The sequence below is a fragment of the Hymenobacter actinosclerus genome (assembly GCF_900111515.1).
Taxonomy (GTDB): Bacteria; Bacteroidota; Bacteroidia; order Cytophagales; family Hymenobacteraceae; genus Hymenobacter; species Hymenobacter actinosclerus.
The window spans coordinates 1,028,385-1,085,173 of the sequence record NZ_FOHS01000002.1; the positions used below are offsets into that span (position 1 = coordinate 1,028,385).

Consider the following 56,789-nt stretch of genomic DNA (forward strand, 5'->3'; position numbering starts at 1 on the left):
ACGTTGCTTTTAGCCACGTGCTTGTCCATAGTGGCCTGGCCATCGGCACCGAGGGCCACCTGGCCGTTGTGGCGGATGCCGAGGACGGTAGTGGAGCGGATTCTCATAGTTCTTGGTCGAAGTAATCGTTGTCGAGTCTTTTAAGCAGGATGGTAGTTTCGGTACTAACTCCTACACTGTAATCTATCATCAACTGAGCAAGCTCCTGCCCGTCAATCAGCACGAGATTGATATTGGCGGGCTTGTAGCCTCTTGCTTCGGCAGAAAACTTAGCCGTTGTGATAAACGCGCCTTTCGTTGAGCCTTTATCAAGAAGAGCACCAACGAAGGCCTGTACATCGGGCCGGCCCACTGTGCTGCCATTTTGCCAGCGTTTTGCCTGCACGTACAGTTTATCAAACCCCAAACGGTCTGCCTTAATTACCCCATCAAGCCCACCATCACTTCCGCGCTGGAAAGCTTCGCCTGCTTCGGCAAAAGAACCGCCATAGCCCATGCGAACCAGCAAATCAACCACCAGACGCTCAAATGCCTGCCAGGGCAGTTGCTGCATTCTTTCCAGCAAATCCTGCTTCAGGGCATTATCCCACTGCTGAAAAGCGGTGTTTAATACATCACGCGGAGAAGCATCTGAAACTTGAGCCGCCGGAGCAATAGCAGATGATTTAGCCACACTTGTCCGGCTATTTTCCTCTAATTTTTCCCGAAAATCAGGGTAGCGCTGGCGTAGAAGGGCCAGATTTATTGCAGTGGGGGCTTCGCTTAGCAGCTGCTGACCTCGCGGTGTAATTCGCAGGTAGCCGCGCCTGGTACTTTCGAGCAGGCCGGCCATCTTCAGGTATGAGCGAGCCCAGCTTATCCGGTCACGGAATATCAAGCCGCTCCCGCTTTCATATACAGCTTCGCGGTCAGCTTCGCTTAACTGCAAGGTGTCAGCTAAGTGATTGGCCGACCCGGCAATAGTATGTTCAGCATTATCACTTGCCAGGGTCAAAACTGGCAGAAGAAGTGCTTGAAAGTCTGGAATCGGCATTGCAAAGATTAGTGGTGACGCTATAAACAGTTGGGGACCTGGCCCCTCGGCGTCGTTGCCCGACAACCAAGACCCCAAGTCCCCAAGTCCCTAAGCCCCCTTGATTAAATCAGCATGCGCAACGGGTCTTCGAGCAGGCTTTTGAGCGTTTGCAGGAAGGCCGCGCCGGTGGCGCCGTCGACTACGCGGTGGTCGCAGCTCAGCGTTACTTTCATGATGTTGCCGATGGCCAGCTCGCCGTTCTTCACCACGGCGGTCTGCTTGATGCCGCCCACGGCCAGGATGCAGGCATCCGGCGAGTTGATGATGGCCGTGAACTCGTCGATGCCGAACATGCCCAGGTTGGAGATGGTGAAGGTATTGCCCTCCCACTCGGCGGGCTGTAGCTTCTTGCTCTTGGCCTTGCCGGCCAACTCCTTCACTTCGGTGGCAATCTGCGACATGCCCTTGCCGTCGGCGTTGCGCACCACCGGCACCAGCAGGCCCTCATCCACGGCCACGGCCACGCCGATGTTGATGACGTGGTTCTGGCGGATTTTGTCGCCCAGCCACGAGGAGTTCACGGCCGGATGCTGACGCAGGGCCAGGGCCGAGGCTTTGATGACGAGGTCGTTGAAGCTGAGCTTGACGGGCGAAAGCTCGTTGAGCTGGGTGCGCACTTCCATGGCCCGGTCCATCAGGATTTCCATCGTCAGATAGAAATGCGGGGCCGTGAACAGGCTTTCGGAGAGGCGACGGGCAATAACTTTGCGCATCTGCGACACCGGCGTATCGGTGTAGGTGCCATCGGCGGGTTGGGCAGCCGGCGCGGCAGCTGGCGCCGCTTTCGGGGCGGCCTGCTCGGGCAGGGCCGCCTTAATGTACTCCGACTGTGGAGCCGCGGCAGCCGGAGCCGTAGCAGCGGGGGCAGCAGCGGGGGCCGGAGCGGCCGAGGCCGAAACGTCCTCCAGGTCGCGCGACACGATGCGGCCGTTCTCGCCCGAGCCCTTGATGGTGTGCAGATCGATGCCTTTATCCTTGGCAATGCTTTTGGCCAGCGGTGAGGCGAAGATGCGGCCGCCATTGGCCGCCGGAGCCGCCTGGCTGGTACTGGCGCTGGTCTGGCCCGTGGCTTTGGCCTCGGCCTGAATCTCAGCGGGGCGCTCCGCGTTTTCGGTTTCCGAGCGCTCGGTGGCGGCTTCGTCGGCAGGCGAGGCGCCGGCGGCGGCGTCCTGGCCGCCGAGCAGGGCCTGTACGTCGGCTCCTTCTTCACCGATAATGGCTAGTACGCCATCCACGGGCACGGCCTCGCCTTCTTTGGGGCCGATGTAGAGCAGCGTGCCGTCCTCGTAGTTGTCGAGCTCCATGGTCGCCTTGTCGGTTTCCACTTCGGCCAGAATATCACCCGATTTCACCTTGTCGCCCACCTTTTTCAGCCAGGCAGCAATGGTGCCTTCAGTCATGGTGTCGCTCATCTTGGGCATCCGGATAACCGTGGCCTTTTTGCCGTTGCCGGCCGGAGCGGCCGGTTTGGCGGGCTCGGCCTTGGGGGCCGCCGGAGCCTCGGCAGCAGCGGCCGGAGCCGCCTTGGGGGCTTCGGCCGGGGCGGAAGCTTCAGCGGCCGGAGCAGCCGGAGCTTCGGCGGTTTCGCCGGCGGCGAGCTGGGCGGTTTCGGCCTGGGCGTCCTTCAGCAGGGCCGCAATGTCCTCGCCTTCCTTGCCCACAATGGCCAGCAGGCCGTTCACCACTACCGCCTCGCCTTCCTTGGGGCCGACGTAGAGCAGCGTGCCGTCCTCGTAGTTTTCGAGCTCCATGGTGGCCTTGTCGGTTTCCACCTCGGCCAGCACGTCGCCGGATTTTACTTTGTCGCCTACTTTTTTGAGCCACGCCGCAATAACCCCTTCGGTCATCGTGTCGCTCATCTTGGGCATTTTTATGAGTTCGGCCATCTGCGTCGTCGTCGTTGGTATTGAGTAGGGCCAAAATTAGCCCGAAAATTCGGGGGAGCAAACGAAAGCTGTTTGCCGGAGCCAGCCTGGGAGATGGCGAATTTTCGCCGGCTTCCGATAGCCGTGCCTGCTTAGCTGGTTTATTTCACGCAGGGTCGCGGGGTGGATGAGGCAGGGTTTCGCAGTGGCCGTCGAACTACCCTGCCAGACTCGGCGCCGCCCACCCCGCGCCCCTGCGTGAAATAACAACAGACCTGAAGCAAATTTCGAGTTCGTGAACAGGATGTAGAGACGCAACATGTTGCGTCTCGTCGTTGCTGACGTTGTTCTACTGAGCTGTTCAACGACGAGACTCCAACTAGTGCGTCTCTACATCCTGTACCGCAACCTGAAAATTGCGCTAAAGCAAAGAAACCCGGCCTTCCCCTCTGAAATCCGTGGTCAGGCCAGGTGGCGCACGTCGAGAAAATTGCGCACCGTGAACAGCGAGCCAGTGTACTCCAGCTCGTAGAGGCCCAGGTTGTGGTGCTCGAAGTTTTCCATCTGGCTGAGCGGGTAGTGCAGCAGCTGGCACAGCAGCACCCGCATGGCCCGGCCGTGCATGCACACGAGCACCGTCTGCTCGTGAGGCCGGCTGGTGAGCAGCTCGATAAACGGGCGCTGCCGGGCGGCCACTTCATCGGGACTCTCGCCGCCTTCGAGGGCGGTAGCCGTGTTGCCCGCCCGCCAGCTCTGGAGCACGCCGTGGTACTCTTCGTCTTCCTCGGGCGTGATGCGGGTGCCCTCGCGGGTGCCCCAGCCGATTTCGTTTAAGCCCCCGTGGGCCTCGTGGGGCAGGCCCAGGGCCAGGAACCCGGCCACCGACTCGTGGGTGCGGCGCAGCAACGAGGTATATACCTTATCGAAGGCCACGTGGCTGTAGGCGGCAAAAAAGCGCGCCGCCTGCCGCCGGCCGGCCTCGTTGAGCGACGAATCGATGCCGCTGCCCTGCACGATGCCGCGCACGTTGAAGTCGGTTTGCCCGTGGCGAATCAGGTATATTTTTTTGACGCTCACTTTCCCCCTAGTTTTGCGGTTTGGTTTCTAAAGCTACAAGCTTTTGGCGGCAAGCTGCAAGCTTTTGGGCTTTAAGCCACAAGCGGCAAGCTATTAGCCGTAGGTACTTGAACGAGCTTGCAGCTTGTAGCTTAAAGCCCGCGGCTCATTTTCCTTCATATGACTCTCGACCAACTCAAGCACTGGGTCAACACCCGCCCCACCCTAGCCGATGCGCTGGGCATCGAGCTGACCGCCCTCACGCCCGACTACCTCGAAGGCCGCATGCCGGTCGATGGCCGCACCCACCAGCCCATGGGCCTGCTGCACGGCGGCGCCTCGGTGGCGCTGGCTGAAACGCTGGGCAGCATTGCCGCCCACACCCGCCTGCCCGACCCCACCAAGCAAGCCTGCGTGGGCTTGGAAATCAACGCCAACCACATCAAAGGCGTGCGCGACGGCCACGTCATCGGCCGGGCCACGGCCCTGCACGTGGGCCGCCGCACCCAGGTCTGGGAAATCCGCATCACCCACGAGCAAACCGGCGCTCTGGTCTGCATCAGCCGCATTACCATGGCGGTTATTGATGTGGAGAAGTGAGAAGTGAGAAGTGAGAAGTGAGAAGTGAGAAACGGTACGGGAATGGGATGCAAAAGGGAACTGTCATGCTGAGCGTAGCCGAAGCATCTCTACTGCCATGCTAACTCTGTCGTCAGGAATTACTATTGCGGTAGAGATGCTTCGACTACGCCTCCGGCTTCGCTCAGCATGACGGCCTTTTAAGTTCTCCCCAACACTAATTCCTCCAAGCCCCTTAAAGCCCCCGACATGCTCCAAACCGTTGCCTGGAACCCCGACCTGACGCCGCCGCAACGCCTGCGGCGGCTGGTGGCGCTGGCCCTGAGCAGCGGCCGGCCGGTGGCGCTGTGGCGGCTGCCCGGCGCGGCGCACGCCCGGCTGTGCCTAAGCTTGCGGGTGGAGGCGGCCTACGTGGGGTTGCCGCCGGCGCTGGAGGCCAGCGCCCCGGCCGGTTTCGCTTTCTTCCCTTTCCAGGATTCCGACCACAACCCGCCGCTGTTTCTGCCCGCCGACCTGTACTTCGACCTGGCCCGGCCCGACGAGGTGCGCGTGAGTTCCGCCGCCGCCGCCCGGCTGCCCCAGCTGCGGCAGCAGTTCGCCGCGCTGCCCGACCCGGGCCCTTTGGCCTGGCACGTGCGGCCCCGCCACGCCCCGCGCCCCGCCACCCAGCCCGAGTACGAGGCCCTGGTGCGGGCGGGCGTGGCAGCTATGCGGGCCGGTACGGTGCAAAAAGTGGTGTCGAGCCGGGCGGTGCACCGGGCGCTGCCGGAAGGGTTTGATGCGCTGCGGGCGTTTGAGGAGTTGCAGGCCCGCTACCCCACGGCGTTTGTGTCGCTGGTGAGCGCGCCGGGGGCCGGCACCTGGCTGGGGGCCACGCCCGAGGTGCTGGCCGAGGTGGGCGAAGACCAGGTATTCCGGACGATGGCGCTGGCCGGCACCCAGCCGCTGCTGCCCGGCCACGCCCCGAGCGAGGCCATCTGGCGGCAGAAGGAAATCGAGGAGCAGGCCCTGGTGGCCCGCTACATCGTGAACTGCTTCAAGCAGCTGCGGCTGCGCGAGTACCAGGAAACCGGCCCGCGCACCGTGGCCGCCGGCGACGTGCTGCACCTGCGCACCGATTTCGCGGTGGATTTGCACAACGTGCCCTTCGCCACGCTGGGCACCGACATGCTGCGGCTGCTGCACCCCACCTCCGCCGTCAGCGGCATGCCCCGGCAGGCCGCGCTGGATTTTCTCAAGCAGCACGAAGGCTACGACCGGGCCTACTACGCCGGTTTCCTGGGCCCCGTGAACCTGCCCGAGCCCGGCGCGTCCCGCCTCTACGTCAACCTGCGCTGCCTGCAACTGCGCCCCCAGCAAGCCGTACTCTACGCCGGCACTGGCCTCACCCCCGACTCCGACCCCACCAAAGAGTGGCAGGAAACGGAGCTGAAACTTCGGACCATTGGGGCAGTTTTGGAGTGAAGAACTGTCATGATGAGCGGAGTCGAAGCATCTCTACTGCAATGCTAACCAAACGTCAGGGTTACTATTGCCCGCGAGATGCTTCGACTTCGCCTCCGGCTTCGCTCAGCATGACACCGTTCTTCTATCAACTCAATTACCATCCATGTCCAGCACTCTGCAAGCCGTTCATAACATCCCCGAAATCTGCGCGCAGCTGGGCATTACGGACGTGGTGTTGTCGCCGGGCAGCCGGTGCGCGCCGCTGACCATTGCCTTTGCGCGCCACCCGGCCATTACGGTGCGCACGGTGCCCGACGAGCGGGCCGCCGCCTTCATCGGCCTCGGGCTGGCCCAGGCCCAGCGGCGGGCGGTGGCGCTGGTGTGCACCTCGGGCACGGCCGGCCTCAACTACGCGCCCGCCGTGGCCGAAGCCTTTTTCCAGCAGATTCCGCTGGTGGTATTCACGGCCGACCGCCCCCCGGAATGGATTGACCAGCTCGACGGCCAGACCATCCGCCAGACCGACCTGTACGGCCGCCACGCCAAAGGCTCGTTCACCTTCCCCCCCGACACCATCCACCCCGACGCCCGGTGGCACGCGGCGCGCCTCGTGGGCGAGGCCATCAACCTGGCCGAGCAGTTTCCGGCCGGGCCGGTGCAGGTAAACGTGCCGTTGCGCGAGCCCTTCTACCCCAAGCCTGGCGAGGAGCTGGCATTCGGGCCGGTGAAAGTAACGCGCGAGCTGCCCGGCCGCCCCCAGCTGCCCGCCGCCACGCTCCAGGAGCTGCGCGAAACGTTGCGTGACACCAGCCGCGTGCTGGTAGTAAGCGGCCAGCACCCGGCCGATGTAGCCTTGCAGCTGGCGTTGCGCGGGTTTGCCACCGCCTGGCAGGTGCCGGTAGTGGGCGACCTGATTGCCAACCTGCACCAGCCCACCGCCGCCAGCCTCAACCAGCACCCGCGCTTTATCGGCCGGCAGGATGTGTTTCTGGCCGTGCCCGGGCCCGGCCTCAAGGAGGCGCTACGGCCCGAGATGCTCATCACCTTCGGCCAGTCGCTTATTTCCAAGGCGCTCAAGCTCTACCTGCGCCAGCACCGCCCCACCCAACACTGGCACGTCCAGGCCGCCGGCCCGGTGGCCGACACCTTCCAGTCGCTCACCCAGGTTATTCGGATGGAGCCGGCTGATTTCTTCGCCGCGCTAAGCATCGGAAACGAGGATTCGGAGGGCCTGAACGAGAAGGTGGCTTTTCCTTTCGAGACTGCCGCGCCGGACCGCAACGTGCTGCCCGCCGACGCTACCCGGGTGGCCCCGCGGCCCCGTCTTAACTGGTCCGCGCCAACTGAAACGGACACGGCCAAAACCGCCTACCTGCGGCCCTGGCTGGCGGCCGAGAACTGGGCCGGCGGCCTGCTGGCGGGCTTTATGCAGCAGCCCGAGCAGCCCTTCAACGAGTTCACTACCATTTTCCGGGCGCTGCAACTGCTGCCCGACGGCGCGGCGCTGCACCTGGCCAACAGCATGGCGGTGCGCTATGCCAATATTCTGGGCTTGCCGGCCGGGCACGGGGCCGAGGTGTTTGCCAACCGCGGCACCAGCGGCATTGATGGCTGCACGAGCACGGCCGTAGGCGCGGCGCTGGCCCAGCCCAACCGGCCGGTGGTGCTGCTCACCGGCGACGTGGCGTTTTTTTACGACCGCAACGCATTCTGGCACAACTACCCGGTGCCCAACCTGCGCGTCGTGCTGCTCAACAACCACGCGGGCGGCATCTTCCGCCTCATCGACGGGCCCCGCCAGCAGCCCGAGCTGGAGGAGTTTTTCGAAACGCGCCAGCCGCTGACAGCCGAGAATACGGCCCGCGACTTTGGGCTGCGCTACTTCCCAATTTCTACTTTCGCTGAACTTGACGCCGCCTTGCCGGTTTTCCTGACGGCCGAAGGCGGCGCGACTCTGCTCGAAGTCTTTACCGACTCGAAAACCAACGCCGAGTTTTTTGAGCAGTACCGTACTTTGGTGCGCACCTCCTTCAGTTCGCCATCCTGAGCAAATTTTCTTACAACTAATACCTCTTCTACTATGTCAGAAAAAATTGACTGGACCCCGATCAAGGAGTTCAAGGAAATTCTCTTCACTCAGCACGGCGGCATCGCCAAAATCAGCATCAACCGGCCCGAGGTGCACAACGCCTTCACGCCGCTCACGGTGCAGGAGATGATTGAGGCCATGCATATCTGCCGCGACCGAACCGATATCGGCGTGGTGGTGTTTACGGGTGAGGGCGGCAAGGCCTTCTGCTCGGGCGGCGACCAGAGCGTGCGCGGCCACGGCGGCTACGTGGGCGAGGACGCCGTGCCCCGCCTCAACGTACTCGATCTGCAGAAGCTGATTCGGTCCTTGCCCAAGCCTGTAATTGCCATGGTGGCCGGCTGGGCCATCGGGGGCGGGCACGTGCTGCACGTGGTTTGCGACCTGACCATTGCCGCCGACAACGCCCGCTTCGGCCAGACCGGCCCCAAGGTGGGCTCGTTCGATGGCGGCTTCGGCGCCTCGTACCTGGCGCGCGTGGTGGGCCAGAAGAAGGCCCGCGAAATCTGGTTCCTCTGCGACCAGTACGACGCTCAGGAAGCCCTCGATATGGGCCTGGTAAACACCGTGGTGCCCCTCGATAAGCTGGAGGAAACCACCGTGGCCTGGTGCAACAAAATTCTGCAGCGCAGCCCACTGGCGTTGCGCATGCTCAAGTCGAGCCTCAACGCCGAACTCGACGGACAGGCCGGCATTCAGGAGCTGGCCGGCAACGCCACGCTGCTCTACTACCTGAGCGAGGAGGCCAAGGAGGGCCGCAACGCCTTCATCGAGAAGCGCCAGCCCGACTTTGACAAGTATCCCAAGTTTCCGTAACTGCTATTTGCGGCCGGTTGAAAAAAGGGTTTGTGCTGCGGCGCAAACCCTTTTTTTAGTAGTTTGGCCTTCATCGTCCTCTGCATTCCGGATTGCTTTAGTTCTGCTATGAGTCGCCTGACCAACTTTTTACGCAAGCTCCGGCCGGGACAGGGCAATGCCCGGGTGCTCGAAACCTTCAACCTGGAGCAATACGGCGCCCGCAACCTCGATGCCTACGACCTGACCAAGCCCTACCGGATGCTGGCGCCGACCGAGGTGCGGGCCATGGCGCTGGGGCTGCCGCTGTTTTTCTGGTCCGATTTGCCCATCCGGCTGCTGGCCCAGCTCAAGCCCGGCCCCTACGCCGAAGACAAAGCCTCGCTGGCCGAGTGGTGGGGCATCAACGATGCCGAAGAAGCCCACGACATCCTACACTGGCTGCGGCTCGAAGGCCACCGCACCGAGTACCAGCCCCGGCTCAAAACCGAGTCGCTGCACTGGCACCGGCAGTTCGAGGCCAACCCGTTTCTGGCCAAGCGGCCCGTAACCAACATCGGGGGCTGGGACTACGTGCGGCTGGTGTGCGTGGCGCGCTGGTGCTACGATTACGGCTACCTGAGCTGGGAGCAGGCCTGGCCCTTTATGGATGTGGGGGCCCGCCTGGCCCTGCGCGACTTCGACTCCTGGGAAAGCCTGGCCGCCAGCTTCATGGCCGGCCGCCTCATGTGGATGCCCGAAAATCCCAACCACGGCAAAATGGCCGCCAACCTCAAAGTGCTGGTCGAGTCGCCCACCAGCCCGTGGCGGCAGATTCCGTGGCAGCCCTACCCCGTGCCGACGGCCTGACGGCACGGGGTAGGGCTGCCACGTACAGAATTCAGGCAAATCAGCCACGTAATCGGGGGATTTTATAGCAGCGGGCCGAATGCCACCGTAGAGGAAGGCACTTTCCACGCAACCAGCTCTCCTGATGAACCATAACCCCTACCCCCGTTTTTTCCTGATGCTCGCCGTGTCGTTCGTCATCATGTACGTGGTCATGTACCTGAACACTTACGAGTTCGACCACGTGTACTTCAGCCTCACGCGCTTCTACATGACCATGCTCATGATTACGACCATGGCCGTGGTGATGCTGCTGTTCATGCTGAAAATGTATACCAACCCCGTCCGCAACGCGCTGATTATTGCGGGCAGCATTTCGGTGTTTATTGCCTCGCTGCTGATGGTTCGGGCGCAGACGTTTGTGGATGATAGGCTCTGGATGAAGGCCATGATTCCGCACCATTCCATTGCCATTATGGTCAGCAAGCGGGCCACTATCAACGACCCCGAAGTGCGGCAGCTGGCCGACAGCATTATTGCGGCTCAGGAGCGGGAAATCGGGCAAATGAAGACGATGCTTGCCCGCCTCGGGCACGAAAAGGCGGCGCAGTAGCCGGGCAGTATCCGGCGCCCCTTCGCTAAAGCGTGCAAGCGGCGGCCCGAACTGCTCGGGCCGCCGCTTCCACGTTTCGCAGGAATGCGCCTAGAAGATGGAACCCAGGCCGCGGCAGGCTTCGCACCAGCTGTAAAAGCTGCGCATCCGCTCGTCGTGGCGCTCCTGCCTGCGCCGCCGACGCGCTTCGCGGATGGTTCCGGCCATCAGGCGCAGGCGCTGAAGGCGGCGACGGAGGGCCGAATAATGGTGGTAAACGAAAGTTCGGGCCGGCTGCAGGGATGTAGGGGCAAAGGCATACATGGCAGTAAGGGCTGGTGGACAGCTTAATATACAAAAAAAATCGGCCATCTTTTCAATAACAAACGTTTTTCAGGCTATCATCAGCCTATTTCCCAAGGCGCAGGTTAATTGATAAGCTTCTGGCTCTGCCGCATCCCCGCCCGATGAACAACCCCGATTTCCACCGCGCCATCGGCCGCATCCGGCGGCGGCACTGGCTGCACTACGCGGTACAGAGCCTGCTGATGGGCGGGTTGGTGCTGGCTATGCGCCGGGCGCTGACGGCTACCGGGCCGGAGCCGCTTCCGCTGAGTTCGGGGCCGGGCCTGGCATTGCTGGCCGGCGGGGCGCTGCTGGCGGGCCTGGGGCTGCTTTGGCTGCGGCGGCGCATGGTGCCCAACCTGCGCCGGCGGGCCGAAGAAAACCTGCGCGTTTACCAGAGCCGCATGGTGCTTCAGAACAGTCTGCTGCTGCTTTCGGGCCTGCCGCTGCTGCTGGCCTACGGGCTGGTGGGCAGTCTGCCGGCGCTGCTGGCGTATATGGTGCTGATGCCGGTGCTGGCGCGACTCTCCGCACCCTCGGCCGAAGCCTACCAGCGCTGGCTGCTGAGCCGCTAGTCGGTTGCCAGTTTTCAGTTGCCGGTTGCCGGTTGCCCGTTGTTTGGACGGTTGGACTGACCGGAGGCTTTTGCTGGTGCTGGGGCCGATGCTGCCACCCGGGCCGCCGGTGCTACGTAAATTTATACCCGTCTCGCAACTCACTTCGCGCCGAGTCTACATCTGTCTTCCCTGCTTATGAATTCTGCTTCTGTTTCTGCCGACCGCGCCGCCCTCCGCCTGCCTGATTCCCTGCTGCTCAACGGCCGCGAATTTTACTACGCCGACATTCGGCAGTACCCCGCCCAGGCCCCGGCCGAGCTCAACGGCTACGAGGCCCGCGTGCTCGATTTCGTGCGCCAGTGGCTTAATGGAGCCCAGGAGTTCACCCTGACCACCTCGGGCTCGACGGGTCCGCCCCAGCCGGTGCACTTCCGGCGCCAGCAGCTCGAAGCCTCGGCCCGCCGCACCGGCGACTATTTCGACCTGGGGCCCGGTGAGCGGCTGCTCGTGTGCCTGAACTGCGAGTACGTGGGCGGGCTGATGATGCTGGTGCGCGGCCTGGAGCGCCGCATGCACCTGACCATCGTGGAGCCCCAGGCCAACCCGCTGGCCCTGGTAGCGCCCGACGCCTCGTTCGATTTCACGGCCCTGGTGCCGTTACAGCTGCGGGCGCTGCTGGCCGCCGGCCAGGCCCCGCGCCTCAACCAGCTGCGCGCCATTCTGGTGGGCGGTGCGCCGGTCGAGGCTGGTTTGGCCCACGAAATTGAGGAACTGACGGTGCCCGTGTACCTGACCTACGGCATGACGGAAACGGCCTCCCATATTGCCCTGCGCCGCCTCAACGGCCCGCAAGCCAACTCCGCCTACCAGGTGCTGCCCGGCATTGCGGTAGCCCAGGACGAGCGCGGCTGCCTGACAGTGCGCGCCGACGTTACGAACGACGAGCTCATCATCACCAACGACCTCATCCGCCTGGCCCCCGACGCCCGCAGCTTCGAGTGGCTGGGCCGCGCCGACTTCATAATAAACAGCGGCGGCGTGAAGGTACCGGCCGAAAAAGTAGAGCGGGTGCTGGAGCTGGCCCTGATGGAGCTGGGCCTCAACCGCCGCGCCTTCGTGGCCGGCCGCCCCGATGAGCGCCTGGGTCAGCAGGTGACGGCCTTTATCGAGGGCGGGGCGCTGCCCGAAACGCAGCAGCAGCAGTTGCGCGAGTTGCTGGGCCAGCGCCTGGACCGCTACGAGCAGCCCCGGCAGCTGGTTTTCGTGCCCGAATTCCAAACCACCGCCTCCGGAAAACTCGACCGGAAAGCTACGCTCAAGGTGAAATAGTGAGGTGGTGAAATGGTGAGTTTGCTGTTTGACGGAGCCTTATTGCGCCATATGCGCCGATGGCCGCATCGAACAGCAAACTCACCATTTCTCCATCTCACCATCTAACCTTATTCATCCTCGCCCCAGTCCTGGCTGAGGAGGCGCTCGTGGCCGCGGAATACTTTGTAGAGGTCGCCCAAAAAGAGTTTGGCGCGGGCGAAGAAGATGTAGCCGCTGATCTGGTCTTCGGGCTGCTGGCCCGAGGCAAAAACCTGCCGGTAGCCCGTGCCGGCCCCGATGCCCACCCAGCGGAAAATGCGGTAGTGCGCCCCTACGGAGGGCTCAACCAGGTACAATACCCGGCGGCTGCTCCGCTCACTGTGACCATCGGGAAAGAAAAACCGGGTGTAGTAAGAGCCCACGCCGATTTGAAGCGGGGTACTTAGCTCCCAACGCCGGTTGCCGATGAACACGTATTCGCCGTAGCCGGCCACGTAGCGGAAGCGCACCTCATCGCGGGTGCCGGCCGGCAGGCCCTCGGGCAAGGCCTGGCGGGTAAGCAGCCCACCCGACAGGCGGTAAAACCCCAGGCCGGTCCGCCACCGCCCCCGCCACTCGACGCCGCCCCGCAGCCCGTTGATGCCCACCACTTTGCCGTTGATGATGGAAAAGCGCTGATCGATCTGAAACACGGCCCGGCGGTGGCTCCGGCGCACGAAAGTGCTGTCGGGGGGGCTGGCGGCCCGTGCCGGCTGGGCAGCCAGCCCCCCGGCCAGCAGTGGGAACACAACAAAAAAGGAACGGGCTTTCACAGCCCAAAGGTACGGCGCGGGTGGCGCGGTGGTTGGCAACCCGGCCCCGCCTCACCCCCACCGGGCCGCTGCTTCGCCCCCGGCCAGCTTCGGCTCACCCCCAAACAGCTAGGTTTCACGGCTGGGCGTGAGCACCTTTGGTTCGTCAACCAACTCTGCTGCTCATGCCACTTTCCCCCGACTTTCTGTTTGCCGTGGCCAACCCGGTGGCCCTGCTGGGCTGGGCCCTGCTGGTGCTGGCGCCGCACTGGCGGATAACGCGCTGGGTGGTGCTAAGTGGGGCGTTGCCCCTGCTGCTGGCCGCTGCCTACGCCCTGCTTATCGGGGGCCACTACCTGGGCGCGCACGCATCGGAGGGCGGTTTCAGCTCGCTGAGCGGGGTGGCGGCGCTGTTTCGCAACCCGTGGGCGCTACTGGCCGGCTGGATGCATTACCTGTGCTTCGATATGTGCCTGGGCATCTGGGAAAGCCTGGATGCGCGGCGGCGCGGGGTGCCCCACGGGCTGCTGGTGCCCTGCCTGCTGCTCACGTTTCTGCTGGGCCCGGTGGGACTGCTGCTCTACGCGGCAGTGCGGCGCTTTTACCCGCTTAAAACAGCTTCCATTTCTACCGTCAGCCAGTAAAAACCTACTGCTATGGCTAGTCTACCACTTCCTGAAACCCTGCTGGAACTCCCCACCAGCCCCCGCTGGCCTGGCGCGCTGGCCCGCCAGTTACGGCAGCTGCACCACGCCAACCCCGTACTGAGCGCGGTGGGCTGGCTGCACGTAGCCTTGCTGCTGCTGGCCCTGGCACTACTGCCCTTCGACGGGCGGGTGGTAACGGGCCTGCCGGTGTGGATTAAGCCCGCCAAATTCGCCGTTTCGGTGGCGCTGTACGTCTGGTCGCTGGGCTGGCTGCTGGCCGGGTTGCCGGCCCAGGCCCAGCGGGCCGTGCGCGGACTGAGCTGGGGCGTGGCGGTGAGTATGGTGGTGGAAATCGGCTGCATATTTCTGCAAGCCGCCCGCGGCACTACCTCCCACTACAACAACGCCAGCCTGTTCGATGGCGTGGTATTCGGGCTGATGGGCGTGTTTATTCTGGTGAACACGCTGCTGACGATTTGGGCCGTTTACCTGGTGTGGCGGCACCGGCCCGCCGGCCCGGCCGGCTACGTGTGGGGTGTGCGGCTGGGGCTGGGGCTGTTTCTGGTGGGCTCGGTGCTGGGCGGCGTTATGATTCGGCTGGGCCAGCACACCGTAGGCGCGCCCGACGGCGGCCCCGGCCTGCCGGGCCTGGGCTGGAGCACCCGCGCCGGCGACCTGCGGGCCGCCCATTTTCTGGGGCTGCACTCCTTGCAAATGGTGCCGCTGCTGGGCTGGGCCCTCAGCCACTGGCTACCCCGTCGCGCCGTGCTGCTTACCTGGCTGGGAGCCGCCCTGTACGCCGCGGCCGTAGCCGGGCTGTTCGCGCTGGCCCTGTGCGGGGTGCCGTTACTTAGTGCTTAGTGGAAAACGTCATTCAGGGCATGTTGCGCAAGGCCGAAGAATCTTGCGTGCAGCCGCCACTGACTTACTACCTTTAATCACGTGAACAACCGTCGGTTTTTGTTGGTAGGCATCCCGGTGCTGGCGCTGGTTATCACGCTGACCACGGGCAGCTGGCACGGGCACGCGTTCTGGGACTGGCGCTTGGTAGTCGACTATAGCATTGCGCTGTACTTCACTGCTTTCTTGTGGCTTGGCAACCGGTGGTTGTGGAGCTGGCTGCTGGGCCAGCTGCCGCGGGTAGAGCAAACCAGTCGGCGGCTGTGGCTACTGGCAGCGGGTTCAGTGCTATTTACAGCTGCCGCTACACTGCTACTGCGCCTGCCACTGCACGGGTTGCTGCCGCAGTATTTTCCGCTGAGCTGGACCGAGCAGCAGGCCGCCGTTTTGTTCAACCTTATCCCGACGGTGGTCGTCCAAACGCTCTACGAAACAATTTTTTTCTTCCAGAAATGGCAGGAAAACGTGCGCCGGGCCGAGCAACTGCAAAGCGCCGGGGTGCAAAGCCAGCTCGAAGCCCTGCAAAGCCAGCTCGACCCGCACTTTCTGTTCAACTCGCTCAACACCCTCTCGGCCCTCATCGAGCCCGAAAACGAGCCGGCCCAGGATTTCGTGGAGCAGCTCGCCGACGTGTACCGCTACGTGCTGCTGGCTCGCGAGCAAACTACGGTTCCGCTGGCCGAAGAGCTGGCTTTCGTCGATACCTACCTGGCCCTGCACAAAGCCCGGTTCCGCGACAACCTGCAAGTGCGCACCCAGGTGCCGGCGGCCCTGCACCAGCGCCGGGTAGCCCCGCTAAGCGTGCAGCTGCTGGTTGAAAACGCGCTGAAACACAACGTAGCCTCCCGCGAGCAGCCGCTGGCCCTGCACCTGAGCGCCGATGCAGCCACCGGCTATTTCACTGTCGAAAACACATTGCGCCCCCGCCCCGCCGGCTTGGTGCCGGGCACCGGCACCGGCCTGCGCAACGTGCGCCACCGCTACGAGCTGCTGCAAGCGCCCCACCCCGTAACAGTAACCACCGAAGCCGGCTGGTTTCGGGTGCGGCTGCCGCTGCTGGGAGGTGAGAGGTGAGAGGTGAGAGGTGAGAGGTGAGAGGTGAGAGGTGAGAAAGGGTACGGGACCGGGGAATAAAAAGAACGTCATTCTGAGCGAAGCCGGAGGCGAAATCGAAGAATCTCGCGTGCCAAAGTAATTCCTGACATTAGCTGCCGCTTCAACGTCAGCACGCGAGATTCTTCGACTTCGCTCAGAATGACGTTCTTTTTGCTCCCCGGTTCCCGTACCGTTTCTCACCTCTTACCTCCCCCTTCTAACGAAATGACTGTTCTGCTGCTCGAAGACGAGTATCCGGCGGCCGAGCGGCTGCAACGGGTGTTGCGCCAGGCCGCGCCCGAGGCGCAGGTGCTGGCCGTGCTCGATACCGTGGCCGGCGCCCTCGACTGGCTGGATACCAACCCCGCCCCCGACCTGATTCTGTCCGACATTCAGCTGGCCGACGGCCTGAGCCTCGATGTGTTCGAGCAGACGGTGGTTTGCAGCCCGGTCATTTTCACCACCGCCTACGACGCCTACGCCATCCGGGCCTTCCGGGCCAATAGCATCGACTACCTGCTCAAGCCCGTGAAGCTGACCGAGCTAACCGCGGCCCTGGCCAAGCTACGCCGCTGGCCCGCTCCCGCAGCTCCCGCCGGGCCTACCAGCCCCCCCGCCGCCGACGCCCCGGCCCAGCGTCTGGAGCGCCTGCTCGACGCGCTGCCCCGGCCCGAGCGCCAGCACAAATCCCGGTTTCTGGTGCGCCACGGCGAGCAGCTGCTGCCGCTGCCCGCCACCCAGGCCGCTTGGTTTCAGAGCCGCCACGAAACCACCACCCTGGCCACGCTCGACGGCCGCCGCTTCATCATCGATTACACCCTGGAGCAACTGGAAAGCCTGCTGGACCCCACCCAGTTTTTCCGCCTCAACCGCCAACTCATTGCCCAGCTACCCGCCGTACATCGCCTGCACCCGCACTTCAACGGCAAATTACTGATTGATTTGCAGCCCGCTCCCAGCGAAGAGGTGTTGGTGAGCCGGGAGAAAGCGGGAGCGGTAAAGGCTTGGTTGGATAGGTGGGATGGTGAGGTGGTGAGGTGGTGAGATGGTGAGATGGTGAGATGGTGAGATGGTGAGTTTGATGTTCTGGAAGCCTATTAGCGCAAATCGCGCAAGTAGAACATCAAACTCACCATTTCACCATCTCACCACCTCACCTATCCAGCCACTCCTTGAAGGTGCTTACTTTCTCGCGGCTCACTAGGACCGTGTTGTTGTCGGGGGGGGCGGGCTGGAGGATGGTTTGCAGGCGCGAGTTGGTGTAGTGGATGATGTCGCGGATGGCGGTGGCGCGGGCCAGGTAGGCGCGGTTGAGGCGGAAGAACTCGCGCGGGTCGAGCAGGCTTTCCAGCTGCTCCAGCGTGTAGTCGACCACCAGGCGGCGGCCCTCGTGGGTGTGGAGCAGGGTGGCTTTTTCGAGGCTGGCGAAGTAGGCAATGTCCTCGACCGGCACGGCCTTGAGGTGCTCGCCCACCCGCACCACGAAGCGCGACTTATACTCGCGGGCCGGCTGCCGGGCCTGCTCCAGCACCTGGGCCAGCAGGGCCGCATCGAAGGGCACCGGGGCCGGGGCGGCCGTTGCCTGCCGCTGCACCAGCTTCTGTAAGGCCGCCGTCAGCTCCTCAGGGTCGATGGGTTTGAGCAGGTAATCGACGCTGTTGACTTTGAAAGCGCGCAGCGCGTACTTGTCGTAGGCCGTGGTGAAAATGACGGGGCAGCGGATTTCCAGCCGCTCGAACAGCTCGAAGCTTAGGCCATCGGCCAAATGAATATCGAGCAGCAGCACGTCGGGCGCGGGGCCGGGTGCCCGCAGCAGCTGTTCGGCCTCGGCCACCGATTCGGCCGTGCCCACGACTTCTACCAGCATGGGCTGTTTTCGCAGCAGCCCGGCCAGGCGCGTGGCGGCCAGCGGCTCATCTTCAATAATAAGGGCGCGGAGGGGTTTCAAGGGGCAATAGACAAGTAAACGTTAAAAATTGAACAGTCGTAGCGCGAAGCTCCAGCTTCGCGTACCGTTGAACGACAGCCGTTGGAAATCAGCACCGACACGCGAAGCTGGAGCTTTGCGCTACAGTCGTTCAGCCCTGCCCCTACCGCAGCTCCAGCACCGGCAGCGTTACAGTGAATTCGGTTTCCGATTCGGTAATCAGCACGGGTTGGGGCGTGAGGAAGGCGTAGCGGGCCTGTAGGTTGGGCAGGCCCAGGCCCGTCGATTCGCCCTCGGCCAGGCGGCGGGGGCGGCGCGAGTTGCGCACCACCAGCTGGCGGTTGGCGGAATCAAACTCGATAATGAGGCGCAGCGGATTGTGGCGGGACGTGGCGTTGTGCTTGAGGGCGTTTTCGAGCAGCAGTTGCAGGGCCAGCGGGGGCACGTACAGTTCGGCCAGTTCAGCCGCCGGGGGCAGGCGCATTTCCACCTGCACGCCTTCGCCCAGGCGGGTGCGCTGCAAAAACAGGTAGCTCTCGGCGAAGGCCAATTCCTCGGTTAGCGGCACCAGCTCCTGGTCCTGGCTATCGAGCACGTAGCGGTACACCTGGCTGAGCTGGCGGATGAAGCGCGTGGCGCGGGCCGGGTCGCGCGCCTCCTCGACCAGCGAGGTGAGGGCGTTGAGCGAGTTGAACAGGAAGTGCGGGTCGAGCTGGCGGCGCAGCGAATCGGCCTGGGCGCGGGCGTTTTCGGTTTGCAGCCGCTCGGCCCGCAGCGCCGTTTCGCGCCAGCCCATCAGAAACGCCCGGCTGTGCAGAAACAGCGACACGAACAGGGTAATAAGCAGCGGTATCACGAACGGCTGCCAGGTAAGCGAGCTAAGCGGGCGGTGATGGTAAAGCACCCGGAAGCTGCCATCGACGAGCAGAATGACCAGCAGCGACATCACCAGCGAGAAGGCCAGCGTGAGCAGAAACCGCCGGATGGGGTGCTTGGTCCAGTCGAGGTAGCGGCCCAGCCACTCGGCCGGGTAGCCGTTGGCCAGCCACAGCCCGCTGGTATAGAAGAAATTGTAGCCGAACGTCACCAGGAAATCTTCGCTCCAGACCGGTCCCCCGCCGTTGAAAATCAGCGCCAGCCCAAACGACACCACCGTCATCAGCCCCAGTCCTTTCCAGACGTTGCGGTGCGGGTAATACCGCGAAATGCTCCGTTTGGCCCCCGTGGCCGGCTGGTCGGCCGCCGGGGCAGCATGTGCAGAAACAAAGGCGGATTTCACGAGCGGGGCCTGGAATACATTGGGGGCGGAAGGTATCAAAACAATGGGAAAGCCGCCCCGCAAGGCGTGAAGTTGGCCGGGGCGCCGCAGCCGAAAAGCCGTGGGCCCCAACTGTAGCAGCTTACTTTACGGCGGCGGTTTCGTACTTTTTCAGCCGGCCGTTCACCTGGCCTTCGCCCCAGTTGGGCGCCAGGCTGGAAGCGGGCTTGAAAGCGGCGTAGCGGGCCTGGGCCTGCTGGTAAAGTGGCTTGGCCACCTCGGGGCCGCCGCCGAACATGGCGGGCGTGAAGTACACGTTGTTGGCCTGCACCAGGTAAGCGCGCGGGTTAGCGGGGTTGCGTTGCATGGCCTGGGCCACGGTTTCGTTCACCATGCCGGCGTACTTCATGCCCCGCAGCACAGGCGAAACTCCCATTCGGGCCTGATAGATGTAGGCCTGCAATACCAGCAACTCCGACTCGTCGGCCCCGACCAGCTTGCGGGCCTGGGCCAGGGCGGCCTCGGCCTGGTCAAGGGTTTTGTCCTTGGCCTCATCAGAATCCTTGGGACTCTGGAATACGGTGATGAGCAGCGCGTAGGCTTGGTAGTAGCGGGGCAGCCAGTCCTGGGGCTTCGCGGCGGCGGCCCGCTCCATTTTGGCGGCGCTGGCCCGCAGCACGGCCGGGTCGGCAGTGTTCATGAGCTCGGTTATGGCGGCCGTCACCATGGCGGTATAGGCGTCGGCAGGGGCGGCGGCAGTACCGGCAATGGTGGCCGATGTGGCGGAAGCGGCGGCCGGCTGCTGGGCCAGGGCGGCAAAAGCAGCAGCAACCAGGGCGAGGGTGAACAGGGACTTTTTCATGGTTGAAAAGGGGGTAAGAAGTTGAGGGTAGAAGCGTGATTGGTTTGCTGATGCTAAGGTGGCTCCCAGCCAGAGCTTCTGAAACTTGCCGTTACCGAAGCGTCGGATAAGGCGGATGAAATGGTGAGATGGTGAGGTGGTGAGATGGTGAGGTGGTGAGATGGTGAGATGGTGAGGTGGTGAGGTGGTGAGATGGTGAGATGGTGAGGTGGTGAAGTGGTGAAGTGGTGAGTTTGCTGTTCAAAGGCCCTGGGGGCCTGTCGGCGCGAAATGCGCGGGTGGGGCAAGCCAGCGGAGCAGTTGTTCAGTTTTCACTTAGGCCCCCGGGCCCTCGAACAGCAAACTCACCATTTCACCATCTCACCAAATCACCTATTCCGGCCGCTCGTTCACGCTGGCGGGGGCCTTCTGGTTGATATTCACGAACAGGCCCAGGAACACCATGCGCGGGGCGGTGGGCGTGATGGCCACGCGGTTGAACTGGCCGGTGGCGGCCTCGGGGTGGCTGGCGTAGCGGTAGCCGTACACGTTGGGGAACGCCAGCACGTTGCTCACCGACAGATGCACGATGGTGAACTGGCCCAGCAGCCGGGTGAGGTAGCTGGCATTCAGGCTCAAATCCTGGAAAGCGGGCAGCAGCCCTTGGTTGTAGCCCGCTTCGGGCTGGTTGAAGTCGTGGTAGCGGCGGGGGCTGCCGTAGCTGTAGGTGGCCCCCAGCAGCGTGTGCAGCGCCGGCACCCAGTACTTGGTTACCACCGACACATTGTGGCGGGCGGCGAAGGTGGGCACGGCCCGCACCGGGTCCTGGCGGTACTGCCGCTTGGTGTCCAGAAAGCCGTAGCTGAGGTAGTATTCGAGGTTTTTTACGCTCGTCCGGTCGCGCCACAGCACATCCAGGCCGCGGGCGTAGCCGGCGCCGCCGTTGTCGTAGCCCAGCGGGTTGCGGGGCTGCCGGCCATCGAAGCGCACGAGTTGAGCGTAGGTTTTGTGGTAGGCTCCGAGCTGGAGCAGCCGGCCTTTTTGAGTGTACTGATAAGTCAGCACGGCGTGCCGGGCCCGCTCGAAGCCCAGCCGGGGGCCGGCTACCAGCAGCAGGCCGTTGTCGGGCGTTTGGTAGAAACGGCCGTAGGCGGCCGAGAGGGAGCTATTTTCGGTGGTCTGGTAGGCCAGCGCCACCCGGGGCGCGGCGTTCCAGCGGCTCAGCAGCGCCGAGTATTCGGCGCGCCCGCCCACCCGGCCCGCCAGCCGGTCGGTCAGCTGAAAATCACTCTCGATAAAACCGGCCAGCCGATTTTCGCGGAACTCCGGCCGGTACGTCAGTGGGTCGGCCGCGTTGGGTTGCACCGCCTGGCTCACCTGTTGCACCAGGCCTTCGGCCCCTATTTTCACATTGAAGCGGGCGTTGGCCGAGTCGTTGATGAGCACCAGCCGGCCCACCAGGGCCTGCTCCAGGGTGCGCAGCCGCACCGAATCGGGGCGCACGCGCTGGTCGTCGCGGCTCAGGGCCAGGCCGCTTTGCAGGCTCCACCCCCGGCGCAGCGGGCTGCGGAAGGTGGCATTGAGGTAGGCGTTGCGGCCGCGCAAACCCACAGTTTGCACGCCGGCCGGCTCAGGACTGGGCTGGCCGATTCGCAGCTGCTGGCTGTTCCAGGTGCCATACACTTTCAGCATGCCGGCCTGCCCGGTGCGGTGGTGCAGCGTGGCCGAGGTGGCCAGCCCGCGCGGGGCCTGGTCCCAGCGCACGTTCTGGGGCAGCAAGCCGGCGTAGGGTGTCAGGTTGGTATAGTCGGCGCTAACAGCCAGCGAAGTCCGCTCCCAGCGCCGGGTGCGCGAGGCCCCCACGAATACAGAGGTAGCCGACAGGCCGGTCTGGGTTTCGGGGGCCAGGTCGGTCGAGTTCAGCAGCAGCACGCCCGACAGCGCCTGTCCGTACAGGGCCGAGTAGCCGCCGGTGCTGAACACAGTGCCCTTGAACAGGCTGGGCGAAAACCTTCCCCGGGCCGGTACCGCTGCCACCGTGGGGTTGAACGGATTCTGCACGACCATGCCATCGAGGTACACCTTGGTTTCCGAAGTGGCCCCACCGCGTACGAACAGCATACCATCCTCCCCCACCCGGGTAGTGCCGGGCAGGGTATTGAAGGCGGCGGCCACGTCGGCCAGCGCCCCGGCCGTGGTTTGAATGTCGCGGGTGTTGAGGGCGGCGCTGCGGTGCTCGTCGCTAGCCTCAAAGGCCCCGGCCGTCACGATAACCGAGCCTAGCGCGTGCGGTTCGGCTTTCATCACGAAGGCCAGCGGCGCGGCCGGGGCGGGCAGCATCAGGGGTTTTTCGGCCGTGATAAAGCCCAGCAGACTGGCCTGTACCACGTAAGCGCCCGCCGGGGCCGCCGTTTCAAACTGGAACCGGCCCAGCGAATCGGTGCTGGCCCCGTCGAAAGTGCCCCGCACAAATACATTCACGCCCGGCAGTGCCTGGCCGCCGGCGTCGCGCACGGTGCCGCGCAGGGTACTGGTTTGGGCGAAGCCGGTGAGGGTGAGTAGCAGCAGCAGCAGCAGCGGTAGGAGGCGTTTCATGGCGGGGTCGGTGAAGTGATGCCCAAAAGTGCGCCGCCGCCGGGCCGCCTGAAACTCGCCGTTACCGAAGCGTCGGATGAGGCGGATGAAGCGTGGGGATTAGGGCTGAAAACTCATCCGGCACATGTTGCGCCTCAACGATTAGGCTTCACTTCTACTTCTTACCTACCTTCGCCCTTGCTGCCAACGCCACCCTTTAATGACCGAAAATACCCGTATTAAGCGCCTTTTCCGCGATGCCATCCGACGTGGCACCGGCCGGGCATATCTGCTAATGCAGGCGCATCCGGAGGTTAATTTCGGACCTGACATTTTGAAGGCGGCTTGCACCAATTTTGCCTACGACCCACAGTGCGAGGGCAGCCGGGGAGAGTATATCGTGCGGTTAATGCTGCTTTCGGCGCAGAAAGAGTATCTGATTTCCCGGGTGCTGGCCCTGCTAGTCGCCCACGAGCAAGAGTGGGCCCTGACCCAGCTATTCGATATTGCCCGGCGCCTGGCCCTGGCGGGGTATCCGGCGGCCCGCACGGCCTTTTACCAGCGGTTCGAGCTAGGAGGCTCGGCGGGGTATGCCTACGCGGGCGAGTACGAGTTGGTGCTGTTAGATGGGCCGGCCGGCCTGCTTCGGGCAGCCATCGTACGCGGCCGGTTGCTGGCAGCCGACCCGGAGAACTGGGAGGACGATGGCCTTATCAGCTTCACCCAGGAAAGGAACCCTGATGTAGCGGTGGAGACCGAACTGGAGAAAGCCGCCGCTACCAACGAGCACGTGGCCCGCTACCTGCAAGCCGTGCAGGAAAGCCAGCGGCCGGAGCCCTACACCCCTTCCCGGCCCGCAATTCCGGACTTGCAGTATCTGCGCCATTTGCTGGCGAACCGCAAGCGGCGGCGCATTCCCCGGCACGTTGTCCGGCGCGTTGTTCGGCGGCTACCAGCGCGGCAGCTTCGGCTGTTAGCGGCCGAGTTCGAGCAGGAAACCAGCCGAACTCGCCAGCTTCGGTATTTACAGGTGTTTCGCTACGTGAAGCTGCCGCTGGGCTATAAGTTGCTGCTGCCGCTGGCCGAGGCTCAGCCGCCCCATTACACCCCGGCACTCGACGATGCCGTGGAGGCACTTGTCTTTTTCCAGTCCCCCGCTATCCGCGAATTTGCTTTAGCAAGGCTCTCCAGCTCCCCCATTCCCTGGCTCTATGCCAGCCTATTTTTCAACAACTACCAGGCGGGCGATGAACGACTGCTACTCCGGCTCGTTGAGCAAACCACCGGCGAGGATGCCATCGAAAGCCTGGCCATCAGTCTGTGTGCTATCTACCAAAAGAACCGAATCAAAAAGTGCCAGAAACCCCTGTGGGCCATCTACCAACGCATGAACTGCGGAATGCACCGGGCCCAAGTGGTGGAGTTGCTGCTGAAGCGCGGCGTGCTGCCGGCCGATATCCGGGAAGAAATTCCCTTCGACAGCTACGAGGGCGTGCGGCACCTGGCGGCTGGCTGCTAATTACCAAACCCGCATCTTTGCCCCCATGCCCCTCACCTGGACCCTCAAGCCCTTCGCCCACCTGACCACCACCGAGCTGTACGCGCTGCTGCAGTTACGGTCCGAAGTATTCGTGGTGGAGCAAACCTGCCCGTTTCAGGATATCGACGGGCTCGACCAAACCGCCTGGCACCTGCTGGGCCATGCACCCGGCGGCGAGCTGGCCGCCTATGCCCGACTGTTCGGGCCCGGCGTGGCCTTCCCCGAAGCCAGCATCGGGCGGGTGGTGAGTAGCCCCCGCCACCGCCGCACCGGCCTGGGCCGCGAACTGATGAGCCAGGCTATTGGCGGCGTCGAGCGCCTGTTCGGCTCCCAGCCCATCCAGATCGGGGCCCAGCTGTACTTGCAGGAGTTCTACGAGAGCTTCGGCTTCCGGCAGGTGGGCCCGGGGTATCTGGAGGACGACATTCCGCACATCCACATGGTGCGGGCGTAAAGGCTGTTGGGCGGGTGTAGAGACGCATAGTTGCGTCTCGGCGTTGCTGACTGTTGAATGGCGGTACGAAACGGTCAACGTCAGCAATGATGAGACGCAACTATGCGTCTCTACACCGTGCTGGCAACGCCAAAAACCTTTTGCAATGGTCAGGGAAGAACTTTTTGGTGTATGTTAGCCTGATGAAGTTTTCTGCCCTACTCCTGCTCCCGGCCCTTCTGCTACCCGCTTTGGGGGTATTTGCCCAGACCGGCACGTCCTCCCCGCTCAACCTGCCCAAGCCCGTGCGCCGGGCGCTGGCCCAGGTGCGGCCCGAAGCCATGCGCGCCCACGTGGCCTACCTGGCCGACGACCGGCTGCTGGGCCGTAAGCCCGGCACGCCCGGCTACCAGCTGGCCGTCGATTACGTGGTGGCCCAGCTGAAAGAGCGGGGCGTGGCGCCGGCCGGCGAAAACGGCGGCTTCACCCAGCGCGTGCGTCTGCGCCGGTCCACCGTGCGGCCGGGCGCTACCGCCAGCTACCAGCCGGCGGCCGGCGCGGCCTCTGCGGCCGGGCTGCCGCTCGATGCCATCAGCCTGCTGCCCCACCCCGAGCAGCCCAGCGCCCAGCTTCCCGCCACCGGCCTGATATTCGCGGGCTACGGCATCTCGGCCCCGGCCAACAACTACGACGACTACCAGGGCCTCGACGCCAAGGGGAAAGTAGTAGTGGTGCTGCGCGGGGCACCGCCGGCCTTCCCGAGCACCGTGGCCGCCGCCAGCCAGGACCAGACCCAAATCGTGCGCACGGCCGCCGCCCACGGGGCGGTGGGCGTGCTGTTTGCCACGCTGCGGCCCGCGTTGGGCGGTCCGGCGCGGCTGGCGTCGAGCACCAGCGTGCTGGGGGCTGATGGCAAGGTGGCCGCCGCCCGCGGCTTTGTGAGCGGGCCGGGCGGGGTAGCGCTTACCGGCACGCTTTCGGCCGCCGGCCTGCAGACCCTGCTGCGCGCTGCCGCTTCCGACACGGCCCAGATTATGCGGCGGCTGCGGGCCAGCCAGCCAGCCCCGGTGCTGTTGCCCGGCACGCTCGCGGCCCAATGGGAATCGACTTACCAGGATTTCGATTCCTACAATGTGGTGGGCAAAATCACGGGCTCCGACCCAAAGCTGCGCGATGAATACGTGGTGCATTCGGCCCACCTCGACCACCTGGGCGTGGGCGCGCCCGTGCGCGGCGACTCCATCTACAACGGGGCCCACGACAACGCCACGGGCGTGGCTTCGGTGCTCGAAATTGCCGGTATCTATTCGCGGCTCAAGCAGAAGCCCGCCCGCAGCATTCTGCTGGTGCTGCAAACCGGCGAGGAGCTGGGCTTGCTGGGCTCGGCCTACTTCGCGGCCCGGCCCACCGTGCCCGCCGCCAGCCTCGTGGCCAACGTGAATACCGATATGCCCACCATCATTGCCCCGCTGCTGTCGGTGGTGCCGCTGGGGGCCCAGCACTCCACGCTGGCCGCACCGGTGGCCCAGGCCGCGGCCTACCTCAAGCTGCCAGTGGAGGACGACCCCGAACCCGAGCAGAACCGCTTTATCCGCTCCGACCAGTACAGCTTCGTGGCCCAGGGCATTCCGGCGCTGCACCTCAAGTACGGCAACCGCACGCCCGACGGCCGCAACAACCTCAGCGAGCAGGTAAAGCAGTGGCGCGCCGCTACCTACCACAAACCCCAGGACGACATGAGCGGCACCTTCGATTTCGAGGCCGGCCGCACCTACGTGCAGCTCAATTTCCTGGTCGGCTACCTAATAGCCCAAAACCCCGAACGCCCCCGCTGGAACCCCGGCGACTATTTCGGCCGGCAGTTCGGGGGGCAGCGGTAGCGAAGCAGCCAGATACAATCCAACATATTCAGTTCTCAAATCCAATGGCAGAGCATCTTGACACGAATCAACCTACTATTCAAGAAGAGTGGTATTCAAAAGGCGAAACTTATGCGCAAGGAATCAATGAGATGGTTGCTTTCGGCGAAAAGAATGGCTGGGATAATTGGCAAGGGCCCGATCCGAAAGACGAAAGGGAGCATCTGGCGGCAGAAGTGCTGGCCCGGTTAAAGCAGGCTAACCTCGACAACGAGGTAGCAAGTTTTCGGAGTGATTTTCCGCCAGCGCACCAACCCATAATTTCCTTTCTGGAAAAACAGGCACAAAGCGTTGAGCAATTACATTTTGTAAGCGGCCAGAAAATTGTTTTTCTGACGGGCCGAAGCTACCAGAACCGGCAGGCGTACAGCCTGGAGGACGACCAAGTAGTGAAGCTCGACGAGCACATTAAAGCCATTGGCAAATCGCAACAGGGCGACGTATTCGCCCTGGCAGCGCATGGGAAAGTAACCACCTGCCGTGGCTGGAAAGGCGAGGTAATAGCAGAATTTACGCTGAACAAAACGGCGGATTTGGGCATCACGGAGCTGATCCCTTTTAATGATGGTAAGCGGTTTCTGCTGGTTAGTTCGGAAGGAATCTACCTGGTGTCCGGAGGAGAAGAGAAGCTGCTTCACCCCCTAAACGACGACAACGAGGAGGATTGGTCGCCGGATATTGACATGGAAAATGCCGCCTTATCAAATGACAACCGCTACATCGCCGTTGGCGACCAGTGCTACGATCATAGGATTTTAGATGCGGCTGGAAATACACTGGGCACCATCGGGCCGCAATCATCCTACCCCCATTTTTGCCTGTTCTCAAAGGATGACCGGCAGCTCATCACCAATTCCTGCCACTTCTACAACGGTGTAACTATCGGCGTCGAATCCGAATTGTTTGACGGAGTAGCTATTGAGGGATATACCGAAAGCGAAGACTACACAACAATTGATGAAGGAATGCGGGTTTACGCTGGCCTGTCGACCAAAGATTATTACATTCTGGGCGACGCCTACGGCTATATCAGGGCCATTAATAGAGGAGGAGAGAAAATCTGGGAATATTTTCTGGGCTCAACTATCAGCGGAATGACCATTTCCGAGGATGAGCGGACGTTGTGGGTTGGCTCAACCAGCGGGATGCTGCACAAACTCACCTTGGGCAAAGGCCACCGGGATACGCACACGATTGGCAGCGGCCAGCACTACGAGGAATTCCGATTGCTCATCTGGAAAGATGAGCCGCAGATATGGAGATGGTAACAGGCAATCTATTGTAACGCAAAACCGCCCCGCCCACTAGGTGGGCGGGGCGGTTTGACAACAGGCTGAGCCGAATTACTTAGCGCCGGCCTGGCCGACCGGGGTTTCGGTGCCGGCGGCGGGGGCGTTCTTCACGAACTTATCGAGCCAGCTGTTCATCTCCCAGAGCATGTGCAAGAGCGACTCCTTGGCCGTGTAGCCGTGGCTTTCGTAGGGCAGCAGCACCAGGCGCGTGCTGGCCCCGAAGCTCTTGAGGGCCGTGTAGTAGCGCTCCGACTGCATCGGGAAGGTGCCGGTGTTGTTATCGGCCTCGCCGTGCATGAGCAGCAGCGGGGTTTTCATCTTGTCGGCCTGCTGAAAGGGCGACATGGTATTGTACACCTCCGGGGCCTGCCAGTAGGTGCGCTGCTCGTTCTGGAAACCAAAGGGCGTGAGCGTGCGGTTGTAGGCGCCGCTGCGGGCAATACCGGCCCGGAACAGCTTGCTGTGGGTGAGCAGATTGGCCGTCATGAAGGCCCCGTAGGAGTGGCCGCCCACCGCCACGCGGTTGGCATCGACTACGCCGCGGCGCACGCCTTCCTCAATGGCGGCCTGGGCGCTCGATACGAGCTGCGTCACGTAAGTATCGTTCGGCTCCTTGTCGCCCTCGCCCACAATCGGGATGCTGGCGTTGTCGAGAATCGCGTAGCCCATGGTCACGAAGACGGCCGCGCCCCAGTAGCTGATGCGGTTGAACTGGTAGGGTGAGCCGTTGACCTGGCCGGCGGCGGCGGCACTCTTGAATTCGGCCGGGTAGGCCCACAGGAACGTGGGCAGCGGGCCGTCGGACTTCTTGTAACCGGCCGGCAGGTACAGCATGGCCGTCAGTTCCACGCCATCGGCGCGTTTGTAGCGGAGCTGCTCCTTCTGGATGCCCTTGAGCTGCGGGTAGGGGTGCGGGAAGTTGGTGACGCGCTGGGGCGCGCTGCGCTTGGCGAGGTTGCGGATGTAGTAGTTCGGGTTTTCGTCGGGCTGCTCCTGGGTGGTGAGCAGCACGCGCTTTCTGGCGTCGAGCACGGCGATGGGCCGCTCGAAGCGGGGGGCCTGGGAGCGCCAGATTTCCTGGCTTTTACCGGTTTTCAGGTTGAGCACGCTCACGAAGGGCCGGTCGCCGGTGCTGGAAGCGCCCGTGCCGTTGAGCAGCAGCAGTTCGCCGTTGGGCAGCAGGTTGAGCACGTCGCGGCCGTACTGGTTGCGGCGGGTGTCGGGCTGGCCGGGGTCGGAGTAGCGGTCCTCGTACGAGCGGTCGAACAGGGTGCTGGCCTGCCAGGTGCGTGGGTTCACGATTTTGGTCAGGCTCCGGCGCGACTGCCACCACCGCTCGGTAGCCAGGGCGGTCTTATCATCACCCCACTCAAAGCCGCCGAAACGGTACTGGGCCGCGTAAATCTGCTGGGGTGCGCCGGCAAACGGGGCGTCGAGGGCAAATACTTTGTCGCGGATATCGGCCTTCTTTTTGGGGTCGCCGCCGTCCTGGGCCTCGGTGTAGAAAACCGTGGCCGGCACATCGTGGCGCCAGTCGTAGTCGCGCGGGCCGGTGGGGGCGCCGTCGGGGCTGTAGGGCACGTTTTCCTGGGCGGGCGTGTCGGACAGCATTTTCACCAGCGTGCCATCAATGCCGAACACCTCCGTCCGGACCGGGAAGCGGTACACCGGCACGAGGTAGGAAAACGGCGCGTGCACGGTTTCCGTCAGCACATAGCGCCCATCGGGCGAGGCCTGCGCGCCGGTGATGATGCCCGGCTGGCCGATGGCCTTCGTCTGCCCGTCGAGGCCCAGGCGCATTACCTGGGCGGTGGCGTAGTAGTTGAACTGCTTTTCATCGGAAGGGTTCTTGAGCAGATCCTGGTAGGTGGGCGCCTGGCCCGAGCGGCCCAGGTTCTGCTGCACCGTGGGGCCAGTGGGCACGCGGCCGGGAGCCGGCGCGGCTCCGCGGCCAGCCGGCACGGCCCGCACAATAAAGCCCTGCCCGTCGGGCAGCCAGTTGTAGGGCGTGCCCAGCACGGCGTTCAGCGCCACGGTGCCCACGCGCCGGGCCGCGGCGGTGGCCACGTCGGCCACGTACAGCTCCAGCTGGGTGTCGGTGGTGTTGGTGAAGGCAAATTTGGTTTCGTCCGGCGACCATTGCAGGTAGCTCAGGCGGGCCTCGGCGGGCAGGCCGGTTACGGCCGTTTCGGCGCCGGAGGGCAGCTTTTTCAGCTTGAGGCCGGTGAGGTAGGAAGCGCGGCTGGGGCCGTTGGTGACGGGGTTGAGCCGCACGCCGGCCAGCCGCAACTCGGGCTGCGACAGCTCGGCGATGGTGGGGTTGGCGGCGCGCTCCAGAATCACCATGTACTGGCCCCTGGAATCCACGCTGACGCCCGGCGTAGGCGCCACGGTTACCAGGTCGGCCAGGGCTTTGGGGGGCGTCTGGTAGGTGGCGGCATCCTGCGCCAGCCCGGCGTGCGAGCCGAGCAGCAGCAGCCCAATGAGAAGTTTTTTCATGCCGAGTGGGGTTTTGGTAGGAGGCTGTGAAGTTCGCCCAAAATGTGCGGAAAGCAAACCTGGGGCATATCCACCCGAAACCCACCTTCAAAACTGCCCCCAGGCGGCCAGCTCGCGGCGGTGCCGCCTGGCGGTGTAGGCCAGGATGGCAGTGTCGGGCTGGAAACCAAGGCGGATGCGCGTGCCCCGCTCGCGGGCGTAAGGGTTGCGCACCTCCCCCACCGTTTGCAGGGTTTGGAAGTGCTTTTCCAGGCCCGGCGTGGGCTCTTCTTCCACTAGCAGAATGTATTGCCAGCCGCCGGGTGGCGTAGGGGGCTGCCAGAACAGGTAGCTGCCGTTGAAGCTGTTAGCCGGAGGCAAGTCGTGGCGGCGGTTGTAGTAGTTGATAGCGCCGGCCTGGCCGTAGTTGTCCGTCAGGATGAAGGTGTGGCCTTGGGCGGCGGCGGGCAGGGCGGCGTAGGCGGCGTGCGTTTTGGCGGCCAGTTCGCGCCAGCCCAGCATGTCGGCAAAGTCCTGGGGCAGCGGGTGGTCGCGGCCGTCTTCCCAGCGCAACACGCCCAGCTTCTGGTAGCGTGCACCCAGCGCCAGCATGCCGGCGGGCGGCTCGGTAGTGAACAGCAGCGGCAGAATTCGGAGGCTGAGTGCCAGGGGCAGCCCCAGCAGCGCCGGCCGGAGCACCTGCCCCAGCCGCGGCCGACTGCTTAGCCACTGCTGCCACCACGCGGCGCCAGCGGCCAGCAGCAGCGGGTAGTAGCCCAGGGCGTAGTAGTCTTTGCCATGCAGCAGCGTGAGCAGCAGCAAGCCGGCCACGTACACCAGCCCCAGCGCCCGGTAGGGTTGCAGCCGCCAACTCAGCAGCAACGCCAGCAGGCCGGGCACCCACACCCAGAGGCTCAGCACGTTCATTATAGCCTGGCTTTGCCAGAAGCCGGCCACCGACACGTGCACCAGCTGACTTTCGCGCAGCAGCGCCATGTGGTGGCGCACCGGCAGCCCGTGCCCGATTTGCCAGGCCAGATTGGGCAGCCACAGCAGCAGCGCCAGGCCCACCGCCAGCCAGAACGGCCGCGTCGCCAGCACCCGCCGCAGCGGCGTGAGCAGTAGGGCCGCCACCAGCGCGGCTATATAGAACAGAGCCGAATACTTGTTGAGCAGCGCCAGCCCCAGCATGGCCCCGATGGCGTAGAGCCAGCGCGGGGCCGGCTGCTGCACGTAGCAAATCAGCCAGTAGCCGACGGCCGTAAAGGCCAGCACCTCAAACGAGTTGGGCTGAAACAGAAAGTTGAGCCGGGCGTAGGCCCCCAGCAGGTAGCTAAGGCCGGCCAGCGCCACGGCCCAGGGCCCGCCGCCCAGCCGCTGCACGGCGCGGCCCACCAGGTAAATGGTGAGGCTGCCCCAGAGCAAAGGCCAGAATTTCACCCAGAACCAGTTGCCGCCGAGTGCCAGCGTAAGCCAGCTTTGCAGGGCCGTGAGGGGCGGTACCTCGAGGTAGCCCCAGGCCAGATGGCGGCCGTAGTCGAGGTAGAGGTACTCGTCGCGGTGGAGCTCGTAGGCGCGGCTGGCCAGCCCGTAGCCGGTGGCAAACCTGAGCAGGGCCAGCAGCGCCGGCAGCAGGCGGAAGCTTTTCATAGCCCTAATATAGCCTCTGGCTGATACTTGCTACAGGTCGCGGGGCAGGCGGATGGCGGGCAGGTAGTCGCGCAGGCCGGCGGGGTGGCGGAACAGGTGGATGAACAGCAAGTGCCCGTTGCCCGACTCGCACCACTGCTCGGCGTAAAAATCGGCCACCGCAAACAGTTGCAGCCGGAAGCTGTCTTCGCGCCGCTCGGCCAGCAGCCGGCCGTGTTCGGCCAGGTACTCGGCCTGCCGGAACAGGTTCAGCGCTTTAAACTCGGCGTATTTCATGGCGGGGCAAAGGTACGGGGTGATGGGGTGATGGGGTGATGGGGTGAGGAGGTGATAGAGAAACGGTCATTCTGAGCGAAGCGGAGCGGAGTCGAAGAATCTCGCGTGCCAAAGTAATTCCTGACGACAGGGTTACCATTGCACGCGAGATTCTTCGCTCCGCTCAGAATGACCGTTCCTCTATCACCCCATCACCTCCTCACCCTATCACCCCATCCCTCCCTACCTTCGCGGCATGAAGACGATTCGCTTTCCGCACCCGCTGGTACTCCTGGTGGGCTTTATTTTGCTGGCCTGCGCGCTGAGCTACGTGTTGCCGGCCGGCGTGTTCGAGCGCCTGCCCGATGCCGCTACCGGCCGCGACGTGGTGGTGGCCGGCTCCTACCACCGCGTGCCGGCCACGCCGGTTAGCCCCCTGCAAGCCCTGGTCGATATTCCGAAAGGACTGGTCGATGCCGCCTCCGTGATTTTCCTGGTGTTCCTGGCCGGTGGCGCCTTCACGGTCGTCGACCTCACGGGGGCCCTGCGCCGGGGCGTGGATTGGCTGCTGGAGAAATTCCGGGGGCGCGAGGCGGTGGTGATTCCCATCATTTCGGTGCTGTTTGCCACGATGGGGGCGCTGGAAAATATGCAGGAGGAAATAGTGCCCCTGGTGCCGGTGCTGCTGATTCTGATGCGCCGCATCGGCTACCCGGTCATTACGGCCGCGGCCGTGAGCATCGGCTCGGCGGCGGTGGGGGCGGCGTTCAGCCCGCTCAACCCGTTTCAGGTGGGCATTGCCCAGAAGCTAGCTCAGCTGCCGCTGCTTTCGGGTGGGGGCTTTCGGCTGGTGTTTCTGCTGCTGGCCCTGGTTATCTGGATTGGCGGCACCGTGCGCTATGCCCAGCGCCACCGCATCGCGCCCGAAACCAGCGAGCAGGCCGACCCCAACGGCACGCTGGTAGCGGGCCGCAACCACGGGCTGGTGCTGGCCCTGCTGCTGGGCGGCTTCGCGTTCTTCGCCTACGGCGTGCTCAAGCTGGGCTGGGATTTCGAGCAGATGGCGGCCCTGTTCTTCACGATGGGCGTAGTGGCCGGCCTGGTGGGCGGGCTGGGCCTCACGGGCACCGCCGAGGGCTTCATCGCCGGCTTCCGCGACATTGCCTTTTCGGCGCTGCTGATTGGTTTTGCCCGCGCCATTTTCGTGGTGCTGGAGCAGGGCCAGATTGTCGATACCATCGTCAACGCCCTCTCGGCGCCACTGGCCGGGCTGCCGGCCTGGGTGGCGGCCATCGGCATGATGGGCGTGCACACGGCCCTGCACCTGCCCGTGCCCTCGGTCAGCGGCCAGGCCGTGCTCACCATGCCGCTGCTCGTGCCTCTCTCCGACCTTATCGGCCTCTCGCGCCAAGTTACCGTGCTGGCCTACCAGTACGGCGCCGGCCTCTGCGAGCTGATAACGCCCACCAACGGTGCTTTGGTGGCCATCGTGGCCGCCTGCGGCGTGCGGTTTGATGAGTGGTGGCGCTTCGTGTTCCCGCTCTACCTGCTGCTGGTCGCCCTGGGCGTGGTGGCCGTGGTGGTGGGCATTGCGGTGGGGCTGTAGCGGTGAATGAGTGACTCAGTGAATGAGTGATTTGGTGTGTCACTCATTTACCGAGTCACTCATTCACCAAATCATTGCAACGCCAGCTCATCGGCCTCGAAAACGCGCTGGATTTTGCGCTTCTTCTCAACTACCTGAAACTGGAACGCATCGGCGCGCTCGTCGAAATACACGTCGGAAATGAGGCCCTGGTGGGCGGGCGGGGCGGTGGTTTTCACCTGGTCGCCGAAGCTGAAGGGCGGCTTCTGGTAAAGCTCCTTGAACAGCTCGGGGCTCACGAAAAACTGCTGCTCGTCGTAGCGCAGGATAATCCAGTCGTCGGTTTCGTCGATTTTCTCGAACACTTTGCCCAGCGGCTCCAGCCACTCGAAGGAGCGGCGGTTGGCGGGGTGGATGTAGCGGTAGCCGTATTCGGGCGTCCAGCCGTAGAGGCCGAACACCACGGGTTTGGGTCGGGGCATAAGGGGAAACAGTAAATAACCCAAGTTGCGGGCTAAGAGCTAGCAGCTGACTCCCCTCCTTGGAAAATGTCGCGCATAGAGCGAATGTGGGCTGGGGGTGGTTGATAAGCGTTGAACGGCAGCTAAAAACCAGTTTTAGTCATCGTTCTGCCATCATCGACCACCCCAGCCCACACTCGCTCTATGCGTGACATTTTCCAAGGAGGGGAGCTAATTTTTAGCGTTAACGCCTACTCCGCAACTTGAGTTAGATAAGCGAGTGGAATCTGACCAACCTGCAAAACCAGCAAAGAGTTAGGGCAGGCCGCAAAAAATCACTAAATCCGCTGAGATTATTGACCGCTCAGCGGGTTTTCGGGGATTGAGCGCGAGTTTTCTATATTTACCCTCCCTCCTTTCTTCACTTATTCTTATGCGCCCAGTTCCCAAATCACGAACGGTAATTGTTCTATTAGCTGCCTTCGCCTTTGCCCGTTGCGGCGACCGGGAAAAAGCCGAGCCGGTTATTTCGGTTCGCGCCCTCACCAACACCACTGGCCAAGCCGCGATAGTGGTGCAGCCCGTATTCCCAACCCCGCCTACCAAGAACGACCCAGCCGCCGACTTTGACTGGGAAACCGACCTCACCCTGCCGGCCCCTGCCGAACAGCCAGCAGTGCCGGTGCCGTGGGCCCCAACGGCCAAACGGGCCTTCCCCATCCAGTGGGCCAGTGATTACTTACGGGCCGACGGCTGGGAGCTGGTTTACAACAGCAGCTCAAGGCAGAGAGTAGCGGCCAGTAAATTTTTGGTTTTCTACAACAAGTTCCGGGGCGTTATGCGCATGTACTACTATCTGAATGATGATTCGGGTGCGCTGCCGCTGAACAGTACCCTGGCCAGCACCCTGGCCATAGAAGGTAGTTACGCCGGGCAGTCGCCCTTATTAAATTTCAGCGGCCAGCAGATAGTAGATTTCACGCAGAACGCTGCCTTCGCTTCGACGCTGGAGCCACAGCCACTAAGCCGGTTTACCTGGTATGCCACGCAGGTAGAACTAACCTACGACCCTCTGATCCGGTACCAGTCTTACGATAAATTTAGCATGCGCTGGACGCTGGCCAGCTATGCTATTGCTGCGGGCACCCTGGGTGGGGCGCCCTTTTCGGCTCTACCCGTAGGGCTGCGCCATGTAGGCACTGATTTTAACGGATTGCCCCCCTCGTTCAGTGGGCCCGCCGACCTGCTGGTGCACGGCGCGAGCAGCATCGACCTGCTGCAGAATGCGGGCTTTAACACTGATGGCTTACGCCGCACGCTGCTCGACCCAATCAATAGCGACCTGCTCGATGGGGTAGTAACCCAGGCGGCGCAAACGGCCGGCACCACCCTCAAATGGAGCGTACCCGCCCAGATTGTCAGGGGGCCATCTAGTCTGCTAATCAGTCCGGCCTTGGCTCTGCCAGGTTACGACAACTCCTGGACCTCGGGAGTAGCGGTGCATTATAATGAGGTGCCGGGCGTATTTAACTTACTCGATTCGCCGGTAGTGAAGGAGCAGGAGCAGCCGGGCGAAACGTATCGTTACCGCTACACTCTGAACATACCTTCAGTTCGCTATACATTCAATCCGGCTACGATTGGCGCTGCCACCATTCGGGATATAAAGCAGACGCTGATTGCCGCCGCTGCCGACGACAGCTCGCCGACGCCTATGTACTACGTCGGGGGCACGCTTGAGGCCACGGCCGAGCTACGCGTTGTGGGCGTGCGCGTGTCGTTTGAGGTGGTGCCCACTAACGGCAGCGCACCGGTGCGCATCATTAAAACATTCAAGCCTACCATCACCAAATAAGCCCCCTACCTTCCGCTGGCGGGCGGGCTAAGCCAAGCGGAGCAAAGTAGTTGGCTGCTGCTGCCCGATAAACCGCCCGATGCCCCCAGAACCTATGCGGCCTACGTCCAGCCAACCGCAGTAGCCGCGTTGCCAGCCAGGCGAGGGATACAACCCCAGCCCGCTTTTACGGGTATCTGAGAAACTACCCGCTTTTGTGGGCGCTTTATTTTTCAGTATTTCTGCCTGATGCCAACCCTTCTTACCCCGGATGCTACTGCCGGCCCTCTAACCACCCCCGCAACTGCCCCCACCCTGCTGCAGGGCGGCATGGGCGCCCGGCCCCACACGGGCGGCACCACGTTCCGGGTGTGGGCGCCGGCCGCCACCGCCGTTTCGGTGCTGGGCCCTTTCAATGAGTGGAATGCCGACTCGCACCCGCTCACGGCCGAAGAAGACGGCTACTGGGCGGCCGACTTCGCCGACCTCGGGTCCGGCACCGAGTACAAGTTCCACCTGACCACGCCCCACGGCGAGCTGACCAAAAACGACCCCTACGCCCGCCAGGTAACCCATTCGGCCGGCAGCTCGGTGGTAGTCGACCCTAATTTCGACTGGGAAGACGACGCTTTTCAGATGCCGGCCTGGAACGAACTGGTGATTTACGAGCTGCACATCGGCACCTTTTACGCCCCCGACCCCGAGCGGCCCGGCACCTTCTACGACGCCATCGAAAAGCTCGATTACCTGCGCGAGCTGGGCATCAACGCCGTGGAAATCATGCCCGCGGCGGCGTTTCCGGGCCGCCTGAGCTGGGGCTACAACCCCGCGCACCCGTTTGCTATTGATGGGGATTACGGCGGGCCGGCCGGCTTCCAGGAGTTCATCAAGCAGGCCCACCGCCGCGGCATCGCCGTGATTCTGGACGTGGTGTACAATCACTTCGGCCCCGGCGACCTGGACTTATGGCAGTTCGACGGCTGGCAGGAAAACGACGGCGGCGGCATCTACTTCTACAACGACTGGCGCGCCGAGACGCCCTGGGGCCACAACCGCCCCGACTACGGCCGCCCGGCCGTGCGCCGCTACATCCTCGACAACGCGCTCATGTGGCTCGAAGACTACCGCCTCGACGGGCTGCGCTGCGACGCCATTGCCCACGTGCGCAACGTGAACGGCACCACCGACCCCGCCCACGACCTGCCCGACGGCTATAGCCTGATGCGCTGGATAAACGAGGAAGTGCGCGCCCGCATGCCCTGGAAAATCATGATTGCCGAGGATTTGCTCGGCGACGACTACATCACCCGCGCCCCCGAAGACGGCGGCCAGGGCTTTTCCAGCCAGTGGGACGCCCGCTTCGTGTACCCCATCCGCGACGCGCTGACTACGCCCGATGACGCCGACCGCAGCATGCCGGCCGTGGCCGAGGCCGTGCTGCACCGCTACAACGGCGAGTCGTTTCAGCGGGTGGTGTACACCGAAAGCCACGACGAAGTAGCGAACGGCAAGGCCCGGGTGCCCGAGGAAATCATGCCCGGCGCGGCGGCCTCCTGGTTTCCCAAAAAACGCTCGACCCTGGGTGCGGCGCTGGTGCTCACGGTGCCCGGCATCCCCATGATTTTCCAGGGCCAGACCATGCTGGCCGACGGCTCCTTCTCCGACGACCAGCCCCTCGACTGGACCCGCGCCGACGAGCACGCCGGCCTCGTGCGCCTGTACAAAGACCTGATTGCCCTGCGCCGCAACCACGCCGGCCACACCCGCGGGTTGCTGGGCCAGCACGCCGAAGTGCACCACCTCAACGACGAGCAGAAGGTGCTGGCCTTCATCCGCCGCGACCAGGGCGGCCCCGGCGACACCACGGTGGTGCTGTGCAACTTCGCCGACCAGAGCCACGCCGACTACCGCTTGGGCCTGCCCCGCGCCGGCCGCTGGCACGTGCGCTTCAACTCCGACTGGGCTGGCTACGACCAGGAGTTCGGCAACTTCGAAAGCGTGGATTGCGAGGCCGAGGAAGGCATTTACGACGACCAACCCTTCCACGGAACCTTCGGCCTGGCTCCCTACTCGGTGCTGATTCTGTCGCAGCAACCGGGGTAGTTTTGCGCTATTCGAGTTAGCCAGAACGGCGTAGAGACGCAATATTTTGCGTCTCGTCGTTGAACAATAATGCGTAATAGTCAGCGTCAGCAACGACGGGACGCAAAATATTGCGTCCCTACGCCGTTCTGGCAGGAGTTTTTAGCTCCCGACTTGTAGCTTGTAGCTCCAAACCCACTCTCTGCCGCCAATGCCCACGTCTTCATCTCCCCCTACCCCACCCGCATCTACCATTCCCGACGATACTCTGCTGGTGGAGGTAGCCTGGGAAGTCTGCAACCAGGTGGGCGGCATTTACACCGTTATCCGGAGCAAGGTGCCGGCCACGCGGCAGGTGTGGGGCGGGCGCTACTGCCTGCTGGGCCCCTATTTCCCGCAACAGGCCCAGGGCGAGTTCGAGCCCGACGATGAGAACCTGCTAGCTTCCTCCGAAGACTCGTTTGCCAGCGCCGTGCGGGCCATGCGGGCGCTGGGCTACCAGGTGCAGCTGGGCACCTGGCTCGTCACGGGCCGCCCCCGCGTCGTGCTGATTGACCCGTTTCAGGTGTATCCGCAGCTCGATGCCATCAAGGCCGACCTCTGGAACGACCACCACATTCCGGTGCCCGCCGCCGACGATTTGCTGCACCAGGTAGTGGCCTTCGGCGAGCTGGCCAAAGTGTTTCTGACGCTGCTGGCCGCCGAAACAGCGCCGCCCCGGCAGCTGATTGCCCACTTCCACGAGTGGATGACCGGCGTGGCCATTCCGGCACTGCGCCGCGAGCAGGTGCCGGTGCAGGTGGTGTTCACGACCCACGCCACGCTGCTGGGCCGCTACCTGGCCATGAACGACCCCAACTTCTACGACCACCTCATGCAGGTGGACTGGCTGGCGGAGGCCCGGCGCTTCAACATCGAGCCGGCCGTAACCATGGAGCGCGCCGCCGCCCACGGGGCCCACGTGTTCACGACGGTAAGCGAGCTGACGGTGCGCGAGTGCATTTACCTGCTCGACCGGATTCCGGACGCGGTGCTGCCCAACGGCCTCAACATCGAGCGGTTTGTGGCTTTGCACGAGTTCCAGAACCTGCACCAGCAGTACAAAAACAAGATTCACGAGTTCGTGATGGCCCACTTCTTCCAGAGCTACTCGTTTGATCTGGATAAGACGCTGTACCTGTTCACGAGTGGGCGCTACGAATACCACAACAAGGGCTTCGACCTGACGCTGGAGGCCCTGGCCCGGCTCAACTACCGCCTGCAGCAAAGTGGCCTGGAGGGGCAGGTAGTCATGTTTTTTATCACCAAGCGGCCCTTCACCAGCATCAACCCGCAGGTGCTGCAGAGCCGGGCCGTGCTGGAGGAAGTGCGCGAAACCTGCGAGGCCATCGAGCGGCAGGTGGGCGAGCGGCTGTTTTTTGCCGCCGCCGCCTCCGACGACAACCGCCTGCCCGACCTGAGCACGATGGTGGACGACTACTGGCGCCTGCGTTACCGCCGCACGCTGCAAAGCTGGAAAACCCAGGCCCTGCCCCCCGTCATCACCCACAACCTGGTCGATGACCAAACTGATGACATCCTCAACTTCCTGCGCCGCGCCAACCTGGTAAACAACCAGCACGACCGGGTGAAAATCGTGTACCACCCCGACTTCGTGTCGCCCACCTCGCCCCTGTTCGGCATGGAGTACGGCCAGTTCGTGCGCGGCTGCCACCTGGGCGTGTTTCCGAGCTACTACGAGCCCTGGGGCTACACGCCCCTCGAATGCGTGGCCCGCGGCGTACCGGCCATCACCTCCGACCTCTCGGGCTTCGGCGACTATGTGCTGCAAAACGTGCCTGCCCACGACGAGCAGGGCATTTTCGTGGTGCATCGCCAGGAAAAAAGCTTCGACGAATCTGCCGAGGAGCTCACCGACATGCTCTGGCAGTTCGTGCAGCTCAACCGCCGCGAGCGAATCATGCAGCGCAACAACGTGGAAAGCTCGGCCGAAATGTTCGACTGGAAAAACCTGCGCGTGTACTACGAGCACGCCTACCAGCTGGCCCTGGAGCGGGCCTGAGCAGTGAGTAAATCACGGCTGTACTAACGGAGTTTTGGCCGCCAGCGCAGATTTATTTCACTCGCCTGTTCTCCCCACCGCATGAGACGCCTCCCATCTGCCCTGCTGATTCTGCTGCTGACGGCCACTTCGGCGGCGCTGGCTCATGAGTTCTGGCTGGAGCCGGCGCGGTTTGTGGTAGCCCCGGGTGCCAGCGTACACCTGCGGCGGCTGGCAGGCGAGGATTTTCGGGGCGAGGCCTGGGCCGGCCGGAGCCGCCGCCTGGTGCTGCTGCGTCACTACGCGCCCGGCGCGGCTCCGGCCGATTTGCGCCTGTCCGCCCCCAGCCCCGACGATACCATCCAGAGCACCGTCACGTTCACTCAGCCCGGCACCCACCTGGTAGCGCTGGCCACCAACAACGCCGCCATTACCCTGGAGGCCGACAGGTTTTCGGCCTACCTCCGGGAAGAGGGCCTCGACAACGTACTGGCCCTGCGCGAGCAGCGGGGCCAGACCACCGCGCCCGGCCGCGAAGCTTACCGGCGCTGCGCCAAAACGCTGGTGCAGGCCGGCGCGCCCAACCCCGCCGATACGGCCCGCGCCTGGGCCCGGCCGGTGGGCCTGCCGCTGGAGCTGGTGCCCGAGCAGAACCCCTATTTGCTGAGTCCCGAAGCCCCACTAACGGTGCGCGTGCTGCGCAATGGCCAGCCCGTTGCGGGCCAGCTGGTGCGGCTGTGGCGGCGCGGCGCCCGGCCCCGCGCGCTGCTGCAGAAACTGCGCAGCAACCAAAACGGTCGGGTGTTGTTACATTTGTCCGGTCCGGGTCCGTACCTGGTCAGCACCGTGCGCATGGAGAGTGTGCCGGCCGCTACCGGAGCCGACTGGCAGAGTACCTGGAGCACGCTGACCTTCGGGCTGGCGGGCAAAACCCGGCCGTAGGGTTTGCCAGGCCCGTTTTCTGGGCTTCACCCAGGATTCACGCCCAACGGCTTTTTTTGTTACCTTCGCAATTACTCCCAAACAACCGAACCGACCTGCGGTATGAAGTACTCCATCGATAAAAAAGAAACCTACACCATCATCACGATTGACGAAAAAAAGCTCGACACTACTGTTGCGCCCGATTTGAAGTCGGAATTCGTGAAGCTTAACGCCGAGGGCATCAACAACCTGATCCTGGACCTGAGCAACGTAAAATACACCGACTCGTCGGGCCTGAGCTCCATCCTGATTGCCAACCGCCTGTGCAACTCGACCGGTGGCCTGCTGGTGATGACCGGCCTGCAGGACCACGTCATGAAGCTCATCACTATCAGCAAGCTCGAATCGGTACTGCACATTCTGCCCACCGTGGAAGAAGGTATCGACCGCATCTTCCTGCACGCCATCGAGCGCGACCTCACCAGCAAAGAGTAATTTTTTTAGCCGCACGCCCCAAGCTGCAAGCTGCAAGCTGATGTTCAACCTTCAGCTCGTGGCTTGCAGCTTGTAGCTTGCGGCTTGTAGCTTTCTATGGAGTTTGAGCTGAAAATCCTGGGCAGTGCTTCGGCCACCCCGTTTCTCGACCGCCACCACACGGCCCAGGTGCTGAGCGTCGGCGGCACGCCCTACCTCATCGACTGCGGCGAGGGCACCCAGCGGCGGCTGCTCGAATACAAGCTGCGTCCCCAGCGGCTGCAAACTATTTTCATCAGCCACCTGCACGGCGACCACTTCTTCGGGCTGTTCGGGCTGCTGGGCACCATGAACCTGACCGGCCGCACCGAGCCACTGCAACTGTTCGGCCCCGCCGGCCTCGATGAAATCCTGACCACCCAGTTCCGGCATTCGCACACCCACCTCAACTTCGCGCTGGAGTTCACGGCCGTTGAAACCACCGAGCACCGGCTGATTTTCGAAGACAAGAACCTGACGGTGCACTCGCTGCCCATGCGCCACCGCATTCCGTGCTGCGGCTACCTGTTCCGCGAGAAGCCCAAGCGCCGCCGCCTGCTGGCCGCGCAGTTGCCCGCCGGCCTGCTGCCGGCCCAGCTCACGGCCCTCACGCTGGGCGAAGACGTGCGCGACGAGGCCGGCCAGCTGCTGGCCCTGAACGCGGCCGTTACCACCGAGCCCAAGCACGCCCGCAGCTACGCCTTCTGCTCCGATACGCTCTACACCGAAACCCTGGCCGAGCTGGTGCACGGCGTCGACCTGCTCTACCACGAGGCTACGTTCCTGGACGATATGCGCGAGCGGGCCGCCATTACCCACCACAGCACCGCCCGCCAGGCCGGCCTGCTGGCCCGCCGCGCCGAGGTGCAGCGCCTGCTCATCGGCCACTTTTCGAGCCGCTACCGCGACCTGGAGCCGTTGCTGGCCGAGGCCAAAACCCAGTTTTCGTGGACCAGTCTGGCGCTGGAAGGCAGCACGTTTTCGGTGGCCGAGTAGGAGTTGCTGGAGAATAATGCAAACGTTTGTCATGCTGAGCGAAGGCGGAGCCGGAGTCGAAGCATCTCTACCGCATTGGTCATCATACTGAATGCAACGAAGCGGTAGAGATGCTCCGCCTTCGCTCAGCATGACCATGTTGTTGCGTCCCCCTATCCCCCTGTCCTTCCCTATGCCCGCCAAAACCTTCGCCCACAAAAAGCAGCAGCTCTACCTCGTGCTCAGCGGTATTTTTATCGTGAATGCGCTGCTGGCCGAAATCATTGGGGTGAAGATTTTTTCGGTCGATAAGCTGATGGGGCTGCCCGGCAACCTCACGGCGGGCGTCATCATCTGGCCCGTAGTATTCATCACCACCGATATTATCAACGAGTACTTCGGGCGCGAGGGCGTGCTGCGCGTGAGCTTCCTCACGGTGGGCTTGATTCTGTACGCCTTCCTCGTGATTCTGGCCACTACCGAGCTGCCGCCGGCCCAGTTCTGGCTCGATGTCAACAGCACCGACTCGCAGGGCCGACCATTCAATATCGACTTCGCCTACCACAGCATTTTCCGGCAGGGCCTGGGCATTATCATCGGCTCGCTTACGGCCTTTATCATCGGACAGGTGCTCGATGCCAGCATCTTCCAGTGGTTCCGGCGCGTGGCGGGCGGGCGCTACATCTGGCTGCGGGCTACCGGCTCCACGCTCGTTTCCCAGCTCGTCGATTCGGTAGTCGTGCTGTTCGTGGCCTTCTATGTGTTTGGCAACTGGACGCTAAACCAGGTGCTGGAAGTGGCCAACACCAATTACTGGTATAAATTCGCGGCGGCCATCCTGCTCACGCCCCTACTCTACCTCGCCCACTACGTCATCGACCAGTATCTGGGCAAGGACGAAACCGAGGTGCTGCAGGAGCAGGCCGAGGCTGATGTCAGCGTGTAACTACTGCTTTTCTACTAACCATATGATTCGTTTTTTAGCACTATTCGTTGGCTTACTACTGCCCCAGGCCCTTTTGGCCCAGTACAAATCCTTCGAAGCAGGCACTTATGTGCTGGCTGATAACCGCCAGTTGCTGCATTCGGCCAAGTTGAAGCTGCGGAACGAAAACACGCTTCTCGTTAAAGACGGCAAGAGTGAAAAGCAACCGCTAAATCCTGAGGATATACTCTGGTTTCAGGTGGGCAAACACCGGTTCGTACCTGTCGGCGGATTTCAGGTTGATGATGGTTTTAGTGGTAGCGATGTACAACGTGGTTTCGCAGAATTTCTCGACAGCGGCCAGGTAAAGCTTTATGAGTACCGATTCTTCGCGGCCAATGCATCCCCTGTGCTGGGCAGTAACAAAGGCTTTGTTGGCGGTGGCGGAGCATCGTGGAAGACGGTGTACTTGCTGCAACCGGCCGGCCAGTCGGATTTTACCGTGGTAAGCGCCAATAACTGGGGGGGCGTCAGCCGGGAATTCCGCGAGACAATAGCCCCTCTTGTTACCGGCCGGCCCGATTTGCAGAAGCTACTGGCCGACGATACCATCTTTATGGAAAACCTAGTTCCGTTTGTTCGCTCCCTCAACCGCGGTCTGCCTACGGCGGCTCCGGCCCCGCTGCCCACTGCCGGATCCAATTAAACAGCTATTACAGCGTTTTTCGCTGCCGAAATGGCTAATTTTTCAACATCAAGCTAACAGCTAACCGCTGCTGGCTAATAGCTTAAAATACATGTCCCGCATCCTTACCGGCATCCAGAGTACCGGGCGCCCACACTTGGGCAACCTGCTCGGCGCCATCCTGCCCGCCATCGAGCTGTCGAAAAGCCCGGCCAACGACTCGCTGTACTTCATTGCCGACCTGCACTCGCTGACCACTGTGCGCGACGCGGCGCTGCTGCGCGAGAACACCTACGCCGTGGCCGCCGCCTGGCTGGCCTGCGGTTTCGATACCGATAAAAACCTATTCTACCGGCAGTCCGACGTGCCGCAGGTAACCGAGCTGACCTGGTACCTAAGCTGCTTTACGCCTTACCCGATGCTGGCCAACGCGCACAGCTTCAAGGACAAGAGCGACCGGCTTTCGGACGTAAATGCGGGCCTGTTCACCTACCCCGTGCTCATGGCCGCCGACATCCTGCTCTACGACGCCGACATCGTGCCCGTGGGCAAGGACCAGGTGCAGCACCTCGAAATTGCCCGCGACATGGCCCAGGCCTTCAACAGCCGCTACGGCGACACCTTCGTGCTGCCCCGCCCGCGGGTAGATGAGCAGGTGATGCTGGTGCCCGGCGTCGATGGCCAGAAGATGAGCAAGAGCTACGGCAACACCATCGACATTTTCGTCGATGACAAGACGCTGCTCAAAACCATCAAAACCATCGTCTCGGACAGCACCCCGCTCGAAGCGCCCAAAAACCCCGATACCGACACCACGTTCAAGCTGTTCGCGCTGGTAGCCAATGCCGACCAGGTGGCCGAAATGCGCCAGAACTACCTGAATGGCGGCTACGGCTACGGCCACGCCAAGCAGGCGCTGTTCGAGGCCATTCGCACCCGCTTTGCCGAGGAGCGCGAGCGGTTCACTTTCTACAGCCAGAACCTGCCCGAAGTAGACAAAAAGCTGGCCGAGGGCGCCCGCAAAGCCCAGGCCTACGGCACGGGCGTGCTCAACAAGGTGCGCGAAAAGGTGGGCTACTCGGCGCGGTAACAAGCCAAAGATTCACCCCGACACTCAACAAAGGGCCTTCCCGGAGGCCGCTCAGCTAGTTGAGCGGCCTCCGGGAAGGCCCTTTTCGTTTTCAGAAGCGGAAGGGCTTTTAATACGGGAGGCCGTCGATGTTGTGGGGCCGCTGCTGGTTGCCGAAGCTGAAACCCACTTTGCTGCCGCGGCTGACCTGCTGGTTTTCGAGCTTCTGCTTGACGGTGATTTTCTGGATGTCGGTCATGGGCGGGGCAATAAGGTCGTTGTTGACGGCCGCAATCATGGCGCTTTCCACGAACAGGCGCAAGCCGTCCTCCGTCACGAGGTTGTCCGACATATCGTTGTCGGGCAGTTCGAGCTGCTGCACGCCTTCGAGGAAGTAGTGCCGGTCGATGTTGATGAGCAGGCGCCCGACCAGGTAGCCGGGGTCGTTGAGGCGCTGGTACTTGATGCTGTCGGCCATGAAGTTGTAGGCCATGATGTGGCCAAAAAACCGCCGCCGGAAGTCCTGCTCCACGTATTTGGTGGGCATGGGCCCATAGTCGTCGGGGAAGGTGACGATGTTGGAATGCAGCACGAACATCAGCAAATCGCCGCTGAAGCGGATGTGAAACTCCATCTCGTTCACGGGCCGGTACTCAATCAGCACCGACGAATCGAAGGCCGTTACCTTGTTGCTGAGCTCCAGAACCAGCTCCTGCGACACCTGGCGCAGCAGTTCGAACGTGTCCAGCGTCTGGCGGTAAATGGCCTGCTTGGCCGACGATTTCTGCTTGAGGCCCTCGAAAATCTGGTTGAGGCGGTCGGTAGGCGCGGCGCCCGGGTCGCCGGGGGGGTTGGGCGCTTCGCCGTCGGAGTTGGGCGTACTGGCCTGGTTGAGGTCGTGGGTGGTGCGGATGGCGGGGCGCGAATCGGTCGGCGGGCCGGTCAGGGAAGTGGGGGTTGTGGGTCGGGTGCGGGGAGTTTCTTCGTCCATGCAGCAAAAAACAGCTTGGGCGCCCGAAAAGGCGCGGGTGAGCAAAGGGGAAGCCTTATTTACGCAAAAAGTTGGCAAAGGAGCGAATCGGAGCAGTACTACCGGCTCATTCGCCGGAATCCTTATCGGCCCGGGCGCCCAGTGCCGGCGGCCCCGGCAACGTGGCGGCCACGGCCCAGGCACTACTGCGAAAAGCCACCGTACGCAACCCGGCGTGCGGAAAACCGGCGGTGGGCGGCAACAGCATGGCCCGGGCCGCCGGTTGCGCCAGCGCCTCCCCTACCGCGCGCACGGCCCCGGCCGGCACAGCGCGCTTTTCCAGTTCGGCCAGCAGCTTTTCACCCTCCACTTCCGCAATTCGCTGGCGCAACAGCTCCTCCAGCTCCTGCCGGTGGGCTACGCGGGCAGGGTTGGTAGTGAAGCGGGAATCAGCGGCCCACTCGTTTCGGTCGAGTACGGCGCAGAGCTGGCGGAACTGCCCGTCGGACCCCACGGCGAGCAGCAGCTGGGTGGCGTCGGCGGCGGTGTACACGGTGCCGTAGGGCACGATGCTGGGGTGGCCCGAGCCCAGCGGCCGGGGTTCCTGGCCCGTTACCAGAAAGCTGGCGGCCTGGTTGGCGAGCGAGGCCAGGGCGCTGTGGTGCAGCGAGACTTCGAGTAGCGCGCCGCTACCGGTTCGCTCGCGCTGGTAGAGGGCCAGCAGCAGGGCCTCCTTGAGCTGGTGCGCCGTGAGCAGGTCGATGAGGGCCACCGGCATTTTCTGGGCCGGCTGGCCGGGGCCGGCGGCGTTGAGGTGCATAAAGCCGGTTTCGGCCTGAAGCACGGCATCGTAGCCGGCGCGGGCACTTTCGGGCCCGTAGCCGGTGATGGAACCGTAGAGCAGCCGCGGGTTCAGGGCGGCGAGCGTGGCATAATCGGCCCCGAGCTTCTCGGCGTCGCCGGGCTTGTAGGAGGCCAGCACCACGTCGGCCCCGGCGGCCAGCTCGTGCAGCTGGGCCCGGCCGGCCGCGGTGGTCAGGTCGAGCACGCGGCTGGATTTGCCCCAGTTGGCGGCGCTGAAATAAGCCGAAACCGGCGCATCGGGAGCTTCGGCGGCCGTGCGCCAGTTGCGCGTTACGTCGCCGGCCGGGGCTTCAATTTTCAGCACGGTGGCCCCCAATTCGGCCAGAAACTGCCCCACCTGGGGCCCGGCCAGCACCGAAGCCAGCTCCAATACGCGTAGCTTGTGGAGGGGAAGTTTGGTCATGAGAAGGAACAAGAGAGAAGGGAAAAGGACGTTCTTTCACTAAGCACTAGCTGCTAACTGCTAATATACCCTCGGTCGCGCAGGCCTTCGCGGGGGTTGGCCAGCAATTCCAGGCGGCCGTCGTGCAGCAAATACACCACGTCGCAGAGAGCCAGCACCTGCTCGTAGCGGTGGTCGGTGAGCAGCAGGCCTTTGCGGAGTTTGACGGCCCGCATCACGTCGGCCAGCGTTTCGAGGTGCACGGGCATCACGCCGGTGAAGGGCTCGTCGAGCAGCGTGAACCGGGTATCGGCGTGCAGCAGCAACAGCACCTCCACCAGCCGCGCGGTGCCGCCCGACAGCTCGCCCACCGGCCGCTGCACCTGCGCCAGCAGCTCCGGAAAGGCGCTTAACGCGGCGGCGGCATTCACCCCGAGCAGCCGGGCCGCCGCCGCTATGGGTAGTTGGCGAGGCAGCACGGGCACCTGGGGCAGGTAGTTGAGCAGGCCCGGCTGGCGGTAGGCCGGTACCACCCGCCGCCCGTTGGCGCGCACCGAGGCATCGGCCACTTGGCGGCCCCCGGATAGGGTCTGGAGCAGCGTGGATTTGCCGCAGCCGTTGCGCCCCAGCAGGCCCACTACCTGCCCCGTCTGCACCCGCAGGTACACATCCGACAGCAGCACGCGGTTGCCAAACGCCAGCCGAATGCCGTCGGCTTCGAGCAGGTGGGCCGCGGCGGGCCGGGGTATTTCGGGAGTGCGCATCAGGCGACCAGCTGATGTAATACGCCCGCCAAAGCGCAGAAGGCTAGCGTGTCCAGCACAACCAGCGGGGCCCAGAGCTGCCAGGGGGCCAGGTGCAGGTTGCGGTAGAACCAGTACTGGTGGGGCCGCAGCCGGTGCTCCAGATAAGCAAGCAGCGGAAACGTGCCCAGCTTCATCAGCACCAGCCCCGGGCCCAGGGGCGGTGGCCAGGGCAGCTGTAGCAGGCCGGCGCCCAGGGCAGTAGCGCCCAGCACCAGGGCCGAAAGCAGTATGGTTTGGGGCAGCAGCGTGCGGTAGAACAGGGCCAGCGCCCGCAGATAGGTATTCAATGTCATAAAACCGGCTCCGTAGAAGCTCCTGCAACGCCCACCGGGCCCGTTTATTCTTTCCGGCCCAGCCGCCCGAAAACCGGAAACGTTACCAGCCGCTTGCCTGGCCCCCACAGGCGCGTCAGCTCCCCGGCTACCAGGGCCACCAAATCGGCGCCGTGGTGCTGGCGGGTGTAGTTGGCGGCGGCCGACCAGGAGCGCAGGTAACCCAGCATATCGGCCACCAGCCAGTGCCGGACAACCGTAAAGCGCGCCCGCTGCACGTCGGCGAAAGGAAAGGGAATTTGGGCGTACTCTTCTGCGATATGCCGGCGGTTGGCATCCCAGTACGGAGCCGAGGTTTCGTCGTGAAACCGGTTAAGCGCCTGGTTCAGGGCCGCCTCGTCGGTGTGGCAGAAGCTGTAGCCCCACTCGGCCAGCACGCCGCCGGGCCGCAGCACCCGCCGGGCTTCGTGGTGGAAAGCGGCGGGCTCCAGCCAGTGCAGGGCCTGGGCCACGGTAACTAAATCGAAGCTGTTGGCCGCGAAGGGCGTGCTTTCGGCCGGGCTGAGCTGGTACCGGACATTGGGCAGCGCCGGGGCCCGGGCCAGCTGGTTGGCGCTGATGTCGGTGGCATCTACCTGCTCAAACTCCCCGGCCAGCACCGCCGCCACCTGCCCGTTGCCGGTGGCGCAGTCCCAGGCCCGGCCCCGGCCCGCCACCTGCGGCAGCAGCCACTGGTAGAGAGCCGGCGGGTAGTCGATGCGGTAGCGGGCGTACAGGTCAGCCTGCGCGGAGAATCGGTCGAGCATGGGTTCGTTGTCAGTTGTCAGTTGTCAGTTGTCAGTTGTCAGTTGTCAGTAAAGAACGTCATTCTGAGCGCAGCGAAGAATCATGCGTGAGGTCGTTTAACTACATTTGAACATCAGCCTACGAGATTCTTCGCTGCGCTCAGAATGACGTTCTTTACTGACAACTGACAACTGACAACAAAAATGCTTCCCATCCAGACCGGCCTGCTGGCCTACGGAATGTCGGGCCGCGTATTTCATGCGCCTTTTCTGAGCACTAGCCCCCTTTTCGGGCTGCGGGCCGTGGTGGAGCGCCACCGCCAAACCGCCGTCCAAACCTACCCCGATATCATCAGCTACGATTCGGTGGCGGCTCTGCTGGCCGACGATGTGCTGGAGTTGGTCGTCATCAATACACCCAACGACACGCATTTTGCGCTGGCCCGGCAGGCGCTGCTGGCCGGCAAGCACGTGCTCATCGAAAAGCCCGTAGCCACCACTCCGGCCGAGCTGGATGAGCTGCTGGCCCTGGCCACCCGGCAGCAGCGCCACCTGCTGGCCTACCAGAACCGCCGCTGGGATTCCGATTTCCAGCTGGTGCGGCAGGTGGTGGAAAGTGGCCGACTGGGCCGGCTCACGGAGGTGCATTTCCGCTTCGACCGCTACAAGGTGGCCCTCAACCCCAAGCAGTTCAAGGAAGACGCCGCCGCCCCCGGTAGCGGCCTGAGCTTCGACCTGGGCCCCCACGTGCTCGACCAGGCCTTGAGTTTGTTCGGAGAGCCCGCCCACAGCCGCTTTACGCGGGCCAGCCACCGCCCCAACTCCCGCGTCGACGACTATTTCCACGCCCACCTCGAATATCCTGAAGGCCTGCACGTATTCGTGACCGGCAGCCTGCTAACGGCCGCGGCGGGCCCGGCCTACGTGCTGCATGGCACGGCTGGCTCGTTCCAAAAAAACCGCACCGACGTGCAGGAAACCCAACTGGTGGCGGGGATTTTGCCCACCACAGCCAGCTACGGCCACGAGCCGGCCGGTGCCGAAGGTGTGCTCACACTGGCTACCGAACCGGGCCACTTTCAGACTGAATTACTACCGGCTCCGGCGAGCAACTACGCCGGCCTGTTCGATGCGGTGTACCAGACCATCCGCCACGCCCAGCCCTTCCCCGTAACCCCCGAGCAGTTGCGCTGGCAGCTGGAAATTCTGGCGGGCCCAAATCCCCAGGGTTGAAACCCTGGGCTAGTCAGCGGTTCCGTTGGGGTCTACGTAGCCCAGAACTGAAGCCCTGGGAATTTTAGAACGACAGCGCGATGCTGCTGGTGAGGTTGCCGTAGCTTTTGGTGGGGTTGCCGTTGCGGTCGGTAAGAAAGTCGTGGCCGGAGTTGAACAGGCGGCCCTCGACGCGCACGGCTACGTGGCTGGTGGGCAGGTAATCGAGGTTGAGCGAGCCGGCCCGGACGTTGAAATCGGGGTCGGTGAGGGCGGGCGTGGTATTGCGTATGGCTACGCCGTGGTCGGCGCTGAAATACTCGGCCCGGGCCCCGAGGCGCCATTTATCGGCCAGTTGGTAGCGGGCCAGCAGCGTGCCGGTGTACCAGGTATCGGCCCGGGCATCAGCTTCGGGGCGCTGCTGTTTGCCTACATCGCACACCAGCGCCAGGCTCAGGCGGTCGGAGGCAGCGTAGCGGGCGTAGAAATCGTGGAAGAAGCGGCGGCGGCGCACCAGGCCCTCGGGCTGCTCGTTGCCATAGAAGGTGCTGGAATTGATGAGCAGTTTGTCGGTGGCCTGCCACTGAATTTGGGTGCCCAGGGCCTTGGCCTGGTTGGTTTCGCGGATATTCTGCCAGCCGTTGAGCACCAGGGCCGTGAGCGTGAGCTTAGGGTCCATTTCGTAGGTGAACTTCACGCCGGCCTCGTAGTAGGGCGAACCCTCGGCGGCCAGCGAGCGGGTCAGCGTCCAGTTGTTCTTGCTGAGCGCCGACTCGATGCCGATATGCGAGCTGAAGATACCGGCATCAATCCAGGCCTTGCGGAAGGGCCGAAAGCCGGCGTAGGCCTGGTAGATGTTGCGGATAATGGGGTCTTCGGGGGCGTAATTGGCCGAGGGGTAGGTGCCGGCGTGCAGGCCCACTTCGCCCCGCACCTGGTCGTTATCGTAGCGCAAACCAATCAGGCCCTGGTTCACCGTAAACTCGTTCTGGCGGTTGTGGGAGAAGATAAAGTTGGGCCGTTCGTGGCCGCGGGCATGCTTGAAATCGTAGCCGTAATACGCATCCACAAAGCCATACACCGTAAAAGGGTTGCCGGGCTGGGTAACGGCAGTGGCTGCCGAATCGGCGGGGGTGGTTTGGGCCGTGGCGGTGGCCGGCAGCAAGGTCGGGGCCGTAGCCACCAGCAGCGCGAAAAGGTGCTTCAATGCAGGTTAATTCAGAAGGAGAAGTCTTTAACCTACGGCAGAATGGCCGGCGGGGATAAAATGGCGCTATAAAACCGGTCCGCCCTTTATCTTCTATCTTTGTTAGCAGAGCACCACCGCGGTTTGCTGGCCCAGAAACGACAGGTCAGTCTTTTTTCATCCTCCTTTTTCAAGCTGAACCTTGACGTTTTCTGAATTCAACCTCCACGACGATTTGCTGGCCGGCGTCGACGCCATGAACTACCAGCAGGCCACCCCGATTCAGGAGCAGGCCATCCCTAAAATCCTGGAAGGCAAAGACCTGATTGCCTGCGCCCAGACCGGCACCGGCAAAACCGCCGCCTACCTGCTGCCGCTGCTCGACAAGATTTCGCACGCCAAGCACGGCACCACCTCCACGCTCGTGCTGGTGCCCACCCGCGAGCTGGCCACCCAGATTGATGAGCAGGTAACGGGCTTTGGCTACTTCGTGGAAGCCAGCTCGATTGCCATTTACGGCGGCGGCAAAAGCGAGGGCTGGGAGCAGCAGAAGCGCGCCCTCACCTCGGGGGCCGATATTATCGTGGCCACGCCCGGCCGCCTGATTGCCCACATGCAGATGGGCTACGTGAAGTTCGAGGACCTGAAGTACCTGGTGCTCGACGAGGCCGACAAGATGATGGACATGGGCTTCTCCGATGACATCCTCAACATCGTGCGCCAGCTGCCCAAGGTGCGCCAGACGCTGCTGTTCTCGGCCACCATGCCCACCAAAATCCGCGACTTCTCGAAGCAATTGCTCCAGGACCCCGAAGAAATCCGGCTGGCCGTGAGCAAGCCCGCCGCCGGCATCGACCAGCAGTTTTATATGGCCTTCGACCGCCAGAAAATCTACCTGCTCGAACACATCATCAAAACCCAGGATGTGCAGAGCATGGTGCTGTTTACGAGCCAGAAAGCGGCCGTGAGCGGCATCGTGCGGGCCATCAACAAGCTCGGCTACGTGGCCCAGGGCATCAGCTCCGACCGCACCCAGGAGGAGCGCGAGCAGATCATGCGCGAGTTCAAGAACAAGCAGTTCCCGATTCTGGTGGCCACCGACGTGCTCAGCCGCGGCATCGACATCGACTCGCTGAGCCACGTGGTGAACTACGACATTCCGCGCGCCGCCGAAGACTACGTGCACCGCATCGGGCGCACGGCCCGCGCCGCCACCAAGGGCACGGCCATCACCTTCATCTCCGACCAGGACCAGGACCGGGTGGTGAAGATTGAGAAGCTCATTGAGCGCGAAATCGAGAAGCTCGACATCACCGAGTGTCTGGGCCTGGGCCCGGCGCCCGAGTTCGACCCCAAGCGTTTCAGTGGCCTGGGCGGCAAAATAGGCGGCCGCCCCGAGCGCGGTGCCCGCAGCGGCGGCGCAGGTCGCACCGATGGCGGTGGCGGCCGTTCGGGCGGTGGGGGCCGCGAGGGGGGCCGCGAGGGGGGGCGCGACGGCGGCAACCGCCCCGACCGGCGCGGCGACAAGCCCGATGCCGACCAGCAGGCCCGGATTGCCCGCGCCCAGGCCAACCTGGCGGCCCTCGATGCCGGCCAGGCCCCGGCCCAGCCCTACCAACGCCCGCCCCGCGAAGACCGCGACGACCGGCCGCGCCGCGACAACGACCCCAACCGCCCCCGCCGGGCCCCGCGCCTGCCCCGCCCCGAAGGCCAGGTAACACCGCCCGGCGAGGGCCACCCCTCCGAAGGCTCGGCCGACGCCCCCGCCCGCCAGGCCCCGCGCCTGCCCCTGCCTGCCGATGCGCCCGGCGCCCACATCAGCGGCACCGAAAGCGAAGGTACCGAGGGCGAGAAGCGCCGCCGCAAGCGGGGCGGCCGCAACCGCAACGGCCGCGGTCCCCGCCCCGAAGGCGGCGATATGCCGGCCGCTGAAGGCCCGGCTGCTACCAGCGGCGAGTAAGGTTCAGACAGGACATTAAAAAGCCGCCGCTGCTTCGAAAGAAGTAGCGGCGGCTTTTTAATGTAAACTGCCACAGGGCAATCAGAGGCTCTGGGGAAACACACTCAGTAACACTGCCACTAAGCAGATGGCCGGGTACAGCCAGGAGATTGTGCGCCGGAGGCGGTAGAGCTTACGCCCGAAGAACGGCAGGCTCATCAGGCATGCCAGCCAGAGCAGCGGCACCAGCAGCGGGAATGGGAAGAAAACCAGGAAAAAGAACGTGCCGTCGCCGAAGATGCCGCTGTAGTTGGCGTTGTACGCTCGTTTCCAGAGCGGCACCAGCTTCTGCCGGGCCAGTTGCTGGTGCCACTCGGCTTCCGAGCTGAACCGCTGAACTTGCTCGCTGGCTTCGTTGATAATCAGATACCCCGATCTGGAGTCGGCAATGGTGTGCTGGCGGTAGAAGTAGAAGTGCTGAAATTCGACCACTGTGGTATCGAGGGTCATGGTAATCCAGCCGCCGGCCGAACCGTCGTGGTCGAGGCGGTGGCCATAGGGCGTTGATTCCTGCCAGGCCGATAAGCCGCCCGCCGAGGCGTTACCGGTGCATATCCCCGTCAGCAGCCAAAACAGCAAAACGTAAAGGATTTTCATACTGCGGGTTACGGCATGTTCGGCATATTTGCTGGCTATCTATTTTACAGCAATTATTTTACATTTCGAATATTTAAAGCACCATAAAACAAGAAATTACTTGTCCTTTATTCTACGCTATTCGGCAGATATTATAACTGCTCCAGTATGATATTCGAGCTTTTATTCGTATCTATTTTCGCGCCGTAGAACTTTGCTTCCCTGTTTATCAGGCAGTCTATCCATGATTTCAGGATAGCCATATTCTCTCTGAGGAAATACCTGATTTTCCCGTATGAGGTTTTCGTTGCGTAGCCAGTTGCGTTTATTCCTTTCTGCCGGGCAATATACACAGCTCTGGGCAGGTGAAATCCCTGGGAAACGACGATGGCATTGTCAATCTCGAATATTTTACTGGCCCGCTCCATAGTCGAGTAGGTATCAAACCCGGCATAGTCTCCGTATATTTTATCTTGCGGGATGCCATTTCTAATGAGATAATTATTCATCACTGAAATCTCATCGTGTGACTTCGTGCTATTATCTCCCGAAAGCAATATTTTTTCTATGCGGCCGGCCTCAAAAAGTGCTAGCGCATCGTTCAGCCGGTACTTCAGGTAGCTACCGGGTTCGTTATTATTTTCAATGGCAGCGCCCAGGACGATGGCAAATGCTTTATTTTCTACCTGATCAATCTCCGTGAAAATAAACTTATCGACTGAGTGCCGCACATAAACCGGAACCGCTACCATTGCGGCCAGCGCCAGCACCGCCAGCGAAAGCGTCTTTTTTTTGAGTGAAGTCATGGCTTGGCTTGCGCCTTTGGTAGTGGAAATTCTCACCCAAAGCAAATATTCCAAATAATTTGATTTGACCTGGTTCTGCGGAATCTGCCGGCGGAAAGCTAGCCAATTACGTGCTTCTGCCACGCGGCGGCAGCCAGCCACCTGGCTCCGACTGCTTTTGGAAGCGGGCCTTAATGAGTAAAGCAGGAGCTGAGTGCAGTCGGCCTATTCCGCCAGCGCCCGGAGGCCTGCTTTGGCAATGCGCACATCCTCCGAGCCGTGCGCCCCGCCCACCCCGATGCCGCCCACCACCCGGCCGCCGACCACAATGGGCACGCCGCCGGCCATCAGGAGCATGTTTTCGTCGAGGTAGCGCACGTCTTCGGGAATGCTGCCGTCCATGATGCCGCGGGCAATGTCGGCCGTTTCGCGCTTTTGCGAGTTGGCGGTATAGGCTTTTTTGTAGCTCGCCCGCAGCGTATGCACGCCCGCCTGGTGGTCGCGCAGCACGGCCAGCGTCTGACCCGAGCGGTCGACTACCGTGATAGAAACGGCGTGGCCGCCCTTCTCGGCCTCGGCGTGAGCGGCCTGCACCATCGCCAGGGCCGCTTCGGCCGTCAGCACGGGTTCGGAAGGAAGTACGGGGCGGATGGTCATTGCAGGGAAGAATACAGCGTGGCGGCGGCTGGAACTCGGGGCGGCTTACTCAGCCTGCGCTTTCAGGGTCAGGAAGTTGTCGTAGGTGTACACGTTGTAGGGCAGCATCTTTTTGGCACACAGGTAGGATATCATGCTGCCCAGCAGCATCGGAAAGAAGAGAGCGTAGCCATTTGGGGCCAGATTGCACACCAGAATAAGGGCCGTGAAAGGGGCGTACAGGGCCGCCGACAGCGTGGTGGCCGCCCCCAGCATGGCGAAGTTCAGCAGCACCAGATCGGTGCCGAAAAAGCGGTTGCATACGGCCGCGAAGGCCAGGCCCAGAAAGGCGCCGGCCACGATGCTCGGAGCAAATACGCCTCCGTCTCCGCCGGCGCCCAGCGTGAGCGAGGCCGCCAGCGGCTTCAGCACCACCAACAACAGCAGCAGCCCCACGGAAAGCGGCTGAAATTCGACAGCCTCCTTCAGAATCGACTTCAGGCCGTGGTAACTGTCGCCGTAGAGCGTGGGAAAGTACAGAATAAGAATTCCGATAATGAGGGCTCCGGTGTTAACCCGAATAAAATTATTATCTATTTTAGCAAAAACTGTTTTTATTTTAATAACCAACGCCGTGAAATAAACTGCCAGCACGCTGGCTAATAAGCTCAGAACCACAAAAAACGGCACCGCCTGCCAGTTCCAGCCGCTGATGACAAAAGGCAGCAGGGAATGATTATCGAAGGAATAAATAAATATCCAGGCAGCCAGAGCCGCCACCGTGCAGCTAATCAGCACCGTTTTTCTCAGCCCTTTTGCAATTACCTCCAGCGCAAAAAGCCAACCGGCCAGCGGGCTATTGAAAAGCACGGCCACGCCCGCAACCACCCCGGCACAAATCAGCTCCCTTTTGTACTGCCGGGCCGAAAATTCCCGCTCGTAGGTGGCATTACCAATGGTGGCGCTGGCTACCACCGTAGAAACTTCTATGCCAGTCGAGCCGCCGAAGATGACGGTCAGGAAGCCGTTTAGGTAGTGCGAAGGAATTTTAAAGAACGGCAGGTGCTCCTTTCGCTGATCCAGC

The 56,789-nt window shown here is 63.0% G+C and carries 52 protein-coding genes (2 of these 52 cut by a window edge); 28 read left to right on the plus strand and 24 right to left on the minus strand.

The window, feature by feature from the left end; all coding sequences use genetic code 11:
• The 4 genes from hslV to BMY67_RS10720 all read right to left on the minus strand — a co-directional run.
• Positions 1-107, minus strand: partial view of an ATP-dependent protease subunit HslV gene (gene hslV, locus BMY67_RS10705; RefSeq protein WP_092771256.1) — the start only. The gene continues 430 nt to the left of window position 1, outside the view; only the first 107 of its 537 coding nucleotides appear in the window; its start codon is at positions 105-107; its stop codon lies beyond the left edge, outside the window.
• Entirely contained in the window at positions 104-1,033 is a 930-nt protein-coding gene (locus BMY67_RS10710; RefSeq protein ID WP_092771258.1) for a restriction endonuclease, read from the minus strand. Before BMY67_RS10710 ends, hslV begins: the two co-directional genes overlap by 4 nt.
• A gap of 104 nt (positions 1,034-1,137) precedes the next feature.
• Positions 1,138-2,961 carry a pyruvate dehydrogenase complex dihydrolipoamide acetyltransferase gene (locus BMY67_RS10715; RefSeq protein WP_092771260.1) on the minus strand — a complete coding sequence of 608 codons (1,824 nt, stop codon included), beginning with the start codon at positions 2,959-2,961 and terminating at the stop codon, positions 1,138-1,140.
• A 441-nt stretch (positions 2,962-3,402) separates the two neighbouring features.
• Positions 3,403-4,017: a histidine phosphatase family protein gene (locus BMY67_RS10720; RefSeq protein WP_092771262.1), complete on the minus strand. Its 615-nt coding sequence runs from the start codon at positions 4,015-4,017 to the stop codon at positions 3,403-3,405.
• Positions 4,018-4,176: 159 nt separating this feature from the next.
• Here BMY67_RS10720 and BMY67_RS10725 point away from each other — a divergent pair, with 159 nt between their 5' ends.
• From BMY67_RS10725 to BMY67_RS10750, 6 genes are all read left to right on the plus strand, one after another.
• The gene (locus BMY67_RS10725) at positions 4,177-4,596 is read left to right on the plus strand and encodes a hotdog fold thioesterase (protein ID WP_092771265.1); all 420 of its coding nucleotides are present in this window, start codon (positions 4,177-4,179) and stop codon (positions 4,594-4,596) included.
• A gap of 228 nt (positions 4,597-4,824) precedes the next feature.
• Positions 4,825-6,039, plus strand: a complete 1,215-nt coding sequence (locus BMY67_RS10730; protein WP_092771267.1) for a chorismate-binding protein — start codon at positions 4,825-4,827, stop codon at positions 6,037-6,039.
• 145 nt (positions 6,040-6,184) lie between these two features.
• Positions 6,185-8,068, plus strand: coding sequence for a 2-succinyl-5-enolpyruvyl-6-hydroxy-3-cyclohexene-1-carboxylic-acid synthase (gene menD, locus BMY67_RS10735; protein ID WP_092771269.1), 1,884 nt, complete (start codon positions 6,185-6,187; stop codon positions 8,066-8,068).
• Between the two features lie 33 nt (positions 8,069-8,101).
• On the plus strand, positions 8,102-8,926 hold the full coding sequence (gene menB / locus BMY67_RS10740; protein ID WP_092771271.1) for a 1,4-dihydroxy-2-naphthoyl-CoA synthase: 825 nt from the start codon (positions 8,102-8,104) through the stop codon (positions 8,924-8,926).
• 108 nt (positions 8,927-9,034) lie between these two features.
• The gene (locus tag BMY67_RS10745) at positions 9,035-9,754 is read left to right on the plus strand and encodes a DUF1266 domain-containing protein (protein WP_092771273.1); all 720 of its coding nucleotides are present in this window, start codon (positions 9,035-9,037) and stop codon (positions 9,752-9,754) included.
• Between the two features lie 124 nt (positions 9,755-9,878).
• Positions 9,879-10,346 (plus strand): DUF305 domain-containing protein, encoded by a 468-nt coding sequence (locus BMY67_RS10750; RefSeq protein ID WP_092771275.1) that lies wholly within the window; start codon positions 9,879-9,881, stop codon positions 10,344-10,346.
• A gap of 90 nt (positions 10,347-10,436) precedes the next feature.
• On the opposite strand, the gene BMY67_RS10755 is transcribed toward BMY67_RS10750, so the two are convergent.
• Complete coding sequence (locus BMY67_RS10755; RefSeq protein ID WP_092771277.1) at positions 10,437-10,649, minus strand: hypothetical protein; 213 nt, start codon at positions 10,647-10,649, stop codon at positions 10,437-10,439.
• 143 nt (positions 10,650-10,792) lie between these two features.
• Between BMY67_RS10755 and BMY67_RS10760 the strand changes: the two genes are divergently transcribed.
• The gene (locus BMY67_RS10760; protein ID WP_092771279.1) at positions 10,793-11,245 is read left to right on the plus strand and encodes a hypothetical protein; all 453 of its coding nucleotides are present in this window, start codon (positions 10,793-10,795) and stop codon (positions 11,243-11,245) included.
• A gap of 177 nt (positions 11,246-11,422) precedes the next feature.
• Positions 11,423-12,556: an AMP-binding protein gene (locus BMY67_RS10765; protein ID WP_092771282.1), complete on the plus strand. Its 1,134-nt coding sequence runs from the start codon at positions 11,423-11,425 to the stop codon at positions 12,554-12,556.
• Positions 12,557-12,666: 110 nt separating this feature from the next.
• Here the strand turns inward: BMY67_RS10765 and BMY67_RS10770 are convergent, their stop codons facing one another.
• The gene (locus tag BMY67_RS10770; protein ID WP_092771284.1) at positions 12,667-13,326 is read right to left on the minus strand and encodes a hypothetical protein; all 660 of its coding nucleotides are present in this window, start codon (positions 13,324-13,326) and stop codon (positions 12,667-12,669) included.
• Between the two features lie 188 nt (positions 13,327-13,514).
• Between BMY67_RS10770 and BMY67_RS10775 the strand changes: the two genes are divergently transcribed.
• The 4 genes from BMY67_RS10775 (at position 13,515) to BMY67_RS10790 (ending at position 17,015) form a co-directional block, all read left to right on the plus strand.
• A complete protein-coding gene (locus BMY67_RS10775) occupies positions 13,515-13,973 on the plus strand; it encodes an ABA4-like family protein (protein ID WP_092771286.1) in 459 nt (152 codons plus the stop codon).
• A gap of 12 nt (positions 13,974-13,985) precedes the next feature.
• Positions 13,986-14,837: a hypothetical protein gene (locus BMY67_RS10780; RefSeq protein ID WP_092771288.1), complete on the plus strand. Its 852-nt coding sequence runs from the start codon at positions 13,986-13,988 to the stop codon at positions 14,835-14,837.
• 81 nt (positions 14,838-14,918) lie between these two features.
• The gene (locus BMY67_RS10785) at positions 14,919-15,950 is read left to right on the plus strand and encodes a sensor histidine kinase (protein ID WP_092771290.1); all 1,032 of its coding nucleotides are present in this window, start codon (positions 14,919-14,921) and stop codon (positions 15,948-15,950) included.
• A gap of 246 nt (positions 15,951-16,196) precedes the next feature.
• Positions 16,197-17,015 carry a LytR/AlgR family response regulator transcription factor gene (locus BMY67_RS10790; protein ID WP_092771292.1) on the plus strand — a complete coding sequence of 273 codons (819 nt, stop codon included), beginning with the start codon at positions 16,197-16,199 and terminating at the stop codon, positions 17,013-17,015.
• Between the two features lie 109 nt (positions 17,016-17,124).
• On the opposite strand, the gene BMY67_RS10795 is transcribed toward BMY67_RS10790, so the two are convergent.
• The 4 genes from BMY67_RS10795 to BMY67_RS10810 form a co-directional block, all read right to left on the minus strand.
• Positions 17,125-17,919, minus strand: coding sequence for a LytR/AlgR family response regulator transcription factor (locus tag BMY67_RS10795; RefSeq protein ID WP_245744998.1), 795 nt, complete (start codon positions 17,917-17,919; stop codon positions 17,125-17,127).
• A 142-nt stretch (positions 17,920-18,061) separates the two neighbouring features.
• On the minus strand, positions 18,062-19,177 hold the full coding sequence (locus BMY67_RS10800) for a sensor histidine kinase (protein WP_177189786.1): 1,116 nt from the start codon (positions 19,175-19,177) through the stop codon (positions 18,062-18,064).
• A 121-nt stretch (positions 19,178-19,298) separates the two neighbouring features.
• Complete coding sequence (locus BMY67_RS10805) at positions 19,299-20,018, minus strand: hypothetical protein (RefSeq protein ID WP_092771296.1); 720 nt, start codon at positions 20,016-20,018, stop codon at positions 19,299-19,301.
• A gap of 372 nt (positions 20,019-20,390) precedes the next feature.
• A complete protein-coding gene (locus tag BMY67_RS10810; RefSeq protein ID WP_092771298.1) occupies positions 20,391-22,592 on the minus strand; it encodes a TonB-dependent receptor in 2,202 nt (733 codons plus the stop codon).
• A 379-nt stretch (positions 22,593-22,971) separates the two neighbouring features.
• Here BMY67_RS10810 and BMY67_RS10815 point away from each other — a divergent pair, with 379 nt between their 5' ends.
• The 4 genes from BMY67_RS10815 to BMY67_RS10830 all read left to right on the plus strand — a co-directional run bounded on the left by BMY67_RS10815 (position 22,972) and on the right by BMY67_RS10830 (position 27,731).
• A complete protein-coding gene (locus BMY67_RS10815) occupies positions 22,972-24,090 on the plus strand; it encodes a hypothetical protein (RefSeq protein WP_177189787.1) in 1,119 nt (372 codons plus the stop codon).
• A 25-nt stretch (positions 24,091-24,115) separates the two neighbouring features.
• Positions 24,116-24,565, plus strand: a complete 450-nt coding sequence (locus BMY67_RS10820; RefSeq protein WP_092771303.1) for a GNAT family N-acetyltransferase — start codon at positions 24,116-24,118, stop codon at positions 24,563-24,565.
• A 182-nt stretch (positions 24,566-24,747) separates the two neighbouring features.
• A complete protein-coding gene (locus BMY67_RS10825) occupies positions 24,748-26,424 on the plus strand; it encodes a M28 family peptidase (protein ID WP_092771305.1) in 1,677 nt (558 codons plus the stop codon).
• A 44-nt stretch (positions 26,425-26,468) separates the two neighbouring features.
• Positions 26,469-27,731, plus strand: coding sequence for a WD40 repeat domain-containing protein (locus tag BMY67_RS10830; protein ID WP_092771307.1), 1,263 nt, complete (start codon positions 26,469-26,471; stop codon positions 27,729-27,731).
• Between the two features lie 75 nt (positions 27,732-27,806).
• Here the strand turns inward: BMY67_RS10830 and BMY67_RS10835 are convergent, their stop codons facing one another.
• From BMY67_RS10835 to BMY67_RS10845, 3 genes are all read right to left on the minus strand, one after another.
• Positions 27,807-30,254, minus strand: a complete 2,448-nt coding sequence (locus BMY67_RS10835) for a S9 family peptidase (protein WP_092771309.1) — start codon at positions 30,252-30,254, stop codon at positions 27,807-27,809.
• Positions 30,255-30,341: 87 nt separating this feature from the next.
• Positions 30,342-31,883, minus strand: a complete 1,542-nt coding sequence (locus BMY67_RS10840) for a glycosyltransferase family 39 protein (protein WP_092771311.1) — start codon at positions 31,881-31,883, stop codon at positions 30,342-30,344.
• A 30-nt stretch (positions 31,884-31,913) separates the two neighbouring features.
• The gene (locus BMY67_RS10845; RefSeq protein WP_092771313.1) at positions 31,914-32,159 is read right to left on the minus strand and encodes a hypothetical protein; all 246 of its coding nucleotides are present in this window, start codon (positions 32,157-32,159) and stop codon (positions 31,914-31,916) included.
• 235 nt (positions 32,160-32,394) lie between these two features.
• On the opposite strand from BMY67_RS10845, the gene BMY67_RS10850 reads away from it, so the two are divergent.
• Positions 32,395-33,744 (plus strand): YfcC family protein, encoded by a 1,350-nt coding sequence (locus BMY67_RS10850; protein WP_092771315.1) that lies wholly within the window; start codon positions 32,395-32,397, stop codon positions 33,742-33,744.
• A gap of 71 nt (positions 33,745-33,815) precedes the next feature.
• On the opposite strand, the gene BMY67_RS10855 is transcribed toward BMY67_RS10850, so the two are convergent.
• Positions 33,816-34,205, minus strand: coding sequence for a DUF6960 family protein (locus BMY67_RS10855; RefSeq protein WP_092771317.1), 390 nt, complete (start codon positions 34,203-34,205; stop codon positions 33,816-33,818).
• Positions 34,206-34,617: 412 nt separating this feature from the next.
• Between BMY67_RS10855 and BMY67_RS10860 the strand changes: the two genes are divergently transcribed.
• The 9 genes from BMY67_RS10860 (at position 34,618) to trpS (ending at position 45,253) form a co-directional block, all read left to right on the plus strand.
• A complete protein-coding gene (locus BMY67_RS10860) occupies positions 34,618-36,039 on the plus strand; it encodes a hypothetical protein (protein WP_092771319.1) in 1,422 nt (473 codons plus the stop codon).
• A gap of 228 nt (positions 36,040-36,267) precedes the next feature.
• Complete coding sequence (locus BMY67_RS10865; RefSeq protein WP_245745000.1) at positions 36,268-38,121, plus strand: alpha-amylase family glycosyl hydrolase; 1,854 nt, start codon at positions 36,268-36,270, stop codon at positions 38,119-38,121.
• Positions 38,122-38,311: 190 nt separating this feature from the next.
• Positions 38,312-40,162 carry a glycosyltransferase gene (locus tag BMY67_RS10870; protein ID WP_092771323.1) on the plus strand — a complete coding sequence of 617 codons (1,851 nt, stop codon included), beginning with the start codon at positions 38,312-38,314 and terminating at the stop codon, positions 40,160-40,162.
• 81 nt (positions 40,163-40,243) lie between these two features.
• Complete coding sequence (locus BMY67_RS10875) at positions 40,244-41,083, plus strand: DUF4198 domain-containing protein (protein ID WP_092771325.1); 840 nt, start codon at positions 40,244-40,246, stop codon at positions 41,081-41,083.
• A gap of 102 nt (positions 41,084-41,185) precedes the next feature.
• Complete coding sequence (locus BMY67_RS10880) at positions 41,186-41,560, plus strand: STAS domain-containing protein (protein WP_019947928.1); 375 nt, start codon at positions 41,186-41,188, stop codon at positions 41,558-41,560.
• Between the two features lie 96 nt (positions 41,561-41,656).
• Entirely contained in the window at positions 41,657-42,574 is a 918-nt protein-coding gene (locus tag BMY67_RS10885; RefSeq protein WP_092771327.1) for a ribonuclease Z, read from the plus strand.
• Between the two features lie 172 nt (positions 42,575-42,746).
• Positions 42,747-43,499: a queuosine precursor transporter gene (locus BMY67_RS10890; protein ID WP_092771329.1), complete on the plus strand. Its 753-nt coding sequence runs from the start codon at positions 42,747-42,749 to the stop codon at positions 43,497-43,499.
• 22 nt (positions 43,500-43,521) lie between these two features.
• Positions 43,522-44,184, plus strand: coding sequence for a hypothetical protein (locus BMY67_RS10895; RefSeq protein ID WP_092771331.1), 663 nt, complete (start codon positions 43,522-43,524; stop codon positions 44,182-44,184).
• Positions 44,185-44,275: 91 nt separating this feature from the next.
• Positions 44,276-45,253, plus strand: a complete 978-nt coding sequence (gene trpS / locus BMY67_RS10900) for a tryptophan--tRNA ligase (protein ID WP_092771333.1) — start codon at positions 44,276-44,278, stop codon at positions 45,251-45,253.
• Between the two features lie 109 nt (positions 45,254-45,362).
• On the opposite strand, the gene BMY67_RS10905 is transcribed toward trpS, so the two are convergent.
• The 5 genes from BMY67_RS10905 to BMY67_RS10925 all read right to left on the minus strand — a co-directional run bounded on the left by BMY67_RS10905 (position 45,363) and on the right by BMY67_RS10925 (position 49,332).
• Positions 45,363-46,223: a hypothetical protein gene (locus BMY67_RS10905; RefSeq protein WP_092771335.1), complete on the minus strand. Its 861-nt coding sequence runs from the start codon at positions 46,221-46,223 to the stop codon at positions 45,363-45,365.
• 106 nt (positions 46,224-46,329) lie between these two features.
• The gene (locus BMY67_RS10910) at positions 46,330-47,469 is read right to left on the minus strand and encodes a CaiB/BaiF CoA transferase family protein (RefSeq protein WP_092771337.1); all 1,140 of its coding nucleotides are present in this window, start codon (positions 47,467-47,469) and stop codon (positions 46,330-46,332) included.
• A 53-nt stretch (positions 47,470-47,522) separates the two neighbouring features.
• Complete coding sequence (locus BMY67_RS10915; RefSeq protein WP_092771339.1) at positions 47,523-48,212, minus strand: ATP-binding cassette domain-containing protein; 690 nt, start codon at positions 48,210-48,212, stop codon at positions 47,523-47,525.
• The gene (locus BMY67_RS10920) at positions 48,212-48,547 is read right to left on the minus strand and encodes a hypothetical protein (protein ID WP_143069784.1); all 336 of its coding nucleotides are present in this window, start codon (positions 48,545-48,547) and stop codon (positions 48,212-48,214) included. The genes BMY67_RS10915 and BMY67_RS10920 overlap by 1 nt, the downstream gene beginning before the upstream one ends.
• 44 nt (positions 48,548-48,591) lie before the next feature.
• Positions 48,592-49,332, minus strand: a complete 741-nt coding sequence (locus BMY67_RS10925; protein WP_092771343.1) for a class I SAM-dependent methyltransferase — start codon at positions 49,330-49,332, stop codon at positions 48,592-48,594.
• A 183-nt stretch (positions 49,333-49,515) separates the two neighbouring features.
• Between BMY67_RS10925 and BMY67_RS10930 the strand changes: the two genes are divergently transcribed.
• The gene (locus BMY67_RS10930) at positions 49,516-50,544 is read left to right on the plus strand and encodes a Gfo/Idh/MocA family protein (RefSeq protein ID WP_092771345.1); all 1,029 of its coding nucleotides are present in this window, start codon (positions 49,516-49,518) and stop codon (positions 50,542-50,544) included.
• A gap of 64 nt (positions 50,545-50,608) precedes the next feature.
• Here the strand turns inward: BMY67_RS10930 and BMY67_RS10935 are convergent, their stop codons facing one another.
• Positions 50,609-51,730, minus strand: a complete 1,122-nt coding sequence (locus tag BMY67_RS10935; RefSeq protein WP_092771347.1) for a porin — start codon at positions 51,728-51,730, stop codon at positions 50,609-50,611.
• Positions 51,731-51,965: 235 nt separating this feature from the next.
• Here BMY67_RS10935 and BMY67_RS10940 point away from each other — a divergent pair, with 235 nt between their 5' ends.
• Positions 51,966-53,669 (plus strand): DEAD/DEAH box helicase, encoded by a 1,704-nt coding sequence (locus BMY67_RS10940; RefSeq protein ID WP_245745019.1) that lies wholly within the window; start codon positions 51,966-51,968, stop codon positions 53,667-53,669.
• A gap of 81 nt (positions 53,670-53,750) precedes the next feature.
• Here the strand turns inward: BMY67_RS10940 and BMY67_RS10945 are convergent, their stop codons facing one another.
• The 4 genes from BMY67_RS10945 to BMY67_RS10960 form a co-directional block, all read right to left on the minus strand.
• Entirely contained in the window at positions 53,751-54,305 is a 555-nt protein-coding gene (locus BMY67_RS10945) for a hypothetical protein (protein WP_092771351.1), read from the minus strand.
• Between the two features lie 131 nt (positions 54,306-54,436).
• Positions 54,437-55,213 (minus strand): SanA/YdcF family protein, encoded by a 777-nt coding sequence (locus BMY67_RS10950; RefSeq protein ID WP_177189788.1) that lies wholly within the window; start codon positions 55,211-55,213, stop codon positions 54,437-54,439.
• Between the two features lie 81 nt (positions 55,214-55,294).
• The gene (locus BMY67_RS10955) at positions 55,295-55,726 is read right to left on the minus strand and encodes a GlcG/HbpS family heme-binding protein (protein WP_092771355.1); all 432 of its coding nucleotides are present in this window, start codon (positions 55,724-55,726) and stop codon (positions 55,295-55,297) included.
• A 45-nt stretch (positions 55,727-55,771) separates the two neighbouring features.
• Positions 55,772-56,789: the 3' portion of a chloride channel protein gene (locus BMY67_RS10960; protein WP_218144612.1), read on the minus strand. 59 nt of this gene lie beyond the right edge of the window; the window shows 1,018 of its 1,077 coding nt (coding positions 60-1,077); the start codon falls outside the window, past its right edge — the gene reads right to left on this strand; its stop codon occupies positions 55,772-55,774.

Coding starts and splice junctions, on each gene's coding strand:
- BMY67_RS10710 (WP_092771258.1), bottom strand. CDS start 1,033: ATGCCGATTCCAGACTTTCAAGCACTTCTTCTGCCAGTTTTGACCCTG.
- BMY67_RS10715 (WP_092771260.1), bottom strand. CDS start 2,961: ATGGCCGAACTCATAAAAATGCCCAAGATGAGCGACACGATGACCGAA.
- BMY67_RS10725 (WP_092771265.1), top strand. CDS start 4,177: ATGACTCTCGACCAACTCAAGCACTGGGTCAACACCCGCCCCACCCTA.
- BMY67_RS10730 (WP_092771267.1), top strand. CDS start 4,825: ATGCTCCAAACCGTTGCCTGGAACCCCGACCTGACGCCGCCGCAACGC.
- menD (WP_092771269.1), top strand. CDS start 6,185: ATGTCCAGCACTCTGCAAGCCGTTCATAACATCCCCGAAATCTGCGCG.
- menB (WP_092771271.1), top strand. CDS start 8,102: ATGTCAGAAAAAATTGACTGGACCCCGATCAAGGAGTTCAAGGAAATT.
- BMY67_RS10745 (WP_092771273.1), top strand. CDS start 9,035: ATGAGTCGCCTGACCAACTTTTTACGCAAGCTCCGGCCGGGACAGGGC.
- BMY67_RS10750 (WP_092771275.1), top strand. CDS start 9,879: ATGAACCATAACCCCTACCCCCGTTTTTTCCTGATGCTCGCCGTGTCG.
- BMY67_RS10755 (WP_092771277.1), bottom strand. CDS start 10,649: ATGTATGCCTTTGCCCCTACATCCCTGCAGCCGGCCCGAACTTTCGTT.
- BMY67_RS10760 (WP_092771279.1), top strand. CDS start 10,793: ATGAACAACCCCGATTTCCACCGCGCCATCGGCCGCATCCGGCGGCGG.
- BMY67_RS10765 (WP_092771282.1), top strand. CDS start 11,423: ATGAATTCTGCTTCTGTTTCTGCCGACCGCGCCGCCCTCCGCCTGCCT.
- BMY67_RS10775 (WP_092771286.1), top strand. CDS start 13,515: ATGCCACTTTCCCCCGACTTTCTGTTTGCCGTGGCCAACCCGGTGGCC.
- BMY67_RS10780 (WP_092771288.1), top strand. CDS start 13,986: ATGGCTAGTCTACCACTTCCTGAAACCCTGCTGGAACTCCCCACCAGC.
- BMY67_RS10790 (WP_092771292.1), top strand. CDS start 16,197: ATGACTGTTCTGCTGCTCGAAGACGAGTATCCGGCGGCCGAGCGGCTG.
- BMY67_RS10805 (WP_092771296.1), bottom strand. CDS start 20,018: ATGAAAAAGTCCCTGTTCACCCTCGCCCTGGTTGCTGCTGCTTTTGCC.
- BMY67_RS10810 (WP_092771298.1), bottom strand. CDS start 22,592: ATGAAACGCCTCCTACCGCTGCTGCTGCTGCTGCTACTCACCCTCACC.
- BMY67_RS10820 (WP_092771303.1), top strand. CDS start 24,116: ATGCCCCTCACCTGGACCCTCAAGCCCTTCGCCCACCTGACCACCACC.
- BMY67_RS10825 (WP_092771305.1), top strand. CDS start 24,748: ATGAAGTTTTCTGCCCTACTCCTGCTCCCGGCCCTTCTGCTACCCGCT.
- BMY67_RS10830 (WP_092771307.1), top strand. CDS start 26,469: ATGGCAGAGCATCTTGACACGAATCAACCTACTATTCAAGAAGAGTGG.
- BMY67_RS10835 (WP_092771309.1), bottom strand. CDS start 30,254: ATGAAAAAACTTCTCATTGGGCTGCTGCTGCTCGGCTCGCACGCCGGG.
- BMY67_RS10840 (WP_092771311.1), bottom strand. CDS start 31,883: ATGAAAAGCTTCCGCCTGCTGCCGGCGCTGCTGGCCCTGCTCAGGTTT.
- BMY67_RS10845 (WP_092771313.1), bottom strand. CDS start 32,159: ATGAAATACGCCGAGTTTAAAGCGCTGAACCTGTTCCGGCAGGCCGAG.
- BMY67_RS10850 (WP_092771315.1), top strand. CDS start 32,395: ATGAAGACGATTCGCTTTCCGCACCCGCTGGTACTCCTGGTGGGCTTT.
- BMY67_RS10855 (WP_092771317.1), bottom strand. CDS start 34,205: ATGCCCCGACCCAAACCCGTGGTGTTCGGCCTCTACGGCTGGACGCCC.
- BMY67_RS10860 (WP_092771319.1), top strand. CDS start 34,618: ATGCGCCCAGTTCCCAAATCACGAACGGTAATTGTTCTATTAGCTGCC.
- BMY67_RS10865 (WP_245745000.1), top strand. CDS start 36,268: ATGCCAACCCTTCTTACCCCGGATGCTACTGCCGGCCCTCTAACCACC.
- BMY67_RS10870 (WP_092771323.1), top strand. CDS start 38,312: ATGCCCACGTCTTCATCTCCCCCTACCCCACCCGCATCTACCATTCCC.
- BMY67_RS10875 (WP_092771325.1), top strand. CDS start 40,244: ATGAGACGCCTCCCATCTGCCCTGCTGATTCTGCTGCTGACGGCCACT.
- BMY67_RS10880 (WP_019947928.1), top strand. CDS start 41,186: ATGAAGTACTCCATCGATAAAAAAGAAACCTACACCATCATCACGATT.
- BMY67_RS10885 (WP_092771327.1), top strand. CDS start 41,657: ATGGAGTTTGAGCTGAAAATCCTGGGCAGTGCTTCGGCCACCCCGTTT.
- BMY67_RS10890 (WP_092771329.1), top strand. CDS start 42,747: ATGCCCGCCAAAACCTTCGCCCACAAAAAGCAGCAGCTCTACCTCGTG.
- BMY67_RS10895 (WP_092771331.1), top strand. CDS start 43,522: ATGATTCGTTTTTTAGCACTATTCGTTGGCTTACTACTGCCCCAGGCC.
- trpS (WP_092771333.1), top strand. CDS start 44,276: ATGTCCCGCATCCTTACCGGCATCCAGAGTACCGGGCGCCCACACTTG.
- BMY67_RS10905 (WP_092771335.1), bottom strand. CDS start 46,223: ATGGACGAAGAAACTCCCCGCACCCGACCCACAACCCCCACTTCCCTG.
- BMY67_RS10910 (WP_092771337.1), bottom strand. CDS start 47,469: ATGACCAAACTTCCCCTCCACAAGCTACGCGTATTGGAGCTGGCTTCG.
- BMY67_RS10915 (WP_092771339.1), bottom strand. CDS start 48,212: ATGCGCACTCCCGAAATACCCCGGCCCGCCGCGGCCCACCTGCTCGAA.
- BMY67_RS10920 (WP_143069784.1), bottom strand. CDS start 48,547: ATGACATTGAATACCTATCTGCGGGCGCTGGCCCTGTTCTACCGCACG.
- BMY67_RS10925 (WP_092771343.1), bottom strand. CDS start 49,332: ATGCTCGACCGATTCTCCGCGCAGGCTGACCTGTACGCCCGCTACCGC.
- BMY67_RS10930 (WP_092771345.1), top strand. CDS start 49,516: ATGCTTCCCATCCAGACCGGCCTGCTGGCCTACGGAATGTCGGGCCGC.
- BMY67_RS10940 (WP_245745019.1), top strand. CDS start 51,966: ATGAACTACCAGCAGGCCACCCCGATTCAGGAGCAGGCCATCCCTAAA.
- BMY67_RS10945 (WP_092771351.1), bottom strand. CDS start 54,305: ATGAAAATCCTTTACGTTTTGCTGTTTTGGCTGCTGACGGGGATATGC.
- BMY67_RS10955 (WP_092771355.1), bottom strand. CDS start 55,726: ATGACCATCCGCCCCGTACTTCCTTCCGAACCCGTGCTGACGGCCGAA.